Source organism: Frankia sp. RB5 (genome assembly GCF_059816245.1).
The window spans coordinates 1-56,961 of record NZ_JCBATA010000053.1 but is presented as its reverse complement, the minus strand read 5'-3'; the positions used below and the strand labels follow the sequence as shown (position 1 = coordinate 56,961).

General features: G+C 72.8%; 50 protein-coding genes. 25 read left to right on the top strand and 25 right to left on the bottom strand.

The annotated features are described in order from the left end of the window. Positions 1–187 precede the first annotated feature (187 nt). The 8 genes from AC6EXY_RS24310 to AC6EXY_RS24275 all read right to left on the bottom strand — a co-directional run bounded on the left by AC6EXY_RS24310 (position 188) and on the right by AC6EXY_RS24275 (position 8,268). A complete protein-coding gene (locus AC6EXY_RS24310) occupies positions 188–1,351 on the bottom strand; it encodes a sensor histidine kinase (protein ID WP_499816525.1) in 1,164 nt (387 codons plus the stop codon). After that, positions 1,344–2,006, bottom strand: a complete 663-nt coding sequence (locus AC6EXY_RS24305) for a response regulator transcription factor (protein ID WP_499816524.1) — start codon at positions 2,004–2,006, stop codon at positions 1,344–1,346. Before AC6EXY_RS24305 ends, AC6EXY_RS24310 begins: the two co-directional genes overlap by 8 nt. Positions 2,007–2,107: 101 nt before the next feature. After that, entirely contained in the window at positions 2,108–3,244 is a 1,137-nt protein-coding gene (locus AC6EXY_RS24300) for a hypothetical protein (protein WP_499816523.1), read from the bottom strand. 191 nt (positions 3,245–3,435) lie between these two features. Beyond that, positions 3,436–3,888, bottom strand: coding sequence for a deaminase (locus AC6EXY_RS24295; protein ID WP_499816522.1), 453 nt, complete (start codon positions 3,886–3,888; stop codon positions 3,436–3,438). Positions 3,889–4,022: 134 nt separating this feature from the next. Continuing rightward, positions 4,023–5,222 carry a cation diffusion facilitator family transporter gene (locus tag AC6EXY_RS24290; protein WP_499816521.1) on the bottom strand — a complete coding sequence of 400 codons (1,200 nt, stop codon included), beginning with the start codon at positions 5,220–5,222 and terminating at the stop codon, positions 4,023–4,025. Positions 5,223–5,284: 62 nt separating this feature from the next. Next, a complete protein-coding gene (locus AC6EXY_RS24285; RefSeq protein ID WP_499816520.1) occupies positions 5,285–6,523 on the bottom strand; it encodes a CaiB/BaiF CoA transferase family protein in 1,239 nt (412 codons plus the stop codon). Positions 6,524–6,778: 255 nt separating this feature from the next. Next, positions 6,779–7,801 carry an ABC transporter substrate-binding protein gene (locus AC6EXY_RS24280; RefSeq protein WP_165818500.1) on the bottom strand — a complete coding sequence of 341 codons (1,023 nt, stop codon included), beginning with the start codon at positions 7,799–7,801 and terminating at the stop codon, positions 6,779–6,781. Continuing rightward, complete coding sequence (locus tag AC6EXY_RS24275; RefSeq protein WP_165818499.1) at positions 7,798–8,268, bottom strand: ATP-binding cassette domain-containing protein; 471 nt, start codon at positions 8,266–8,268, stop codon at positions 7,798–7,800. The genes AC6EXY_RS24280 and AC6EXY_RS24275 overlap by 4 nt, the downstream gene beginning before the upstream one ends. Positions 8,269–8,807: 539 nt before the next feature. Between AC6EXY_RS24275 and AC6EXY_RS24270 the strand changes: the two genes are divergently transcribed. Next, positions 8,808–10,781 (top strand): serine/threonine-protein kinase, encoded by a 1,974-nt coding sequence (locus tag AC6EXY_RS24270; protein WP_499816519.1) that lies wholly within the window; start codon positions 8,808–8,810, stop codon positions 10,779–10,781. A 109-nt stretch (positions 10,782–10,890) separates the two neighbouring features. Next, the gene (locus AC6EXY_RS24265) at positions 10,891–11,295 is read left to right on the top strand and encodes a PPOX class F420-dependent oxidoreductase (protein ID WP_243407870.1); all 405 of its coding nucleotides are present in this window, start codon (positions 10,891–10,893) and stop codon (positions 11,293–11,295) included. 543 nt (positions 11,296–11,838) lie between these two features. On the opposite strand, the gene AC6EXY_RS24260 is transcribed toward AC6EXY_RS24265, so the two are convergent. Both AC6EXY_RS24260 and AC6EXY_RS24255 read right to left on the bottom strand, forming a co-directional pair. Further along, positions 11,839–12,123: a hypothetical protein gene (locus AC6EXY_RS24260; protein ID WP_101833504.1), complete on the bottom strand. Its 285-nt coding sequence runs from the start codon at positions 12,121–12,123 to the stop codon at positions 11,839–11,841. A 72-nt stretch (positions 12,124–12,195) separates the two neighbouring features. Further along, the gene (locus tag AC6EXY_RS24255; protein ID WP_101833505.1) at positions 12,196–12,420 is read right to left on the bottom strand and encodes a hypothetical protein; all 225 of its coding nucleotides are present in this window, start codon (positions 12,418–12,420) and stop codon (positions 12,196–12,198) included. A 512-nt stretch (positions 12,421–12,932) separates the two neighbouring features. Between AC6EXY_RS24255 and AC6EXY_RS24250 the strand changes: the two genes are divergently transcribed. Then, entirely contained in the window at positions 12,933–13,283 is a 351-nt protein-coding gene (locus tag AC6EXY_RS24250; RefSeq protein ID WP_499816518.1) for a hypothetical protein, read from the top strand. Positions 13,284–13,390: 107 nt separating this feature from the next. On the opposite strand, the gene AC6EXY_RS24245 is transcribed toward AC6EXY_RS24250, so the two are convergent. Beyond that, positions 13,391–15,229 (bottom strand): hypothetical protein, encoded by a 1,839-nt coding sequence (locus AC6EXY_RS24245; RefSeq protein WP_499816517.1) that lies wholly within the window; start codon positions 15,227–15,229, stop codon positions 13,391–13,393. 81 nt (positions 15,230–15,310) lie between these two features. Next, positions 15,311–15,958 carry a flavin reductase family protein gene (locus AC6EXY_RS24240; protein WP_499816516.1) on the bottom strand — a complete coding sequence of 216 codons (648 nt, stop codon included), beginning with the start codon at positions 15,956–15,958 and terminating at the stop codon, positions 15,311–15,313. Positions 15,959–16,116: 158 nt separating this feature from the next. Between AC6EXY_RS24240 and AC6EXY_RS24235 the strand changes: the two genes are divergently transcribed. Then, positions 16,117–17,289, top strand: a complete 1,173-nt coding sequence (locus AC6EXY_RS24235) for an LLM class flavin-dependent oxidoreductase (protein WP_499816515.1) — start codon at positions 16,117–16,119, stop codon at positions 17,287–17,289. A 34-nt stretch (positions 17,290–17,323) separates the two neighbouring features. Here the strand turns inward: AC6EXY_RS24235 and AC6EXY_RS24230 are convergent, their stop codons facing one another. Then, entirely contained in the window at positions 17,324–19,150 is a 1,827-nt protein-coding gene (locus tag AC6EXY_RS24230; RefSeq protein WP_101833714.1) for a sigma-54-dependent Fis family transcriptional regulator, read from the bottom strand. A gap of 171 nt (positions 19,151–19,321) precedes the next feature. On the opposite strand from AC6EXY_RS24230, the gene AC6EXY_RS24225 reads away from it, so the two are divergent. Beyond that, entirely contained in the window at positions 19,322–20,155 is an 834-nt protein-coding gene (locus AC6EXY_RS24225) for a mycofactocin-coupled SDR family oxidoreductase (protein ID WP_101833716.1), read from the top strand. A gap of 443 nt (positions 20,156–20,598) precedes the next feature. Here the strand turns inward: AC6EXY_RS24225 and AC6EXY_RS24220 are convergent, their stop codons facing one another. Next, on the bottom strand, positions 20,599–21,174 hold the full coding sequence (locus AC6EXY_RS24220; protein ID WP_499816514.1) for a heme-binding beta-barrel domain-containing protein: 576 nt from the start codon (positions 21,172–21,174) through the stop codon (positions 20,599–20,601). A gap of 212 nt (positions 21,175–21,386) precedes the next feature. Then, the gene (gene nifJ, locus AC6EXY_RS24215) at positions 21,387–25,001 is read right to left on the bottom strand and encodes a pyruvate:ferredoxin (flavodoxin) oxidoreductase (protein WP_101833719.1); all 3,615 of its coding nucleotides are present in this window, start codon (positions 24,999–25,001) and stop codon (positions 21,387–21,389) included. 119 nt (positions 25,002–25,120) lie between these two features. Between nifJ and AC6EXY_RS24210 the strand changes: the two genes are divergently transcribed. Further along, entirely contained in the window at positions 25,121–27,205 is a 2,085-nt protein-coding gene (locus AC6EXY_RS24210; RefSeq protein ID WP_499816512.1) for an NAD(+) synthase, read from the top strand. Here the strand turns inward: AC6EXY_RS24210 and AC6EXY_RS24205 are convergent. From AC6EXY_RS24205 to AC6EXY_RS24185, 5 genes are all read right to left on the bottom strand, one after another. Next, positions 27,202–28,713, bottom strand: coding sequence for an MFS transporter (locus AC6EXY_RS24205; protein WP_499842413.1), 1,512 nt, complete (start codon positions 28,711–28,713; stop codon positions 27,202–27,204). The two genes, AC6EXY_RS24210 and AC6EXY_RS24205, sit on opposite strands and share 4 nt — an antisense overlap. A 138-nt stretch (positions 28,714–28,851) precedes the next feature. Continuing rightward, positions 28,852–29,505 carry a DUF4232 domain-containing protein gene (locus AC6EXY_RS24200; protein WP_101833724.1) on the bottom strand — a complete coding sequence of 218 codons (654 nt, stop codon included), beginning with the start codon at positions 29,503–29,505 and terminating at the stop codon, positions 28,852–28,854. Positions 29,506–29,713: 208 nt separating this feature from the next. Further along, entirely contained in the window at positions 29,714–29,986 is a 273-nt protein-coding gene (locus AC6EXY_RS24195) for an SUKH-4 family immunity protein (protein WP_101833726.1), read from the bottom strand. Continuing rightward, positions 29,983–30,867 (bottom strand): toxin glutamine deamidase domain-containing protein, encoded by an 885-nt coding sequence (locus AC6EXY_RS24190; protein ID WP_101833728.1) that lies wholly within the window; start codon positions 30,865–30,867, stop codon positions 29,983–29,985. Before AC6EXY_RS24190 ends, AC6EXY_RS24195 begins: the two co-directional genes overlap by 4 nt. Before the next feature lie 245 nt (positions 30,868–31,112). Further along, complete coding sequence (locus tag AC6EXY_RS24185) at positions 31,113–32,015, bottom strand: PaaI family thioesterase (RefSeq protein WP_165818573.1); 903 nt, start codon at positions 32,013–32,015, stop codon at positions 31,113–31,115. 323 nt (positions 32,016–32,338) lie between these two features. Between AC6EXY_RS24185 and AC6EXY_RS24180 the strand changes: the two genes are divergently transcribed. Beyond that, entirely contained in the window at positions 32,339–33,343 is a 1,005-nt protein-coding gene (locus AC6EXY_RS24180; protein WP_101833732.1) for an alpha/beta fold hydrolase, read from the top strand. A 4-nt stretch (positions 33,344–33,347) separates the two neighbouring features. Here the strand turns inward: AC6EXY_RS24180 and AC6EXY_RS24175 are convergent, their stop codons facing one another. Both AC6EXY_RS24175 and AC6EXY_RS24170 read right to left on the bottom strand, forming a co-directional pair. Continuing rightward, positions 33,348–34,295 carry a PaaI family thioesterase gene (locus tag AC6EXY_RS24175; RefSeq protein ID WP_101833734.1) on the bottom strand — a complete coding sequence of 316 codons (948 nt, stop codon included), beginning with the start codon at positions 34,293–34,295 and terminating at the stop codon, positions 33,348–33,350. Between the two features lie 48 nt (positions 34,296–34,343). Further along, a complete protein-coding gene (locus AC6EXY_RS24170) occupies positions 34,344–35,717 on the bottom strand; it encodes a M20/M25/M40 family metallo-hydrolase (protein ID WP_101833736.1) in 1,374 nt (457 codons plus the stop codon). A 167-nt stretch (positions 35,718–35,884) separates the two neighbouring features. On the opposite strand from AC6EXY_RS24170, the gene AC6EXY_RS24165 reads away from it, so the two are divergent. The 9 genes from AC6EXY_RS24165 (at position 35,885) to AC6EXY_RS24125 (ending at position 46,468) form a co-directional block, all read left to right on the top strand. Next, positions 35,885–36,721 carry a COG4705 family protein gene (locus AC6EXY_RS24165; RefSeq protein ID WP_499816511.1) on the top strand — a complete coding sequence of 279 codons (837 nt, stop codon included), beginning with the start codon at positions 35,885–35,887 and terminating at the stop codon, positions 36,719–36,721. Positions 36,722–36,884: 163 nt separating this feature from the next. Then, positions 36,885–37,721 (top strand): undecaprenyl-diphosphate phosphatase, encoded by an 837-nt coding sequence (locus AC6EXY_RS24160; RefSeq protein WP_101833739.1) that lies wholly within the window; start codon positions 36,885–36,887, stop codon positions 37,719–37,721. A 505-nt stretch (positions 37,722–38,226) separates the two neighbouring features. Continuing rightward, the gene (locus AC6EXY_RS24155; protein ID WP_499816510.1) at positions 38,227–39,396 is read left to right on the top strand and encodes a thiamine pyrophosphate-dependent dehydrogenase E1 component subunit alpha; all 1,170 of its coding nucleotides are present in this window, start codon (positions 38,227–38,229) and stop codon (positions 39,394–39,396) included. 50 nt (positions 39,397–39,446) lie between these two features. Next, a complete protein-coding gene (locus tag AC6EXY_RS24150) occupies positions 39,447–40,430 on the top strand; it encodes an alpha-ketoacid dehydrogenase subunit beta (protein WP_101833743.1) in 984 nt (327 codons plus the stop codon). A 5-nt stretch (positions 40,431–40,435) separates the two neighbouring features. Beyond that, complete coding sequence (locus AC6EXY_RS24145; RefSeq protein WP_101833754.1) at positions 40,436–41,824, top strand: dihydrolipoamide acetyltransferase family protein; 1,389 nt, start codon at positions 40,436–40,438, stop codon at positions 41,822–41,824. An 83-nt stretch (positions 41,825–41,907) separates the two neighbouring features. After that, on the top strand, positions 41,908–42,960 hold the full coding sequence (pheA, locus tag AC6EXY_RS24140) for a prephenate dehydratase (RefSeq protein WP_101833745.1): 1,053 nt from the start codon (positions 41,908–41,910) through the stop codon (positions 42,958–42,960). 121 nt (positions 42,961–43,081) lie between these two features. Then, positions 43,082–44,071: a ParA family protein gene (locus AC6EXY_RS24135; protein WP_101833746.1), complete on the top strand. Its 990-nt coding sequence runs from the start codon at positions 43,082–43,084 to the stop codon at positions 44,069–44,071. Positions 44,072–44,313: 242 nt separating this feature from the next. Beyond that, on the top strand, positions 44,314–44,940 hold the full coding sequence (locus AC6EXY_RS24130) for a hypothetical protein (RefSeq protein WP_101833748.1): 627 nt from the start codon (positions 44,314–44,316) through the stop codon (positions 44,938–44,940). A gap of 139 nt (positions 44,941–45,079) precedes the next feature. After that, positions 45,080–46,468, top strand: coding sequence for an FAD-dependent oxidoreductase (locus AC6EXY_RS24125; protein WP_499816508.1), 1,389 nt, complete (start codon positions 45,080–45,082; stop codon positions 46,466–46,468). A gap of 113 nt (positions 46,469–46,581) precedes the next feature. Here AC6EXY_RS24125 and AC6EXY_RS24120 read toward each other — a convergent pair whose 3' ends face one another. From AC6EXY_RS24120 to AC6EXY_RS24110, 3 genes are all read right to left on the bottom strand, one after another. Then, positions 46,582–47,439, bottom strand: coding sequence for a mycofactocin-coupled SDR family oxidoreductase (locus tag AC6EXY_RS24120; RefSeq protein WP_499816507.1), 858 nt, complete (start codon positions 47,437–47,439; stop codon positions 46,582–46,584). Positions 47,440–47,556: 117 nt separating this feature from the next. Next, positions 47,557–48,564 (bottom strand): LmeA family phospholipid-binding protein, encoded by a 1,008-nt coding sequence (locus AC6EXY_RS24115; RefSeq protein ID WP_499816527.1) that lies wholly within the window; start codon positions 48,562–48,564, stop codon positions 47,557–47,559. Between the two features lie 161 nt (positions 48,565–48,725). Then, positions 48,726–50,246, bottom strand: a complete 1,521-nt coding sequence (locus tag AC6EXY_RS24110) for a catalase (protein WP_499816526.1) — start codon at positions 50,244–50,246, stop codon at positions 48,726–48,728. 865 nt (positions 50,247–51,111) lie between these two features. Between AC6EXY_RS24110 and AC6EXY_RS24105 the strand changes: the two genes are divergently transcribed. From AC6EXY_RS24105 to AC6EXY_RS24065, 9 genes are all read left to right on the top strand, one after another. Continuing rightward, a complete protein-coding gene (locus tag AC6EXY_RS24105) occupies positions 51,112–51,603 on the top strand; it encodes a YwqJ-related putative deaminase (RefSeq protein ID WP_499816506.1) in 492 nt (163 codons plus the stop codon). Further along, positions 51,600–51,950 carry a toxin-antitoxin system YwqK family antitoxin gene (locus AC6EXY_RS24100; RefSeq protein WP_499816505.1) on the top strand — a complete coding sequence of 117 codons (351 nt, stop codon included), beginning with the start codon at positions 51,600–51,602 and terminating at the stop codon, positions 51,948–51,950. Before AC6EXY_RS24105 ends, AC6EXY_RS24100 begins: the two co-directional genes overlap by 4 nt. A gap of 55 nt (positions 51,951–52,005) precedes the next feature. Continuing rightward, positions 52,006–52,725 (top strand): endonuclease V, encoded by a 720-nt coding sequence (locus AC6EXY_RS24095; protein ID WP_499816504.1) that lies wholly within the window; start codon positions 52,006–52,008, stop codon positions 52,723–52,725. 290 nt (positions 52,726–53,015) lie between these two features. Continuing rightward, positions 53,016–53,204 carry a ribbon-helix-helix domain-containing protein gene (locus AC6EXY_RS24090; RefSeq protein WP_101830749.1) on the top strand — a complete coding sequence of 63 codons (189 nt, stop codon included), beginning with the start codon at positions 53,016–53,018 and terminating at the stop codon, positions 53,202–53,204. Position 53,205: 1 nt separating this feature from the next. Then, positions 53,206–53,550: a VOC family protein gene (locus AC6EXY_RS24085; protein ID WP_101830748.1), complete on the top strand. Its 345-nt coding sequence runs from the start codon at positions 53,206–53,208 to the stop codon at positions 53,548–53,550. A gap of 89 nt (positions 53,551–53,639) precedes the next feature. Next, positions 53,640–54,563, top strand: coding sequence for a class I SAM-dependent methyltransferase (locus AC6EXY_RS24080; RefSeq protein ID WP_499816503.1), 924 nt, complete (start codon positions 53,640–53,642; stop codon positions 54,561–54,563). Positions 54,564–54,739: 176 nt separating this feature from the next. After that, positions 54,740–54,886, top strand: a complete 147-nt coding sequence (locus AC6EXY_RS24075; protein WP_499816502.1) for an AAA family ATPase — start codon at positions 54,740–54,742, stop codon at positions 54,884–54,886. Between the two features lie 100 nt (positions 54,887–54,986). Next, entirely contained in the window at positions 54,987–56,135 is a 1,149-nt protein-coding gene (locus tag AC6EXY_RS24070) for an AAA family ATPase (RefSeq protein ID WP_499816501.1), read from the top strand. A 132-nt stretch (positions 56,136–56,267) separates the two neighbouring features. Continuing rightward, entirely contained in the window at positions 56,268–56,735 is a 468-nt protein-coding gene (locus AC6EXY_RS24065; RefSeq protein ID WP_499816500.1) for a nuclear transport factor 2 family protein, read from the top strand. Positions 56,736–56,961 lie beyond the last annotated feature (226 nt).

The window sequence follows — 56,961 nt, the reverse complement described above, 5'->3', positions numbered from 1 at the left end:
AGGAACCACTGACGGGCGGTCGAGTACCCGACCCCGTTCGCCGCAGCCCACTCCTTGAGATTCACCCCACCATTATACAGCGCTCACTGGCGCTAACCGGCGGCCAGTCGGCAGCAGAATTCAACCCCCTGTGACGGGACGGCCAGCCCACCATCCCGCGACGCACCGGCCCGCGGGCCGCGCGGGGTCAGGCGGACGGGGGTGGGCCAGGGTCGTCGGTGCCGGTGAGGCTCTCCGGCAGCCAGATGTCGATCACCGCCATGTCGGCGAGGGACGGGTGGCAGTGCAGGCCGCCACCGAGGGCCGCGAGCCGACGGGCGTCGTCCGCGAGCGCGATCCGCAGCCGCGGCACGCTGCCCGCCGGGTCGCTGACCCGCACCGCGAGCCGGCCGGCGGTCCGGCTGAAGTGGACGAGCAGCGCGTCGTCGGCGGACGCCGGCAGCGCCGCGAGCGCCGCCGCCGCCGCGTGGTAGACACCGGACTCGATCTCCCAGCCGACCCGCCGCCCGAGATCGCCGGTGCAGCGGATCCGCCGGGGCAGGGCAGCGGCCAGTTCGCCCAGCGCGGCAGCGGTGCCCCGCGCGCGCAGTGTCGACGGATGCACTCCCCGCACCACGGCCCGAAAGGTGTCGAGGAGATCGTCGACGGCCGACCGTAGCGCGCCCAGCGCCGCCGGGGCGCGGGAAGGGTCGTCGCGCACGGCGGCGGCGAAGTCCCGGCGGCGCTCCGCCACCTCCGCCAGGTGGCGGTTGGCCCCGGTCAGCACCCACGTGGCCAGGCGGCGCCGCTCCGCCTCCAGGGCCGCGCCGAGATCCGCCTCGATGCGCCTCGCCCGCACCTGCAGGTCCTCGGCGTGGCGCGCCCGGACGCGAAGGGTCTCCTGCGCCGTGACCTCGTGCAGAAGCAGCGCCACGATGTCCGCGGTCTCGCGCAGTGCCGAGGTGGGAACAGCCGGCGGCGGCGCGCCCGGACGGTCGGTGACGACCAGCACGGCGATCTCCCGCTGGCCGTCGTGCACCGGCATCATCGCCCGTGCACCCGGCCAGGCGGGCGGGTCGTCCCGGGCCAGCGGGCTCCGAGGTGCTGGCGGCGCCGTCGGTGGCGCCGGGCGATCGGGCTCGGGCAGCCACAGGTGTGCCTGCCCGGTGCCGGTCGCCAGGGTCAGGTTGCGCAGCAACGGCGCCACGCGCTGCCCGAACGTGGCCCACGCCGGCAGCGCCGCGATGTCCTGCGCCAACACCTGCCACGGTGGCCGGAAGGCGGCCGGACCCGGCGGCGCAAGCCGCGCCGCCGCCGTGGCCACCGACGCCTGCGGCTGGTGGCCGACCGATGCGATCCCGCGGTCAGCCACCGGTGCGGACGGCGTCCAGGTAGCGCAGGACCGCCAGCACACGGCGGTGATGCGCGGTGGAGTCCACGGGCAGGTCGAGTTTGGCGAAGATGCTCGCGCTGTACTTCTCGACCGACTTGGCGGACACGTACAGCGCCGCGGCGATGCCGTTGTTGGAGCGCCCCTCCGCCATCAGGCGCAGCACCTCCGACTCGCGCGGGCTGAGGGAGGCAAGCGGCCCGCCGGCGACGGCCGGCCGCTCGACGAGACGGCGTGCCAGCACCGGCTCGATGACGATCTCGCCGGCCTCGATGCGGTCGAGGGTATCGGTGAGCACCCGCACCCCGGCGATGCGTTCCTTGAGCCGATAGCCGATCCGTTCGGTGCCGATCTCCAGAAAGCGCAGGAGATAGAGCGTCTCGGCGTAGTGCGACAGCAGCAGCAGGCCGATCCCGGGATGACGGTCGCGCACCCGCGCCGCCGTGCTCAGCCCGCCCTCCGGGCCCGGCGGCATCCGGATGTCGAGGACGACGACGTCCACGGGTTCGACGGCGAGCAGATCGAGCAGGGCGTCACCGTCACCGACACAGCCGACGACCTGATGGCCCGCGGTCGACAGCAGCAGCACCAGGCCCTCACGGAACAGGGCGGCGTCGTCGGCGACCGCTACCCGCATGGGAGACGGCCCACCGACCCGACGCACCATCCGTTCACGGCGCAATCGTTGCACGCCAAAGCAGGCCGCGCCCGCTTTCCGCGCAGGCTCGGCCGGGCCGCTCAGGAGGCGGCGGAACGCGGATGAACCAGGCCGAATCGGCCCTGGGCGGTCACCGCGAGCAGGGTCGCCGGAACCGCCGAAGCCTCGCCGGAAATGCGTTTCTCCAGGTCGTCCGGCATTTCCCCGGCCGACCACGCAAAAATGCCTCGATCATCATCCGGCCGACCGCCGGAATCATTCACGCCGTCGACCGGATCATCACGGACGACGGCCGCGCCAACTGTCATCTCCTGTTCATCCTCATGCCACGCGCCGGCTGCCGGCGGGGGCGGGGGCGGGGGCGGGGAAAGGATGCACTGGGGCGCGGGGATGACCCAGTGGACGCGCCGCGCCCACTCCTCGGACGCGCCGGCGGGCAGCACCACCGTGAGCCGGGCCCGCAACGCGGCGGGCAGGGCGTCGGCGAGCCGGCCCACCAGCGCGAGCACGCCAGCCGGTAGCAGCTGCGGCGCGGCGCCGAGAAACAGGTCGAACCGGGCGGGGTCATGCGGGGTCACGTCCGCGACGCGGTCAGCCTCGTGCCCAGCGGTCCCGGCGGTGTCGGTCCCGGCGGTGTCGGAACCGGCGGTGTCGGAACCGGCGGTGTCGGCGGCGCGCAGCACGAGTCCGCTGGGGACGACCCGCAGCGACCAGCCGCCGCCGAGGTCATACCGGCCGCCGCCAAGGTCGGGCAGGCCGGACACGGGCGCCTGCCAGCGCACGAGGCGCGCCGGCCCGCCGGGTGGGTGGACGACGCGCTCGGCCAGCGGATGCCATCCTTCGCCGCGGACACGGTCCACCGCGGTGACCCTGGCCACGCCGTCCTGTCCGGCGAGCAGCAGACCGTGCTGGGCCATCACCGGTCGGCCCGCGCGGTCCGCGAGGCGGCGGGCGAGCCCCTGCGGGTCGTCGGTGGGCTCGTCGCCGTGGCAGACCACGATCGGCTCGCCGTGGCCGTCGACAGCGAGCGAGGCCAGCAGCCCGGCAAGCGGCTCGGCCGCCGGCATCGGTTCGCCGACAGCACCGACGATCACCGTGATCGCACCGCCCGGATCGGGCAGGGCGCGCGGTGCCGGATCGTCGGCTGGCGGATCGCCGTGGCCGTCGCCCGCACCGGTCGGCCCACCGGCGGCGCGCACCCACAGCCCGGCACGCACGGACACCACCTGCAGGCCAGCCGGTGCGTGCGTGCCCGCGAGCCGTGCCGGTAATGGTGCTGGGGACTCGGTACGCACCGGGCGCCGGCCCATCCGCATGCTGTGCGCCTTTCCGCCGTTTATCCCCGCGCACCGAGCACGTCCGGGAACGCCCTGGCGGTTCACCCGCCCGGACAGGGCGCGAGGGACCGTCAGACGGACAGGTGGGCGTTCACCGCCCGCGCCCGCGCGGCGAGCTCGGGCAGCTCCACCACGGTGACGCCGGCCGCGGTGAGCAGCTCGACGCCCTGGCAGTCCGCCACGAAGAGGCTGGGCTCGCGCCAGGCGATGACGACCCGGACGATGCCGGCGTCCAGGATCAGGCGGGCGCAGGGCCGGGGCCGGGACCTGCGCTGGGAGCACGGTTCGAGGGTGCTGTAGAGCGTCGCGGTGGCCAGGCGGGGATCGCCGGGCGCCAGTTTCGCGAGCGCGGACTCCTCCGCGTGTACCGCCGCGTCGACCTCGCGGGAGAATCCGGACGCGATCTCCTGCCCGTCCTCGTCGACGAGGACGGCGCCGACGGAGTACGCGCCGGTGGCCGGCGGGCAGCGACGGGCGAGCTCGAGCGCGCGCTCCATCCACCGATGATCGTCAAGCTGGGACATGCCGCTCGTCCTTCCCCCAGCGGGTCCGGTGACCGCGGGCCCCGGCAGTCGCGCAGGCGACGCGGTGACGTGGCGTCGCCATGGCCTCGAGTCTGCCATCCCGCAGCGGCCCGTCCGGAGGCGGCGACCGCCCGTCAGGACACCGGTTCGTGGGCCCGGTCGCCGGGCAGCGGGTCACCGTCCGGTCCCAGCGAGATCTCGTCGGGGGCGGACAGGCTCAGCACCGCGTGCACGACGGCCGGGGACGCCGTCAGGGCGGCCTCGACGCCACGCAGGCGGATCGCGACGTCCGGCTCGATCTCGTCTCCGACGAGATCGACGTCTCCGACCACGGTCACCATCCGCGGGCCCACCACCTCGACGCGCAGCCGGGTGACCCGGTCGACGTCCGGGAGCGCGAGCAGCGCGCGGATTGTCGCCGTCCGCACCCGCGGGTCGGCCTCCTGCCCGACGAGGAACCGCCGGTTGCGCCCGATCAGCACCAGCGCCACCGCGCCGAGCAGCACGCCCACCAGGATCGATCCCAGCGCGTCGAACGCCGCGATCCCGGTGGCCTGGTGCAGCCCGAGGCCGAGGGCGGCGAGCAGCACTCCGGCGAGGGCGGCCGAGTCCTCGGCGAACACCGCGCGCAGCGTCGGGTCCGAGGTGAGCAGGACATGCTCGATGACGTCGCGGTCCATCGACGCGGCCTCGCGGCGGGCCTGGCGCGCGGACTGCAGGAACGAGACGCCCTCCAGCACGAACGACACCGCGAGCACGATGTAGCCGACCAGGTACTCGCCGCCGGACTCCCCCGCGAGCAGCTCCTGCACGCCGTGGGTGATCGACACCGCGCCGCCGGCGACGAACAGCCCCATCGCGGCGAACAGCGCCCACACGTACGCCTCCCGCCCGAAGCCCTGCGGATGGTCCGGCTCCGGCGGGCGGCGGCTGCGCCGGTTGGCGAGCACCAGGAACACCTCGTTGCCGGTGTCCGCCCAGGAGTGGGCCGCCTCCGCCACCATCGACGCGGAGCCGGTCAGCATCGCCGCCACCGACTTCGCCGCGGCGATCACCAGGTTGGCGAGGAAGGCGATCGCCACGGTCAGCGTGCTCTCGGCCGCGCCGGCACCGCCATCCTGCTGCAGCGGGATAGCCTCGCGTGCCTCCGCCGGCAGGTCGGCGGTTTCGACGGCGGGCTCCGCGGGGGGTTCGACGGCGGACGGCGGCGGGCTCGTGGGAGCGGGTACGCGAGGGCGGGACGCGGCGACGGGGCCTTCGGGGACGACGGGGCCTTCGGGGGCCCCAGGGTCGACGGGACGGGGGCGGGACGCGTCAGCGGGATCAGCGGGCATGTCCCTGTGCATCACCGCGCGGCCCCGGGTCCCAAACCGGCCAGGGCCCGCGCGGCGGGGGCCTACCCGGCCGTACCACCGCCGGCGTCGAAGGCCGAGGCGGAGGAGGCGGCGGCCTCGCCGCGGATCTGCGTGCCGTGTTCGTCGAGCCGCGGCGGATACGAGCGGACGGTCACCGGCGTCCGCGACAGTTGCAGGGGGGCGACGACCACCGGCACCTCGCCCGCGGTCGGATGCGCCACGTCGGCGAGGTAGCCGTTGGCCCGCCACTCCTCGGAGGCCAGCGCCTCGCCGAGCGTCTCGACGCGGCACGTCGGCACGCCCGCCGCCCGGATCACGCCCACCCAGTGGTCGGCGTCGCGGGTCGAGAACACCGCCTGCAGCGTGGCCTCGCCCTCGCCACGGTGGCGGGCCCGGCCCTCGTTGCTGGCGAAACGCGGGTCGAGCCGGTCCGGGTCCAGCCCGATGGCCACGCACAGCCGCGACCACAGCGAGTCGTTCGCGGCGGCGACGATGAAGTACGCCTCGTCGCGTCCCTGGAAGGCCTGGTAGGGGGCGATGGTGCTGTGCGCGCTGCCGCAGCGGCGAAACGGCGTGCCGAACGCGGCGCTGACCGTGTAGGGGGCCAGCAGCGACAGCGCCGACCCGACGAGCGACACCGTCAGGTGCTGGCCCTCGCCGGTGCGCTCGGCGTGGCGCAGCGCGGCGAGGATCCCCAGCGCCGCGTAGATGCCGGTGGCGAGGTCGGCGACCGGCGCCCCGGAGCGCGCCGGGGGGCCGTCGGCCTCGCCCGTGATGTCCATCAGCCCGCCGACCGCCTGCGCGAGCAGGTCGTAGCCGGGCAGCGCCGCCGACGGGCCGACCCGGCCGTACCCCTTGACCGAGCAGTAGACGAGCGCGGGATGGCGGGCGTGGACCGCGTCGAAGCCGAGCCCGAGTTTGTCCGCCCGCCCCGGGCGGAAGGACTCGACGAACACGTCGGCGCGGGCGAGCAGCCCGTCGAGGACACCCCTGTCGTCCGGGTCGGCCAGGTCCAGCGCGATGGACCGCTTGTTCTTGTTGATGCCGAGGTAGTAGCCGCTCTCGCCGCCGCGGTAGTTGACGTCGAGGCGGCGCGAGTCGTCGCCGCGGCCGGGCCGCTCGACCTTGATGACGTCGGCGCCGAGGTCGGCGAGCAGCATCGTCCCGAACGGTCCGGCGGCCACGCCGGAGGTGTCGACGATCCGCACACCCGACAGCGCCCCGGACGGCAGCGGCCCGGACGGCAGCGGCCCGGACGCGAACGCGGGCAGGTCGGTCATCTGGGCTCCTCGGGGCGTGGGAGGTGGCGGCCGGCGGGCCGCCCGGCGTCAGCGCCGTCGCCGGGACCCTGCCCACACTGCCGGTTTCCGCCGCCGGCCGCGACGGATTCGCCGCGACCGACGTGGAAGGCGTGTTCGGTCGCGATCCAGGAGTGGTTCCGCCGCTGGCGTCGCCCCGCCTTCCCACCGAGGGGAAGCGTGTGCGGGGCGAGCGGCACCGTGTCGCGCCTGATAACGATGACGGCGCCCGGCAGGTCAGCCCGACGGTGGCGCGGGCGCCTGGTAGGGGCGCTGGGTCACCCGTCCGGCGGCGTCGACCGTGTAGATCGGGCCGGTGCCGAACAGGTTGTGCCCGTCGTTGACGGCGATCCGCATCCCGGTCAGGCCGGAGTAGTCCGTCGCGCTGTACCGCGGCGGGCTCAGCCAGGGGCCGACAAAGGAGTTCGCCTTCGCCGTCAGGGTGGAGATCAGGTTCTCCCGGGTCGGATGCGGGCCGGCGGCGTCGAGCAGGTCGACCATCATCACCGCCTGGGCCATGGCCTGCTCGGTGACGGTGGTCAGCGCCACGCCGTGGCCGTACTTCGCGAGGATCGAGGTGAAGAAGGCGTTCCACGGGCTGGTGGTCTCGCCGGCGGCGGGCATGAACGTCTCCGTCACCACCCCGCGCAGGTGGGCGGCGGCGCCGCCGGGGGCCTTCGCCAGCAGCGGGGTGAGGCCGCTGGGGCTGGAGCCGCCGGTGGAGACGACCCAGGTGGGGTGGTAGCCGATCTGGTCGGCGGCGAGCAGCGCCGCGGCCGTCCCCGCCGCGATGCTGGTCAGCATCACCACCGAGGCGCCGGCCGCCTTGAGGGCGGCGACCTGGTTGCCGAGCCCCGAGGGCAGCGACGACACGCTGTAGGTCTGCCGGGAGACGACGCGCGCCCTGTCGAGCACCTGGTCCGCGCCCTGCACGCCGCCCATCCCGTAGCTGTCGGCCTGGCTGAGGTACCCGACCTTGGCGGTGGGATAGGTCTGCTTCACGTAGGTGGCGAGCGCCTCGCCCTCGGCCCGCAACGGCGGCAGCCAGCCGACGGACCACGGGTTCTTCGCCGGCTCGTAGAAGCAGGTGCAGCCGGAGGTGACGAACAGCTGCGGCACCTTGCGGCTGTTCAGGAACGGCTGCACCGCCTGCGACGTCGCCGTCCCCACCGAGGCGAACACGGCCAGCACGTTGTCGCGCAGCACGAGCTGACGGGTCAGGGTCGCGGTGTTCGTCGGGTTGTACTGGTCGTCCTTCACCAGTAACCGGATCCTGCGCCCGGGACGCCGTAGGGCAGCGCGCCGCAGGGGGTGTCCGCATACGATCCGACGCCCCAGTCGTCGAGCAGGGTGCGCGCGTGGCGGAGGCGGTCGGCGCGGCCTCGCGCGGCCCCGGGCAGGCCCAGGATCGCACTCGGCCAGCCCACCTGGCGGGTGCCTGTGCCGCCGATCGCGACGTTCTGCGCGGGGGTGAGTTCCGGCCACAGGCCGAGGCCCTGCTGGGTGCGGACGATGCCCAGGTCACGAAGATGGTGCGGTCGGACGCCGAGCACGTCATGGCCATTCCAGCGGACGGATCCCGACGAGACGCGAACGAAGTTGCAGATCGCGTTGAAGACCGTGGTCTTGCCGGCGCCGTTCGGGCCGATGAGACCGGCGACCTCCCCCGGCCCGACCGAGAACGTGGCGTTGCTTACCGCACGGAGCGAGCCGAACGCCACGGACACGCCGTACACGTGTAACCCAGCTTCGTCTCCCCGGCCGGACGGCGCATCCCCTGGCATCCCCGGTTCCTCTCTCCCTGTCACCGCCGCCGGCACCGGTTCACCTGCGGAAATGGCGCCGAAGCGGCCGCAGAGGCGGTGAGCGAGGAGATTACCCGGCGAAAAGATGACGGGTAAAGTAGTTCGATGGAGCTAAACTTGATGGCCTTTCGCCAGCCATCCCGGAGGCTCTGGCGCGACGACCCCTTATTCCGCTCCGGCCGGCTCGGTCACCTTTCCACCATTCCTTTTCCGAGTCACCCGGCCCGTCCATCCGTCGTCGTGACTGGTTCACGGCGGGCGTCGACCTGCTCACCCACCGGATCTCCACCGCAGCCACACGACCACCCAAAGTGGCCATTCCTGGCCTTCTTGTACTAGTGTGCGCGGAGGCACACCAGCTTCGCGCCGCTCATCCCACCGCGGCCCGCCGCCGGCAGGACGGAGCGCATCCATGACGGTCGCGACCCGTCCCCACCTCCCCACGCCCGAACCGAGGCGTCATGCTGGATCTTGAAGCGTCGGACCCCGCCGCCGTCGGCCCCTACGCCCTGCGGGCTCGCCTCGGCGAGGGTGGGATGGGCCGGGTGTATCTGGCGTACTCGCCGTCCGGGCGGCTGCTCGCCGTCAAGCTGATCCGCGCGGAGCTGGCCGGCGACGCCACCTTCCGGGACCGGTTCCGCCGGGAGGTCGCCGCCGCGCGCCTGGTCAGCGGGGCGTTCACCGCGCCCGTCGTGGACGCCGACCCCAACGCCCCCGTCCCCTGGCTGGCCACCCAGTACGTCGCCGGGCCGTCCCTGCACGAGGCGGTCGCCCAGGCCGGCCCGTTCGCCGAGCCGGTGCTGCGCCGCCTCGCCGCCGGGATCCTGGAGGCGATCATCGCCGTGCACCGGGTCGGCATCGTGCACCGCGACCTCAAGCCCAGCAACGTCCTGCTCGCCGCCGACGGCCCGCGCCTGATCGACTTCGGCATCGCCCGCGCCACCGACCACACCGAACTCACCCGCTCCGGCGACATCGTCGGCACCGCCGCGTACATGTCCCCCGAGCAGGCCGGCGGCCTGGAGGCCGGCCCCGCCGCGGACGTGTTCGCCGCCGCCGCCGTCCTGGTCTTCGCCGCGACGGGACGCGGCCCGTTCGGCCGGGGCGCTCCCGCCGCCGTGCTCTTCCGCGTCGTGCACGGCGAACCCGACCTGACCGGCGTCCCGCCGTCGTTGCACGACACGCTGCGTTCCTGCCTGGCGAAGGACCCGGCCAACCGTCCCGGCCCCGAGGCACTGCTCGGCTGGTTCGCCGACGGCGTCCAGGTCGCCGGCCCCACCTGGCCGTCCGCCGTCACCCGCCTGCTCGACCAGCGCGCCGCCGAACTCGCCACCCCCGCCTCGCCACGCTCCGCCACCCCCGCCGCACCCCCGACACCCAGCCCGTTCCCGGCGCCGACACCCAGCCCGTTCCCGGGTCCGTCGCCCAGCCCGTTCCCGGGTCCGTCGCCCAGCCAGCCGTCCGTGCCAGCGCCCGGCCCGACCCCGCCGGCACCCGAGGACGCACCGCCCACCCGCCTCACTCCGCCTGGCCGGACCGCACCGCCCAGACCGCCCCTCGCCCCCACCCGCGTCGCGCCTCCCACCTGGGCACCGCAGCCGACGCCCGCCCGCGGGCCGGCCCTGGGCACCGACCCCTCGACACCGGCGTCCGACCTCCCGGCACCGCCACAGACGCCACCGAAAACACCGCCGCCGGACCCTCCGCCTCCGACGCCACCGCCGCAGACTCCACCGCCGTTCGCGCCCGAGTGGACCCCGGATCCGGCGGCGGGATCGCCCGTCGGCGCGCCACGACCGACGGCGCCCGGCCCGGTGGTCTTTCCCGGCCGATGGAGATGGTTCCTGGCGACTGGCGGCGCGCTGCTCGCCGTCGTCCTGGTCCTGGCCTTCGCGGCGGCCGGGCTGATCTCCGATGCCGTGTCCGCCGACGCCACCATGGCGCCGTCCAGTCGCCTCAACCGGTGCTTCTGGGCCGGCGGGCTCCTCGTCGTCGCGCTGTACCTGCTGCCCGCGGCCCGGTGGCGGCTGCGCTACGCCCGCCGGCGCCCCGCCCTGTCGATCAGCCCGCACGGTCTGCACGCCGAGGTCGGCGGCGTCTCCTACGACATCGGCTGGCCCTATGTCGCCCGCGCCGACGTGATCTGCATCGGCCGCCACCAGGCGCTCGCCGTCTGGCCGGCCACACCGGGCACCACCTGGGTCGCCTCCTACGGCCGCCGCGCCCGCCGGCGCCCGCGCGGCCGCTACCGGGCCGGCTGGCACAACTCCCTGCTCGGCTGCGACGTGCTCCTGGACATCGGCCTCCTGCGCGGCCATCCCGCCCGCGAGGTCGCCACCGCCCTCGGCGCCGTTCCCCGCCCCTCCCCCACCGTCCCCCCGCCCGGCGACTACGCCCGGCCTCCGCACACGTTCGGCCGCGGTGGCCGATGGTGACGCCATCTCCCGCTGCTCAGTTGAAGCGTTCGCGGCGCCACCTCGTCCCGGCGCGCCCCGCCGACCGGATCCGCAACTGGTCCACCGATCCGAGCCGAAAGGATGTTCTTTGACGACCACCGGCGGCATCGTTCCCGACGAGCTTCGCGACCTGCTGGAACGTCCACTGTTCGCGAACCTCGCGACCGTCCGCGAGGACGGCAGCCCGCAGGTCAATCCGATGTGGTTCGAATGGGACGGCGAGTTCATCCGCTTCACCCACACGAACTTCCGCCGCAAGTTCCGGAACATCACGGCGAACCCGGCGGTCGCGATCTCCATCATCGATCCCACCGACCCGTACCGGTATGTCGAGGTGCGCGGAGTCGTCGAGCGTGTCGACCCGGATCCCACCGGCGCCTTCTTCGTCCGGCTGAACAAGCGTTACAGCGGCCCGTTCGGCCCGAGCCACCCGACGGACGCCGCCGACCGCGTCATCCTCGCCGTCCGCCCCACCGCCATCGGCAGGCGCTGAGCCTTCCATACTTCCTGGTTCTTTCGAATCTCGCGCCGCAGAGCCTCGTTCGGCTCGCAGATTCCCACTTTCACGATCACCCCCGCCGGCGGATCACGCAATCAAAAAGATCAGTAGTCACCCGAGTAATACAGGACATCTCGGTAGTCCTTCCTGGCACGGTGGCGGCGCGGGCGTTGAGGGCGTGGGCGGTGGCCGCGTAGCGGCGGCGGAACTCCTCGACTGTCCAGCCCTGCTGTCGGACCAGGCGCGCGAGCAACGTTCGAGGTCGGCGGAGGGCGACGACGTCCGTCCGTGAGCGCGTTCCGGACGCGGGCGGGCAGGTCTCGCCCCGGCGTCAGTCCACGGACTCGCACCTGTGCGGCGACCGCGGCCACGGGGCCGGCTGCGTCCCAGCGGTGACGCGCGGCGCGCACGACCTCGGCGAACGACGCCCGGTCCAGCTCCACCAGCGCGGCAGCGCCGCGCTGCAGACGGGTACGCGATATGTCCCGAGCCCACCACGGCGCTGCCGCGCGCCCAAGCGGCCCGGCGGGGCCTGTCTCAGTCGAAGATCTTGTGGGTGCCGACTCGGATCCACACGATATGCGGACCGGTATGCCCCTCCGGCGGCGTGCCATACGCCCACAGCGCGCGCCCATCCGGTCCCCAGCTCAGCTCGTAGATGCCCCGCGAGTTGAACCTCTTGATTCGCAGAGAGGGATGGAAGGTTCCCGTCTCCAGTCCAGCGAGGAACAGGGTGCGAGCCCGAATGAACGCCGCGCGTTGCTCGGGGCGCAGACGCCGCCAGTCCGCCCAGAACGCGGCGTCAGGCTCGTAGGTGGGCACACCGTCAGATTATACTGTGGGTGACGGATCAATGACCACGCTGCCCATGCCGTCCTGTGGATAGCCTCGGGGTCAGCCCGCCTCGGCCTGGTCATAGGGCATCCCAGACAGCAAGCGCGTGAAGGTCTCCTCGTCACACACGACGCTTCGTCCGGCGCGGTAGTCCGCTAGACCAGCCTCGGCCGCGCGCACCCATCCCTCGGGCGGGTCTTCGTCGACGATCTCGACGCCGCCCAGTTCCTCGTCGGGGTCGAGCACCCTGATTTCGCGCAGGGGCAGGTCGTGCGGCTCGCTCACCAGTACCCCTCTCGATCGTCGTGCCCGCGCCAACCCGTGCTAGCCAGACACGGCAACGATAGCGCAGTCACCTAACCTCGGCATGGGCCCTGACCCGACTGCGATGGTCATCGTGACCTTCCGTAGCAATCCGTGCCGTTGCCGTCGGATCATCTCAGACGTCCCGTACGCGAGGGTGGACGTATGTCCTGTCCTGCGTGCCGTCACGCCGCCGCCGGCTACGGGCGTGCGGCATCGGGCCAGAGCGCAGCTGTCCCCGCCGCGCCCCTGGCGAGAAGCGCGTCCAGGCGGGCTCGCAGCGCCGGTGTCGACGTGACTCACAGGCCGGGCAGGTCCAGCAGGGCCTCTTCCATGACCGCCAGCTCAAACGCGCGCTCGACCTTCTGCGGCTCGCCAGCCCCGCCCCGCGTGTAACCCAGGTGGGGCGGGAGTGAACGGTGGGGGCGTCGGCGGACGTGCGGGCTTTGCGGGGGTTCGCACGGCAGTGCCGACAACAAGGAGACGTTCGAAGAATGCGGAAGATCTTCTCGCTGCGCCGCAGTGTCGTCCTCGCGATCCTGGGGCTGCTCGTCGCCCTGGTCCTGCCGGCCACGGCGGCCTCCGCCTCCACTCCGGGGAAGCTCACGCTGTGTTCCAACGGCGGGTTCGACTCGTACGCGGAGTTCCCTGGCCGGGGAGGATTCTCCACGTACATCATCCCGGCCGGCACCTGCCATACCACGAATCTCGGTGGCTCGGTCAACGAGCAAGTGAACGTGCACAAGGGTAATGGCGCCTACATCGGCTCGACCATCTACAACGGGTCGGTCGGTCTGGTCATCGTCACGATTTCGGGTCCCAGCTTCTACGCATACGTGCCCTGACCGGGACGCGTTGACCTGATCCTCGCGAGGGCGTCCGGAGCAGTTCGCCGGGCGCCCTCGTGGCATCGCCGCCGATCCGGTCATTCCACGAGCTGGTTGTCGGGGATCTACCGGACGTCGCGGGCGGCGTCGGGCGGGGTGCGCAGGGCGGCGGGGGCGACGACCTCGTCGAGGAGCCAGACGGGGGTGTCGGGGGCGGCGGGGTCGCGGCCGAACCAGGTGGGCGGGCTCGCCGTCCGGTCCAGCAGGGCCTCCGCCTCGGGAGGGAGCCACAGGTGCTCGGCGGCGCCGTTCTCCCCGACCCGCTGCGCGGTGATCGAGGTGACGGCCGTGCGGACCGGCGCGACGGACGCCAGGAAGCGCAGCAGCCCGATCCACACCGCGTCCGGATCCGGCAGCGCGGCGACGACCGGCTCCACCGCGGACAGGTAGAGGTTGCCCTCCCGGGCCACGAGCTGCCAGATCAGGAAGGTCGCGAGGCCCATCACGCGTTCGAGCACCTCGTCGCGGCCCGCGGGGCGGCCCTCGACGGGGATGAAGCTGTCGCCGGTGAGCCGGATGTCGGCGTACTCCTTGCTCCGGGGCACCCAGGTGACCTCGTTGGCGGGCACGACGGCGCCGGCGGTGGGCACGAGGTCGTCGCGGGTGATGCCGAGCAGGTCGAGGGCGTGGTGGTGGACCCGTCCGGTGCGGTGCGGGGCGAGGTGGCGCAGTCCGTGGTGGGACTGGCCGACATAGGGCCGGGTCATCGCCTCGAAACCACCGGCGATGACCCGCTGGTGCCGGAAGTAGTTGACGCGCGCGCATTCCATCCACAGCCGCAGCGCCGGATGGCGGGCGGGGCCGAGGATCACGTCGTTGCTGACGCCGTTCGGCAGCACGTTCAGCGTGAACCCGACGGTTGACGCCGCGACCGCCGCGAACAGCTCCGGCAGCGACGCGGGCGCCAGGCCGGAGGGATCGGGGCCGGCGTCAGGGCCGGCGTCGAAGCGGATGTCGCCGTCGATGTAGAGGCCGCCGAAGGTGTGGACGAGCTCGACGCGCAGATGATCGGTGGCGCTGGTGTAGCCGCGGGGGCGCTGCTTGGTCATCTCCAGCACGTACTGCGGGTGCAGGTAGAGCGGATGCCCAGCGTGGAAGACCTCGTGCACGTTGACCAGGGCCACCCCGGTGTCTCGCGCCCACAGGACGACCTGGCGGGCATCGCCGAGCGGGTCGTCGACGCCGGGCGGCGGCGCGTCGGGATCCGCGAGCACGGCGGCGGCACGCGCACGGGGGATGTCCGTCCACAGCACGACGGTCGCTTCAGGGAAACGGCGCACGGCGGCGGCGTAATGGTCCCGGAACTTCGTGACCTCCGGCATCGGCTGGCCGACCCAGATGCCGTGCACCACGAACGGGATCTCCGCCGTCTCCGGCAGCGCGGGCGCCGAGGCGGGCCCGGGACTCGCCTGCGGGTCCGGCTCCAGCTGCGGGTCCGGCGGTGTGGTCTGCGGCGCGGTGGCGGCGGCCTGGGCCCAGTTCCGCGACGACGCGGGGCGGCGGGCGCGGAACACCGTCGCCGCGTCGGCGTCAAGTGCCGCCGGGGTGAGCTCCTCGGCGGTGGGCGCGGCTCGGGTGAGACTCAGCCGGCGCAGCAGCGGACCGACGTGCGCGGGCGGCAGCGCCGCGAGATCGACACCGGCGAGGAACAGCGGCGGTGCCGGCAGGCGGCACAGACCGAACACGTCCGCCCCCAGCCAGCCGGCGAGCGCCCGCTCGGCGGCCGGGGTGTGCAGCCGCGCGTCAAGCAGCCGCCGCAGCCAGGCCAGCAGGTCGGGTGCCGGCACGGGATGACGCCAGGCCGGCGGGGCGAGGTCCGCCGCGCGGCACAGCCGGTCCGCCAGCCGCAGCCCGGCGCGCACGCTCTCCCGCCGCCGCTGACCGGCGTCCGATTCGGTGGGCATGCACCTAATTCCCCCACACAACCGCTGCGTCGCGCACCAGGACCGGCACGCTCCGGACTGATCGGCTCCGGACTGATCCGGTCAGACCACCCGGGAGTGGTCGCCGAGACGATGCCAGGTGCGGTTGTGGTAGACGAGCGGCTCGGACGACGCGGCGTCGGCCGCCGGGTCGCCGGCCGGCGGGGCGCTGGTCCGCAGCGCCTGCACGACGACGACCGTCGAGTCGCCCGCCGACATCCGGTTCACGATGCGGCCGAGGATCCAGGCGTGCGCGTCCGGGAAGTAGGGCTCGCCGGTGTCGAGGCGGGCCCACCGGGAGGTGTCGGCGAAGCGGTCGACGCCGCTGGTCGCGCCGAGTTGCGCGAGGTCAAGCTGGCCCGCGCCGAGCAGATGCACGACGACGGTGGCGGAACCGAGGATGCCCGGCGTCGCCGAGGACGCGCCCGACGCCGAGAAGACCAGCAGCGCGGGTTCGGCGCTGACCGAGAAGACCGACGTCGCCGTCATCCCCACCGGGCCGTCCCCGGGGTCGGCCGTGATGAACGCGACCCCGGCGGGGTGGTTGCGGAACGCGGCCTTGAACTCCGCGGCGCTGACGGACGGCTCGGGCAGGTGACGTGCCACCAGCGGACGCCAGGTCGGCACGTGGTCATCGAGCGGCTCCCTGGCGGTGATCGTGTCGGGCACCGCGGTGTCCTCCCGGCGGGAGTCGGTCGTGAAGCCGTGCATCGGTGCGTCCTCTCCTCGGCGGGGCTGGCTCCACAACAACACGAAACGTGACCTGCACCATGTCGCGGATTGCGACAGAGAGGCGCACGTCACCTTTCCTACCGTCAGTGAGGATTCGGGCGGAGCGCCCGGAAACCCTCGTGGTCGGAGAACCTCACATGGACCAGATCCCGCTAGAGTTCGGCGCGTTCCTCGCGCCGTGGCACCGGGTCGACACCGACACCAACGCCGCCCTCCACCAGGACCTCGACCTGGCGGTGGCGATGGACCGCCTCGGATTCTCCGAGTTCTGGATGGGCGAGCACCACTCGGGCGGCGTCGAGATCGTCGCCGACCCGATGATCTTCCTCGCCGCCGCCTCGCAGCGCACCTCGCGCATCCGGCTGGGTCTCGGGGTGATGTCCCTGCCCTACCACAACCCGTTCCTGCTGGCGGACCGCCTGGTACTGCTCGACCACCTCAGCCGCGGCCGGCTGATGTTCGGCGCGGGCCCGGGACAGCTGGCCGAGGACGCCCGTTACCTCGGCATCGATCCGCTGGAGAACCGCCGCAAGATGGAGCAGTCGCTCGACGTCATCACCCGGCTGCTGCGCGGCGAGACCGTCAGCGAGAAGACCGACTGGTATGACCTGAACGGCGCCTACCTGCAGGTCGCCCCCTATTCGACGATCCACACCGCGGTGACGGCCACGGTGTCGCCGAACGGCCCGAAGCTCGCCGGTCGCCACGGCGCGGGTCTGCTCTCCCTCGCCGCCACCGACCCGGCCGGCGCCGCCGTGCTACGCCAGCACTGGGGCATCGCCGAGGAGATCGCCGCCGAGAACGGCCAGGTCGTGGACCGTCGCCACTGGCGGCTCACCTGCCCGATGCACATCGCCGAGACCGAGGCGAAGGCCCGCGAGAACGCCCGTCACGGCCTGCTGTACCTGATGAACTACCTCTCTCACGTCAGCCCCGGCATGCAGGAGGTTGACGACGTGGACGTCCTCATCGACGGCATCAACACGAGCGGGTTCGGGGTCATCGGGACCCCGGAGATGGCCGTCGAGCAGATCCGGCGTATGCAGGAGAAGTCCGGCGGATTCGGGAAGCTGCTGGTCCTCCACGGCGAGTGGGCCGCCATCGGGCCGAGTATCCGCAGCTTCGAGCTCATCGCCGAGCGGGTCATGCCCGAGTTCAACGGGTCGAAGGCGCGCCGGCAGCGCGGCTACGACGAGACCGTGACCAGCGGCGGGGCGGGCGCGAAGATGACCATGGCTGCCCAGGCCGCGGCGCAGGCACGCTTCGACTCCGAGCGGGCGGCCGCGGCGGCCGGCACCGTGGGATCATGATCCCACGGACTGCTCGTGCGGACGGGGCCGCAGGCTAGAAGGTGTGGCCGGAGAGGTCGAGGCCGAGCGCACGCACCTTGCGGTAGAGGGTCGACCGCGCGATGCCCAGGGCATCCGCGGCCGCCTTCTTGTTGCCGTTCGCGCGCGCCAGCGCCTCCATGAGGGCCTGGGCCTCGACCCGTTCCAGGCCATGCAGCGGCCGGCGGGCGGCCCTGGCCCGAATGACCGCGGGAAGCGCGGCGGCCGTCACCCGTTCCGTCGCCGGCCCGGCGGCCACCGCGCGCACGAGAGCCTCGAGTCCGGCGACGTTCGCCGGCCAGGTCGCCCGGGTGACGATCTGGACCGCCTCCGACGTCCACCGCTGGCGGCGCAGGCCGCCGGTCGCCCGCCAGGTGAGCTCCTCCAGCAACGGCGCGATGTCATCGGTACGGTCCGCGAGGGCGGGGACGTCGACCGTCACGTCGAAAAGGTCCAGCGCCGGCGTCTCGGCGGCGGACGGCTGCTGGGTGCAGGTGGCGACCACCGTGACGCCCCGCTCGCGGGCGAAGTCCAGCGCCCCCGCCAGCACCGGCTGCTCGCCCTCGCCCACGTGCTGGACGTGGCGCAGCAGCACCGCCGCGCGATCGTCGCCGTCGGCCGCGGCGATCGCCGTGCGCAGGCCGGCCGCCCAGCCGCCGGGCGCACCGACCGCACCGGCTCCACCGGCGGGGGTCGCGGCCAGGTCGACCACGCGGAGGTCCGTGATGCCCCGACCCGCGAGCCAGGCCCGGGCGATCACACTCTTGCCGCTGCCCCGCTCCCCGAGCAGGACCACACGGCCCGCCTCGACGCCGGCAAGTCGCCGGCGCAGCGCGGTCCACGCGGCGCTGCGCCCGACCAGGTCCGGCAGGTCCGCGACGGTGCTGGTGGCGGGTAAGGCGTCGACGCCGGCACACGGCGGCGCGGTCGCCCTCGCGCGCAGGCGCACGAGAGCGCCGACGGCGATCCCGCCGTCGACGACGGCCTCCGTGCTCATCGAGACCGCGCTGCCGTCGGACAGGACGAGCCGGTCCGTCCCGGCGCCACCGCCGCCCTGGCGCACCCACCGCCCCGCGCGTTCCCACAGCAGGGCCTGGTCCTGTGGGCCGAGCATCCGCGACGCCTTGGCGTTGGTCACGATGGTGCGCTCGTCCAGGCAGACGACGGCCTGGCCGTTGTCGTGGTTGGCACGCAGGTAGGCGGCCAGCAGCGCCTGCTCGTGCGTGCTCATCGCCCCGGTGAGGTTGCGCTCGATCTCGGCGGCGAGCTCGCAGACCCAGGCGAGCAGCAGGGGCGAGGTCTGGTCGTGGGCGCAGGTCAGGTCGATGGTGCCGATGATCCGCCGGGTCAGCGGATGGCGGATCGGGGCTCCCACACAGGTCAGCTGCAGCGACTCGGCGAAGAAGTGCTCCGGGCCCGCGATGAGCGCCGGCCGGCCGGTCTCCAGGACCATCCCGCCGCTGTTGGTGCCGATGGTGCGCTCGGCGAAGGAAAAGCCGGGAAGCACGTCGTGATGGTCGAGGCGGCGGCGGAAGCCGACGTGCTCGACGTAGCGCAGCAGCAGCCGGCCGGTGTGGTCGGTGAGACAGATACTCGCCGTGGTGTCGGCCAGGTGGTGGCGCCGCGTCTCCGTCACCGCCTGGGTCGCCCGGATGAGCTGCTCGGCCTCGCCCGGCTCGGCGTAGGTCGGGCGAGACCGCTCCGGCTCGAGCCCGTAGCCGAGCGAGCGACGCCAGGAGGCGAGGATGTCGGCGCGGACGCCGGGCAGGCGCTCGACGTCACCGCCGCTGCCCAGAAAACGCTCGCGGCTGCGGTAGACGGCTCGCGCCTGGTCGTCAAGCATCGACTGCGTCCCTCCGGAACATGCCCTCTGAACTGCGACATTGCCATGATGTGAACCTACTGACATTGTGTCAAGAAGGTCCTGCTGTCGCGAATTGCGACAGTCGCGGGGCACGGTCACTCCCTTAGCCTCAACGGCGCCGCACGCACCGGAACGATCAGGGGAGACACGATGAGCGGACGCGTCGAGGGCAAGGTCGCCTTCATCACCGGAGCCGCCCGCGGGCAGGGCCGCAGCCACGCCGTCCGGCTCGCGCAGGAGGGCGCGGACATCATCGCGATCGATCTCAACGAGGCGATCCCCGGCACCGGCTCGCCCGGTGCGACCGACGAGGACCTCGAGGAGACCGTCGCCGCCGTGCAGGCGCAGGGCAGGCGCATTCTCGCCAGCAGGGCGGACGTCCGCGACTTCGCCGCCATCAGGGCGGCCGTGGACGTGGGCGTGGCCGAGTTGGGGCGCCTCGACATCGTCAGCGCCAACGCCGGTATCGCCTCGCTGCCGCACCTCACGCACGAGCTGGCGGAGGAGACCTGGCAGACGATGATCGACATCAACCTGACCGGCGTCTGGCACACCGCGAAGGCGACGATCCCGCACCTGATCGCCGGGGGCCGGGGAGGCGCGCTGGTGCTCACCAGCTCGGCGGCGGGACTCAAGGCGTACGCGAACATCGCCCACTACGTCTCGGCCAAGCACGGCGTCGTCGGGCTCATGAAGACCCTCGCCGTCGAGCTCGCGCCGCACCTGATCCGGGTCAACAGTCTGCACCCGACGCAGGTGAACACCCCGATGATCCAGAACCCGGCGACCTACGAGCTGTTCACCGGCGACCCGAACGCGACCCGGGAGGACTTCGCGCCGGTGTCGCAGGCGACGAACGCGCTGCCGGTGCCGTGGGTCGAGCCCGAGGACGTCAGCAACGCGCTGCTGTGGCTGGCCTCGGACGAGGCCCGCTACGTCACCGGCGTCGCCCTGCCGATCGACGCCGGCACCGTCCTCAAGTGACCGCTGCGGCCGGGGCGCGCGGGCAGCGGGCGTTCTGATCGCGGTGGGCCTGGCGGTGACGGTTCTGCTGCGCTACACGCCGTTCGCCGCTGGGCGCAGGCGCTCGGGGCCAACGAGAGCGCGGCCTACCTCGCCGGCGTCCCGGTCCGGCGGATCAAGATCGCCGCCGCCGGCGAGGCGGGCGCGGCCATCCAGGCGAGATCGGCGACCGTCACGACGAGCCGGGCGGCGATCGCCTCCGCCTCCAGGCCGGAGTCGAGGGCGCAAGGGCCGCCTCGCCGGCGAGATCAGTGGCGCACCGCTGTCCGAGGAGTCGATCCTCCACGCGATCGCCTGACGGACCCGGCCACCCCAGCCACCCCGTCCGTGGCGGCGCGAGCGAGGACAGGGTGGCCGGGCTCGTCCGCCGGGCTCGGGCTGGCACTACCTGCCGAACCCGCCGATCAGGCGTCGGGCACGGGGCGCAGGGTGTTGCGGTCGGTGTGGGCCACCGGGGCGCCGGGAACCCGCACGTGGGTGATGGTGGTGGTGGAGTCGTAGGACCAGGTGCCGTCGGGGTTCGCGGTGATCGCGACCTCGTAGAGCGTGGTCTTCGCGGCCCGGTCGAGGTACGGGTTGGACAGGATGCCGTAGGTGACGGAGCCGAGCTCGGCGCGCAGGGTGAAGCTGGTCGCGTCGGGCGCGGCGGCACCGCCGGCGATGAGGGTCTGGCCGCGCGGCACCATGAACGAGCGCAGCACGTGGCCGAGCTCGGCGTCCCACAGCCAGTAGCCGACCTCGGTGTGGAACGGGTTCTCCTCGCCGGTGCGCCAGGCGGCCATCCGGTAGTCGAGGCCGTAGAGGTGCTGGGTGCCGTTGTCGACGGGGCCGAACGGCTTGAGGGTGACCCGCTCCCGGTAGGGAGTCGTGACCATCGAGCCCTCGACGTTCCCGAAGGCGACGTCGACGCCCTGCTCACCCTCCCACTCGCCGGCCAGGGCCGCCAGCGGGCCCCACTCGGGCCCAACCTTCTCGGTCAACGCCGAAACCTCCTCGTCAGGTCCTGCTGAGCAGAACTGTGCCACCCGCGGGCCGCGGGTGGGGTCGATACGTGTCTCGCCGAAGCAAGCTCACCGTATGGGTAGGAACCGTATGGGCAGGACATGTCGGACTGGGAAACGGGGAGATCGCGCACCGGTGCCGAGGGAGCGGGTCAGGCCCCGGCACCGGTGCGCCCCGCCACGCGGCTGGGTCAGGCCGGCGTGGCGGGCGTGTGGGGCGCCGCCGCCTCGTGCTCGTAGTTCGCCCAGCGTTCCTCGATGTCCTGCTGGGCGAGTTCGGTCAGGCGGGCGGCGGCGTCGGGGGCGACCGCGCCGAGCCGCGTGAAGCGCGTCTCGGTCGCGGCGAACTCGGCGAACGGCATCGACGGCTTGCGCGAGTCGAGGCTGAACGGCGCCTCGGACCGCGGGTCGTAGCGGTAGAGCGGCCAGTAGCCCGAGCGCACGGCGGCGCGCTGGTGGCTGAGGCCCTCGGTCATGTCGATGCCGTGGGCGATGCAGTGGCTGTAGGCGACGATGAGCGACGGGCCCTCCCAGCTCGCGGCCTCGGTGAACGCGCGCACGGTGTGCCGGTCGTTGGCGCCGAGGGCGACCTGGGCGACGTACACGTCGCCGTAGGCGGCGGCGATGAGGCCGAGGTCCTTCTTGCGGGTGCGCTTGCCGCCGCCGGCGAACTTCGCGACGGCGCCGCGCGGCGTCGACTTGGACGCCTGCCCGCCCGTGTTCGAGTACACCTCGGTGTCGAGGACGAGCACGTTGACGTTGCGCCCGGAGGCGAGCACGTGGTCGAGGCCTCCGAAACCGATGTCGTAGGCCCAGCCGTCGCCGCCGACGATCCACACCGCCCGCTCGACGAGGTCGTCGAGCAGCGGGTCCAGACGCCTGTAGATCCGCGGATCGGCGGTGGCGGCGGTGGCGGCGGTGGCGAGGCGGCGGCGCAACTCGGCGACGCGCTCGCGCTGGGCGGCGATGCCGGCGTCGGTGCTCTGGTCGGCGCCGAGGATGTCGTCGACGAGCTGGTCGCCGGTGAGGGCGGGCGCGACGTCGCGCAGCAGGCGGCGGGCCTCGCGGGCGCGGGCGTCGAGGGCCAGGCGCATGCCCAGGCCGAACTCGGCGTTGTCCTCGAACAGCGAGTTCGCCCAGGCGGGGCCGCGGCCGTCGGGGCCGGTCGTCCACGGCGTCGTCGGCAGGTTCCCGCCGAAGATCGACGAGCAGCCGGTGGCGTTGGCCACCACGATGCGGTCGCCGTAGAGCTGGGTGAGCAGCTTCAGGTAGGGCGACTCGCCGCAGCCGGCGCAGGCCCCGGAGAACTCGAACAGCGGCAGCCGCAGCTGCGAGCCGCGCACGTCGTCGCCGGGCACCAGGGTCGGGTCGAACGCCGGCAGCGTCTCGAAGAACGCCCAGCCGGCGCGTTCCTCCGCCAGGCGCGGCGCGGCGTCGACCATGTCGAGGGCCCTGTGCTCGCGGTCGTCCTTGCTGACGGCCGGGCACACCTTCGCGCACAGGCTGCACCCGGTGCAGTCGTCCGGGGCGACCTGAACGCTCACCCGCAGCCCGGCCAGGTCCTTCTCCTTCGGCTCCCGCGACTTGAAGGTGGCGGGCGCGTCGGCGAGCAGCGCCGGGTCGTAGGCGCTCATTCGGATCGCGGCGTGCGGGCAGACCATCGCGCACTTGCCGCAGTTGATGCACAGCTCGGCGTCCCAGACGGGCAGCTCGCGGGCGATGGCGCGCTTCTCGTAGCGGGCCGTTCCGACCGGGAAGGTCCCGTCGACCGGCAGGGCGCTGACGGGCAGCAGGTCCCCCTCCCCCGCCATGATCCGCGCGGTGACCTCCTTCACGAACACCGGCACGTCCGCGGCGGCGCCCCCGACACCGGCACCGTCGAGCAGGCCTGTCTCTGCGCCGACGGCGACGCCGAGCCGGCGCGCCGGGCGGTGGCCGACCGTCCGCTCACGCAGATCCACCTCGGCGAGCGCGCCGAGGGAGGCGTCGACGGCGGCGTAGTTGCGGGCGAGCACCGCCTCACCGCGCTTGCCCTGGGCGACGCGGATCGCGTCCTTGACCGCCGCCACCGCCTTCGCCGGCTCCAGCAGGCCGGACAGGGCCAGGTAGCAGGTCTGCAGGACGGGGCTGACGATGCCGGGCAGGCCCGCCTCGCGGGCGACCCGGTCGGCGTCGACGACGAACAGCCGCCCGCCGCCGTCGAGCAGATGGCGCTGCGCGTTCGTCGGCAGGTGCGCCCACACCTCGTCCGCGCCGTACGGGCTGTTGATGAGCACGGTGGCGCCGGGCGCGGCGACGGCGAGCACGTCGACCCGCTCCAGCAGCGAGAACTGGTGCACGCCGACGTACTGGGCGTCCCGGATCAGCCAGGGGGCGTCGATGGGCCGCGGGGACAGCCGCAGGTGCGAGACGGTCATCGACCCGGACTTCTTCGAGTCGAAGACGAAGTAGGCCTGGGCGTGCAGGTCGGTGTGGTCGGCGACGATGCCGGCGGTGGCCCGGGTGGCGCCGACGGTGCCGTCGCTGCCCAGGCCGTAGTACACGGCGCGGCGCACGTCGCCGGGCTCGCCGAAGTCGGCGTCGTCGACGGGCGGCAGCGACAGGTGGGTGACGTCGTCGTGGATGCCGACGGTGATCTCGCGGCGCGGCTCATCCCGGGCGAGCTCGGCGAACACCGCCGCGGCCATCTCCGGGGTGAACTCCTTCGACGCGAGCCCGTAGCGACCGCCGATGACCCGCGGCATCGGCGCCGGCCCCGTCCGCTCGGCGAGGGCGGCGAGGACGTCGAGGCGCAGCGGCTCGCCGACGGACCCCGGCTCCTTCGTCCGGTCGAGGACGGCGACGGCGCGCACGGTCGCGGGCATGGCGGCGAGCAGCGCGGCGGTGTCGAACGGCCGGTAGAGACGGATCTGCACACAGCCGACCCGTTCGCCGCGGGCGACGAGCGCGTCGACGGCGTCACGCACCGCGGAGCGCCCCGAACCCATGATGACCACGACCCGCTCGGCCTGCGGATGACCGTGGTACTCGACGATCCGGTAGCGCCGTCCGGTGGCCGCGGCGAGGGAGTCCATCGCCTGCTGGACGAGTGCCGGGACGGCGGCGTGGTAGACGTTGGCGGCCTCGCGGGCCTGGAAGAACGTGTCCGGGTCCTGGGTGGTGCCGCGGATGACGGGATGGTCGGGGTTCAGCGCCCGGCGGCGGTGGGCCTCGATGTGGCCGGCGTCGAACAGGGCATCGAGGGTCGTGTCGTCGATCTCGGTGACCTCGCCGAGCTCGTGCGAGGTGCGGAAGCCGTCGAAGAAGTGCAGGAACGGGACCCGGCTGGCCAGGGTGGCCGCGTGCGCGACGGCGGCGAGGTCGTGCGCCTCCTGCGGGGAGGCGGAGGCGAGCATCGCGAAGCCGGTCGTGCGGGCGGCCATCACGTCGCTGTGGTCACCGAAGATGGACAGCGCGTGGGTGGCGATCGTGCGGGCGGCGACGTGCAGGACCATCGGCGTGAGCTCGCCGGCGATCTTGAACATGTTCGGCAGCATCAGCAGCAGGCCCTGCGACGCGGTGAACGTCGTGGACAGCGCCCCGGCCTGCAGCGCGCCGTGCACGGCGCCGGCCGCGCCGCCCTCGCTCTGCAGCTGCACGACCTCGGGGACGGCGCCCCACAGGTTGGGCCGTCCCTTCGCCGCCCAGGCGTCGGCGAGTTCGCCCATCGCGGACGCCGGGGTGATCGGGTAGATCGCGATCACCTCGCTCGCCCGGTAGGCCACGGACGTTGCGGCCTCGTTCCCATCGATCGTCTTCTGACCCATGCCGTCCAGGGTCGCCTCGCCGATGCGGCGGAGACGAGGGACATCCTTCCCCCGTCGGCGGCCGGAAGAGCCCGGCACGATCGCGCCTCCCGGTTGCACCGGCCGGTAGCGTCGGGTGCGTGAGCCAGGGCGAGTCGGGAAGCGGACGGGATTTCGGCGCCATCCACAGCCACGGGCTGGTGCGCGTCGCGGCGGCGACGCCGCTGGTGGCGACGGCGGATCCGGCGCGCAATGCCGAGGCGACGATCGCGCTGGCCCTGGAGGCGGACGCGGCCGGCGTGGACGTCGTCGTCTACCCGGAGCTGGGCCTGTCCGCCTACGCGCTCGACGATCTGCACCTGCAGGAGGCGCTGCTCGGCGAGGTCGAGCGCGCCGTGGCCACGGTGTGTGAGGCGAGCGCGGAGCTCGGGCCGGTGCTGCTGGTCGGGGCGCCGCTGCGGCGCGGCGGGCGGCTCTACAACACGGCGCTGGTGATCTCGCGCGGGCGGCTGCTCGGCGTCGTACCGAAGACCTACCTGCCGAACTCGCGGGAGTACTACGAGAAGCGCTGGTTCGCCTCGGGCGCGGGCACCGACGGGGGTGAGATCACGGTGGCGGGGCGCACGGCGCCGTTCGGGACGGACCTCGTCTTCGCCGCCTCCGACCTCGCCGATCTGGTCGTCGGGGTGGAGATCTGCGAGGACTACTGGGCGCCGGTGCCGCCGTCGTCGTTCGCGGCGCTGGCCGGGGCGACGCTGCTGGCGAACCTGTCGGCGTCGAACATCGTCGTCGGCAAGGCGGCGGTGCGCGCGTCGCTGTCCGCGGCGCAGTCGGTGCGGGCGATGGCGGCCTACGTGTACTCGGCGGCGGGGACCGGCGAGAGCACGACGGACCTGGCCTGGGACGGGCAGGGCACGATCCACGAGCTCGGGGACCTGCTCGCCGAGTCGGAGCGGTTCGCCGACGGGCCGCAGCTCGTCGTCGCCGACGTCGACCTCGCCCGGGTGCGCCTGGAGCGGATGCGCACGCCGACGTTCGGGGACGCGGCGGTGTTCGCCGGGGAGCCGTCACGGCGTTTTCGCACGGTCCGGTTCGATCACCGGCCGCACCGGCGGGACGTCGGGCTGCGCCGTCACCAGCGGCGGTTCCCGTTCGTGCCGGACACCCCCGAGCGGCTCGACCTCGACTGCTACGAGGCGTTCAACATCCAGGTGCACGGGCTGGTGCGCCGGGTGCGGGCGACCGGCGGCGGCCGGATGGTGATCGGCGTGTCCGGTGGGCTGGACTCGACACACGCGCTGATCGTCGCGGCGAAGGCGTGTGACCTGCTCGGCGTGCCGCGCACGTCGATCCTGGGGTACACGCTGCCCGGCTTCGCGACGTCGGAGGAGACGAAGGCGAACGCGTGGGCGTTGATGCGGGCGCTCGGGGTGACAGCGGCGGAGATCGACATCCGCCCGGCGGCGCGCCAGCTGCTGGGTGACCTCGGGCATCCGGCGGCGGCCGGGGCGGCCCAGTACGACATCACCTACGAGAACGTGCAGGCCGGGCTGCGCACCGACTACCTGTTCCGGCTCGCGAACCTGCAGGGCGGGTTCGTCGTCGGCACCGGCGACCTCAGCGAACTGGCGCTGGGCTGGTGCACGTACGGCGTCGGCGACCAGATGAGCCACTACGCCGTCAACGCCGGCGTCCCGAAGACGCTGATCCAGTACCTGATCCGCTGGACGGTCAGCTCCGGGCAGGTCGACGACGCCACCGGCCGGCTGCTCACCGCGATCCTGGACACCGAGATCTCCCCGGAGCTGGTGCCCGCCGACGCCGAGACCGGCGCGATGCAGAGCACCCAGGACCGGATCGGCCCCTACGAGCTGCACGACTTCTTCCTGTTCCACGTGCTGCGCTACGGGCTGCCGCCGTCGACGGTGGCGTTCCTCGCCTGGCACGCCTGGCGCGACGCGGGCACCGCCGGCTGGCCCGCCGGCTTCCCCGCCGCGGACCGGCACGCCTACGACCTGCCGACGATCGAGCGCTGGCTGCGGGAGTTCCTGGTCCGTTTCTTCGCCGTGTCGCAGTTCAAGCGCTCGGCGCTGCCGAACGGCCCGAAGGTCTCCTTCGGCGGCTCCCTGTCCCCCCGTGGCGACTGGCGAGCCCCCTCCGACGCGAGCGCCGCCGCCTGGCTCGCCGAACTCGACCGCAACGGCCCACGGCGCCAGCGGGGCTAGCGGGGCTCCGGCGGGAGGCCGGGGTGGCGGCGGGCGGCGAGGACCGCGGCGCCGCCGGCCGCGGCGAGAACGGCGGCGACCAGGTAGGCGACGACGAACGGCCCGGCATGCACCGCGTCGCCGACGATCGCCGACAGCAGGCTCATCCCGATCACCGCGCCGATCTGCAGCGAGGTCTGCTGCAGGGAGCTGGCCAGGCCGAAGCTGTCGGCGGGTGCGGCGTTGCCGGTGATGACCAGCAGCGGCGGCTGCGCGTGCCCGAACGCCAGCCCGCTGACGATCAGCCCGGCGATGACGACGCCCAGCAGGTCAAGGCGGGTGCCCAGCGCCAGCAGGACGAGGGCGATCGCGTACCCGGCGCCGGCGACGGCGGCGAGCGTCCGGGCCGACATGACCCCGCCGAGCCGGCTCGCCGACGGCGCGGCCAGCGCGATCGACAGCGTGCGGGCCATCGTCACCACCGACGTCAGCGCCACCGACAGCCCGAACACGCCTTCCAGGAGCAGCGGGGTGACCAGGAAGTTCCCCAGGTGCGCCGCGCCGAAGAGGAACGAACTGGCGCCGGCGGCGCGGATGTCGCGCTCGACGAGCAGCTCGGTGGGGATCACCGGCGTGCGGGTACGCCGCTCGACGAGCATGAGCAGCCACAGCAGCAGCGGGACGGCGACCAGCAGGCCGATGACGATCGGCCGGAACCCCCAGCTGGCGGCCCGGTTGACGCCGAACGTCAACGCGAACGTGGCCGCCGCGAGTACGACGGCGCCGGCGCGGTCCAGGGTGATCCCGCGGTCGCCACTGTCGTGCGGCAGGATCCGCGCCGCCGCGACCAGTGCACCGAGCGCCAGCGCCGCCTGGATGAGGAACAGCGGCCGCCAGCCGATCGAGTCGATCACCAGGCCGCCGACCGCGAGCCCCGTCACCGACGCCCCCGACAGCACCCCCGACGCCATCGCCGAGGGCCGGACCCGCTCCTGCGGCGGGAAGGCGTGGAACAGCATCGCGAACGACGCCGGAATCGTCGCCGCGCCCGCCACCTGCGCCGCCGCCCGGAACGCGATGAGCGAGAGCGGATCCCAGGCCACCGCCGTGGCCACCGAGAACACCACGGCGAGCACCGAGCCGACGAGGAACGTGCGCCGATGGCCGCGGATGTCGCCGACCCGGCCGAGGATCGGCATGGCCACCGCCTGGGCGAGCATCGCCCCGGTCACAGACCAGGCGATGAGGTCGACGCTGCTGTGCAGATCACCCGCCACCGTGCGGATCGACACGGACAGCACCGTCGCCGTGAACGTCGTCGCGAACATCCCCGCCAGGCACACATAGAGGATCAGCCGCCGGTCAGGATCTCCGCCGGCGCGCGGGGACGAATTCCGCGAATATGCCGGATTTTTCGCTTCTGCAGCGGAAACGGCCTGAATCGTCGTCTCTTCGGCCGCGACCACCGGCCGGGGCGCGGGCGGTGGGGTCGGGATGGCTCGCCGCGGGTCCTGGTCCTGCGTGAACACCCGAACTCCCCTCCAGCACCCGCGCCGCAAACCCTCCGATCGTCAACTGTCGGTCCGCGTCAGCGCAACCAGTTGCTCCGTGCTCGTCCCGTTGTTATTGGGTGGCGCTGATCTGTGCCCGCTACATCCCTTTGGAGGCTATTTCGGATAGGCGGCGAAGGCCATGATCCACGTGCCGGGATGGGTGGCGCCGGACTGGTCGAGGACGGGGCCGGCGTCCCAGGTGAGCGGCGTCGAGGTGGTGGTGTCGGGCGGGGTGACGAGGACACGGACCGCGTCGAACGCGCCGTCCGCGCCCGGTGAGACGGTCAGGTAGCGCAGGTTCGCCCGGGTCTGCCCGCCCGGGGCGAGCACGATCCGGCTGGGCCGGACGAGTGGTGAGCGCACCACGTCGTAGGTGGACCCGTCTCGCGCTACCAGCTCGACGCCCGGATACCCGGTGACGGCGCAGCTCCGCGACGACCGGTTCGTGAGGATCACCGGGCGCTCGTGCTGGTCGCCCGTGTTCACGTGGGCCGCCCCGAGCGTCACGGTCAACTCCCCCGCCGCGCATCGCGCCGCCGCCCGTCCGGCCGGCGCCGCCGAGCCTCCGCCGACAGCCGCCGTCACTCCGGTCGCCGTGGCCCCGGTGGCCCCGGGCGCTGTCGTGCTCGGTCCCGGTCCCGCGGGACCCGACCCGCTCACGGTCGCGGCGGTCGAGCCGCCACAGGCAGCAAGCGAAACGCCGAGCAGAACCGCCAGCGGCCCGGCCGCCGCACCGGCGACGGCGGAGCGAAGCGGGAGACGTCGCATCGCGCGTCCTCATCCTCAGGAGCCCGCGATCTCCACGCCACACGCCACCGCCGCCGACCAGCGCGGGCTCCGACCACCCGGCGACGCCACGCAGCGTATGCGCCCCATCAACCTCCGGCAGATCGGAAGCGCGACACCCCCGCGTCACCCGTGTAGTCGGCCAGCCGACGCCGCCGCGGCGCCGCGCGAGCGGTCCCGCCCAGGAAGCTCAGGTCGACTCTGCTCGGCCCTTGGCTACGACGGATTCGTAGTCGGTCAGGATCCGGTCCGTCGGGACGCGCGTCGGGAAACGGACGATCCGTCCGGAGTTCTTTTCAATCACCCGGCCCAGCGAGCCCACAAACGAGTCGCCGAGGTAGCCCGTCTCGTTGATGAGCCACCCCTGCGGGAACTCGATGAGACTCCAGGGCCGCTCCCGGTCGTCGCTGGACCGCCCGAGCAGCGCCGCGGCTATCTCCCGTGCCCTTCTCTCGTCAATCACGCGTCGTCCTCCCGAACCGGCCTGCCGTCGCCGTCAAAAAGGATGGAATAGTAGTGTGCTATCCGTCGATCGGAGAAGCCGGTGATCGCCTCGGTGGGCGGCCACGGTTCAGCCGCCCCCTCCTGCCCGTCGACTGCCAGGACGCGGCCGCCGTCGTTCACCGCGTTGAACCAGTGCGCACCGCCCGTTCTCCAGCGCACGAGTACCAGCGCGGAGCTACCGGGACCGGCATTCTGGAGATCGCGTTCAATACCCGCGGAACTCGTGCGTCGCTCCGTGGATCCGGCCCATTCCCGCATGCGGTCAATGGACTCTCCCTGCACCTCGGGGTCGGCAAGAGCCGCCGCCGTCGACGGCTCGCCTCGCCAGCTCAGCTCGACCGCCCGTGTGCACTCGCCACAGTTGTAGCCACGCCCGTCCGCCTCGGGCTCCGGATTGACCTCTCGAACCCACTCGGCCGGAGCCCGGCGCCCACCCGCTACGTCGGACTTCGGCTCAGGCAGCAGGTACTCCCCCGGATATCGCCGCCAGACGTCATCCATACCCTTCGCAACATGATCGGGGATCACCCGTCCAGCGGGCTTCTCAGACGCATCCTGTTCGGCGGCGCCTTGCCCGGCACGGCGATGCGTTTCGTCGGCTCCGCCGATCCCATCGCCTTTCGCGATGCTTTCTGGGGCTTTGCCCGCTGCGTCACGGTCGAGCGCGTCGGACTTCGCGACGGCGCCGGCGAGTTCGGGGAGCCGTGACACCTGCGACTCAGTCGGCTCGTCCAGGCCATCCAACAGCCGTAGCTTTGCATCAAGCGCACGGGTCCGCGCGATCTCGGGCGGCGGAAGCCCGGACGGGGCATCCCCGCCCTTCGGTACATCAGCGGACATCGGAGCTCACGGAATCAGTATCGTCACCCCGCCCCGGGTAACGCGCAGCAAAACGGGATGGCGACCACAGGCCGTTCTCGTTATCGCGGCTCTCACCTGCCTGTCCGCGCTGTCCCAGGGCACGGCCACCACATATCGGCAGGGCGACGATCTCTTCCGGAGTTCCACCTCTGTGCCCGCACGGACACATTCTCTTCCGCCCGCGCACAGAGGCCGACGCGGAAGCCGACGCGCCGGGCGGGGAGTCAGCGAAGGCGGGAGGCGCGGGCGAGGACGAGGGTGCGGCCGGCGGCGTCGGCGACGACGGCGCGGGCCACGGCGAAGCGTCGGCCGGGGTGCTCGACCTCGGCGGTCGCGGTGAGGGCGGAGCCGTCGCCGGGGATCGAGCGGACGAAGGTGAAGTCGAACGTCTCGCCGTCGACGGCGGCGCCCGCGGGGGTGGGCGAGGCCTCGTCCAGCGCGGCGGACATCGCGCGCTCCGCGAGCATGGCCAGCACGCCGCCCTGGATCTGGCCGCGGGAGTTGATCAGGCTGGGATCGGCCACGGCGGTCAGGGTCGCGGCCGCGGCGCAGACGTCGGCCGTCCGCAGGCGCAGGTACGGGCGCCAGTCCGGCGAGGAGGTGGTGGTGGTCGGGTCGGGCGCGGCGAGGGGCGCGGAGACAGGCGCCGGGCGCGGCGACGGCGGCACGGTGAGCAGCGCGCACTTCGTCGAGACGTACGCGATCACCGCCCCGCCCTCGGCCTCGACCACCTCGCCGCTGGAGATGACGCTGCGGGCGCTGGCGTGGTCGACACGGCCCCACAGGTGCAGCCGCTCGCCCGCCGGCCGGCCGAGCCGCAGGAAGTGCGCGTGGATCTCCAGTGTCGTCATCACCTTGCCGGCGGGCACGGTGGACGCCACGGCCGAGCCGAGCGCGCCGTCGATGGCGATGAACAGGGTGCCGGGCGCCAGCCGGCCGGCCTCGTCCAGGATCCGCCCGTCGACCCGCTGCGCGTACACCGCGTGCCCGGGGGCCACCTCGGTGATCCGGGTGCCGAAGTACCGGTGGGCGGGGATGAGATCGGCCCCGGCAGCCACCGTGGCCCGCAGGCGGGCCAGGTGTGGCGAGCTCTCGTCGACCGGCGCGCTGTCCAGGGTGTCTGTCATGGCCTTTCGGACGCTACCGAGAAGCCGGTTTCCACGCATCCGATCGACGCGGGCGGCAGACGACGCGCGACAGGCGGCGCGCCACGCCGAGCTCCTGGGCGGGCACCGCGAGGCACTCCAGTAGCCTCGGATCCACCCTGACGTCCCCATCCTCCCACTTCCCGGAGCACGGAATCGGACAGCGGCTCGCACTCGGACGATGCGCCACGCACCTAGATCGTTGACCAATACTTCGACCCGCACATACCGTCACCAAACGGCCGTATTCCGAACGTCGGCCGGCAGCCCGGCCCCCGCGTTCCCGATCCAACGGGTGGAGATTCATGCGTGCCTTCAACGTGAACGTGGACGTGTCCGGTCGGACGGAGCTCGGCGGGATGCTGTGGACGGCCACGACCATCCATCTGCCCGAGGACACCGACGGTCCGACGACCGTGCTGTTCGCGTTCCCGGGCGGCGGCTACGGGCGCAGGTACTTCCACATCGACGCGCAGCCGGGGTACAGCCAGGCGGCGCACCACACCGCGGCAGGCCTCGTCGTCGTCGCCTGCGACCACTTATTCGTCGGGGACAGTGCCCGGCCGGCCGACCCGCTGGCCCTGACCTACGAGAACCTCGCCGCCACCAACCACGCCACCGTGCGGCATGTGGTGGACGGGCTGCGCGACGGCACCCTCGCCCGCGACATCCCGCCCCTCGACGTGGCGAACGTCGTCGGCGTCGGCCACTCGATGGCCGGTGCCCTGCTCACCGTCCAGCAGGCGAACCATCGGACGTTCGACGGCGTCGCGTTCCTCGGCTGGAGCGGGCTGGGTGCGAGCCTGCCTGCGCAGGGAGGAGGGCGTGCCGGCTACACGTTCCCGGCCCGCGGCACTGATCTGCACTCCATCTTCGCGAAGGTCGTCGAGGCGGCGAGCCTCAACGAGGAGGAGTTCCGCTTCTTCCTGCACTGGCCGGACGAGGGACCGGCGCTGATGGAGGCGGATCTCGCCTGTTACCAGCCGTTCAGCGGCGTGATCCGTGGTGACACGCGCTCACCGTGGGGAAGCTCCACCATCCCGCCGTGCGCGGCCACCATGCTCACCGAAGGTGCCGTCGCGGTCGAGGCGGCGACGATCGACGTGCCGGTGCTCGTCGGCTGCGGGGAACGCGACATCGTTCCCGACCCGTGGGCCGAGCCGTCCGCGTACCGTTCGTCGTCGCAGGTGTCGCTCGTCGTCGTCCCGCGGATGGCGCACGCCCACAACTTCGCGCGCACCCGCGAGCGGCTCTGGGATCACGTCGTCGCGTTCGCGCGGCAGGCGCAGCCGACGAAGGTCGCCGCCTGAGCCGCTACAGCAGGCGGGTGCCGCGGGCCAGCAGGACGGGGCGCCCACGGGAGTCGGTGACGACGGCCCGGGCGACGGCGAAGCGGCGCCCGGCGTGCTCGACCTCGGCGGTGGCCGTCAGTGGCGTGCCATCGCCCGTGGCCGGCCGGACGTAGGTGAGGTCGAAGGTGGCCGCGTCGGGCTGACCGCCGTCGGAGGCCGGCGCCGCCTCGTCCAGAGCCGTGGTGATCGCCCGTTCCGCGAGCAGGGCGAGCACTCCGCCCTGCACGTGGCCACGCATGTTGGTCAGGCCGGGACCGGCGGCGGCGACCAGCGTCGCCCCGCTGGCCGAGGCACTGACCGTGCGCAGGCCCAGATGCGGCCGCCAGTCCCGCGCGGGCCGTCCGTCGCCCGCCGGCTCGGCGGACTGGTCCGGGCTCGCGTCCACAGCCGCGGGCGAGGCCTCAGCCGGGGCCGGGGGCGGGGTTGGAGACGGGATCTGTCGGATGACGCCGCAGCGGGTCGAGATGCGGGCGAGAACCTCGCCCGCCGCCGTGGTCACCTCGCCGCTGGCCAGGGCGCTGCGCTCGCTGGAATGCCCGAGGCTCGCCCGAACGCGCAGCCGATCACCCAGGGGGGCGCCGAGCCGGACGAACTCGACGGTCATCTCCAGCGTCGTCATCGTCAGGTCGACGGGCACGCAGGTCGCGATCGCCGAGCCGAGGGTGGCGTCGACGCCGACGAACAGCGCTCCGGGCAGTAACCGGCCGTCGTCGAGGATCCGGCCGTCGACGTGCTGGACGTAGGTGGCGTGGCCGGGTGACACGTCGGCGATCGTGGCGCCGAACAGGGTGTGGAGGGGTACCAGGTCGACGCCGGTGTCCGCCGTCGCCCGCAGGTGCGTGTAGAACGGCGATCCCCCGGCGACCAGCGGGGGGCGGACCGCGGGCGGGCCCTCGATGATCTCAGCCATTGGCCTAGACGCTAGCCGACGGCCGGTTCGCCGGGCATCCGATCGATCTCAGGCCCGGGCGGGCCGGGCGGCGAGGTGATGAAAGTAGTGGACGAACATGCGGATGCCACCGGCGGCCTGCGTCCAGTCGTAGTGCTCGTTCGGCGCGTGGTAGCCGTGGCTGGGCAGGCTCAGGCCGAGCAGGATGACGGGCGCGCGCAGATGCTGGTCCATGGTGAGCACGGCGCCGATCGAGCCGCCCTCGCGGACGAACGCGGGGCGCCGGCCGAAGGCGTACTCGACGGCGGCGCTGGCCGCCTCGGCGTACGGGCCGGTCCGCGGTCCGAGGTAGGGCGCCAGCGCGGCCTCAAGCTCCACCCGCGCGTCCGGGTGACGGGCCGTGATGAAGTCGCGGACCAGCGCGAACACGGCCTGCGGGTCCTGGTGCGGGACGAGGCGGGCGCTGAGTTTGGCCGTCGCGCGGGGCGGGACGACGGTCTTCACGCCGGGGCCGGTGTAGCCGCCGGTGAGGCCGTGCACCTCGAAGGTGGGCTCGGCCATCACGCGGCGCAGCACCTCGCGCGTGTCGGCACTGCGCAGCGACGTCAGGCCGTGGGCGGCCATGAACGTCGCGACGTCGAAGCCGGACGCGACGAAGTCGTCGAGCTCCTCGTCGGTGACGGGCGCGACCGTGTCGGCGAAGCCCGGGACGAGGATCCGCCCGCTGACCGGGTCCACGCACTCGCTGATGATTCCGGCGAGCTCGGTGAGGGGGTTGCGGGCGGCACCGCCGGTGAGGCCGGAGTGGGTGTCGTTGGTGCCGGTCTCGATCGTGACCTCGAAGGTGACCAGGCCGCGCAGGCCGTAGTCGATCGCCGGGCGGTCCGCGGCGATCCAGATGGAGTCCGACACCAGCACCACGTCGGTCCGCAGCCGGGAGCCCTCGGCGCGGACGAACGCCTCGAAGTTCGGGCTGCCGATCTCCTCCTCGAGCTCCCAGACGAACCGGATGTTCACCGGCAGTGCCCGGGCGACGGCGTACTGGGCGGCCTGCAGGGCGGTGAGCGCCGGGCCCTTGTCGTCGGTGCTGCCGCGGCCGGCGTAGCGCTCGCCGTCGACGGTCAGCCGGAACGGCTCGGTACGCCACTGCGCCGGGTCGGCGGGCTGCACGTCGAGATGGTTGTAGATGGTCACGGTGGGACGATCCGGGCCGGCGAGGTACTCGCCGACGACGACGGGGCTGCCGGCGGTCGGCACGACGCGGGCGGCGAGGCCGGCGTCGCGCAGCAGGGCGGCGGCGTGCTCGGCCGTGCGGGCGATGTCGGCGGCGTGCGCCGGGTCGGCGCTGACCCCGGGGATGGCGACGAGCTCGGCCAGGCGCCGCTCGAACTCGGGCCGGCTGGCGTCGACGTAGGCGTTCAGATCCTCCAGAGCGTCGGGCACCCCGCGATCGTACGGTCGCCACCCGTGGGCACCCCGGCAGGGGGCGCTGGCGGACGCCGCTCACACCGTCCTCACACCGCGCGCGTGATGTCCTGCCTGCGATCGCCGCGCCATCCGTACCTGCCAGACCGGCCCGCCCCTGCCAGACGTCGAAAAGAGCGCCCTCGATGCGGTCCCTGCTGCCCGGCCGGGAGCCCCTGGCTCCGAAGGTCCCCCAGATCACCGCCCTGTTCTGGATCATCAAGGTGCTCTCGACCGGCATGGGCGAGGCCACGGCGGACTGGCTGGCCGGGATCAGCCTCGTTCTGGCGGCGGCGGTCGGCCTGCTCGGGTTCGCCGCGGCGATGTGGCTGCAGCTGCGGGCCCGCCGCTACCAGGCCTGGATCTACTGGTTCGCCGTGGTGATGCTGGCCGTGTTCGGCACGATGGCCGCCGACGGGCCGCCGATCGGTCATCTGGGCTCCGCGGTCCTCTACGCGCTGGTGCTCGCCGTCGTCCTGGTGCGCTGGCGGCGCGCCGAGGGCACGCTGTCGATCCACTCGATCGTCACCCGGCAACGGGAGGCCTACTACTGGTCCACCGTGCTCGCGACGTTCGCGCTCGGCACCGCCCTCGGCGACGTGACCGCCGGCGACCTGCACCTCGGTTATCTGCCGTCGGGGCTGCTGTTCGCCGGCGTCATCACGCTGCCGGTACTCGCCCGCCGCTGGGGCGTCCTGGGCGAGGTCGGCGCCTTCTGGGCCGCCTACATCGTGACCCGGCCGCTGGGCGCGTCGTTCGCCGACTGGCTCGGCAAGCCGGCGCGTCGCGGCGGGGTCGGTCTGGGTGACGGGACGGTCGCCGCGGTCGCGACCGTGCTCATCGTCGCCCTCGTCGCCGGGGCCGCGCGTGCCAGCGCACGGTCCCGCGCCGGCGCCCCGCTCCCGTCCACGATCGACACGGTCCCGCTGCCCCGCGGCCCGGGCCCGGGCCCGGTCCCGGTCACCCGGCGGTCGCAACCCTGACCCTCGAACCGGCCGCACACGCACGGTGTTCTACTGTGCGGTTCTCCTCAGACCACGACCGGCGCGGGGGGACGGACCGTCCGTCGGGCGGCGCCCGTCCGTCCGGCCGGCCCCGACCGCGCGGACCCGTCGCCGCGCCTGGATCACCTAGGGTTACCAACGCGTGAGCGCCATCAGTGTGGGTCAGGCTGTCGTACTCGGCATCGTCGAGGGCCTGACCGAGTTCCTTCCGGTCTCGTCGACCGGCCATCTCAAGATCACCGAGGGTCTGCTGGGGATCGACGTCGGCGACAAGGCCGTCGTCGGCTTCACCGCCGTCATCCAGGTCGGGGCGATCGCGGCCGTGCTGGTGTACTTCTTCAACGACATCCGCCGGCTCGTCACCGCCTGGTTCCGCGGATTGAGGAACCGCGAGGAACGCCAGCATCGCGACTATGCCTTCACCTGGTGGGTGATCTACGCGACGATCCCCGTCGTCCTGGTCGGAGTGGCGGCCAAACCGCTCATCGACGGCCCACTCGCCTCGCTGTGGGTGGTGGCCGCGTCGCTGGTCGTCGGCAGCGGCTTCATGTGGTACGCCGACCGGGTCGGCCGGCACAAGCGCGGCGAGGACGACATCAGCCTGACCGACGCGATGATCGTCGGTTCGTCGCAGATCCTCGCGCTGCTGTTTCCCGGATTCTCCCGCTCGGGCGCGACCATCTCCACGAGCCTGATCCGCGACCTGGACCGGGTCGCGGCCACCCGGCTGTCGTTCTTCCTGTCCATTCCCGCTCTGACCGGCGCCGGTCTGTACGAGCTGAAGGACGCCGTCGGCGGCGGGGTCTCGGCGCTGCCCGTGGTCGTCGGCACCATCGTCTCCTTCGGCGTCGCCTACGCCTCGATCGCCTGGCTGCTGCGTTTCGTGGCCCGCCACAACTTCGACGCCTTCGTCCTCTACCGCATCGCCGTCGCCGTCGTCCTCGTCGGCCTGCTCACCTCCGGCGCGCTCGAGGCCTGACCGCCCCCTCCGCCTGGCGCCCACCGGGCGCGAACGTCCCACCGAGGCTCCGTGACGGAATTCCCCCCGGATTCCGTCACGGAGCCTCGACGCATTCCGGGTCGACCGCGGCGACGCGTATGACACGCGGGATGCCCGTCCGCGCCGGCGGTCGCGGTGTGGCGGGCCAGGCTCACCAGAACGTCAAAACTCGCGGGAAACGCGATCGGCAGCCCCTCCTTCGAGCCATCGTCACCTTTTCGACGAAACGTAGAAGGTGGGCGCGGCAACATTTTCCGCGAGGCTGTCAACCCGACGTGATAATCGCCACGACCCAATCGCGAAAAGCCGAGGGAAAATCGATGGTGAGGGCCGCCGTACCGAGTTCCCACCGCGGGAACCGGCAATACCCCGGCCGACGTCGGAAGGGTGAGTGGAGACGGATCGCGACGACCACCGACGTGCCGGCCGGCGGGGCCACCGACCGCTGCCGCACCTTTCCGTCACCCAGTCCCGAAGGCGGGCCATGACCATCGTCGACGACAGCACCACCCCCGGGCTCGCCGAGCCGCCCACCGGGCACGGGCCACGCCGGGATCCGGCGCCGTTACTGCCTGATCCGCGGCCGGTGCGCGTCCTCGGCACCGACGCGGCGGCCGCCTTCGACCCCGGTCTGCTGCACGAGCTGCACCGCCAGCTGGTCCTCGGGCGCCGCTTCAACCAGCAGGCGACCACGCTGACCCGCCAGGGCCGGATCGCCGTCTACCCGGCGTCCACCGGCCAGGAGGCCTGCCAGGTCGCGGCGGCGATGGTGCTGAGCTCGCAGGACTGGCTGTTCCCGACCTACCGGGACACCCTCGCGGTGGTCGCCCGCGGCGTCCGGCCGATCGACGCGCTCACCCTGATGCGCGGGCACGCGCACAGCGGCTACGACCCGTACACGCATCGCATCGCCCCGCTGGCGACCCCGCTGGCCACCCAGGCGGCGCACGCGGTGGGCCTCGCCCACGCGGCCCGGCTGCGCGCCGCGGCGGATCCGGCGTCGGCCGAGGACCTGGTCGCGCTCGCGCTCGTCGGCGACGGCGCCACCAGCGAGGGCGACTTCCACGAGGCGCTCAACTTCGCCGGTGTGCTCGGCACGCCGGTGGTGTTCCTCGTCCAGAACAACGGCTACGCGATCTCCGTGCCGCTCGCCCGCCAGTCCGCCGCGCCGACGCTCGCCCACAAGGCCGTCGGGTACGGGATCGTCGGACGCCTCGTCGACGGCAACGACGTGCTCGCCGTGCACCGCGTCCTGTCCGAGGCCGTGGCGCACGCCCGCGCCGGCCGCGGCCCGGTGCTCGTCGAGGCGATCACCTACCGGCTGGAGGCGCACACCAACGCCGACGACGCGAGCCGCTACCGCCCGGCCGGCGAGGTCGACGCCTGGCGCGCCCGCGACCCGGTGACGCTGTTCGAACGGCACCTGCGCGACGTCGGCCTGCTCGACGACGCCCGCGCCGACGCGGTGGCGCGGGCCGCGGAGGAGCTCGCCGCGCACATCCGCGCCCAGTTCGACGCCGCCCCGGCCCCCGACCCCGGCTCGCTGTTCGAGCACGTCTACGCCCAGCCCACCGCGCAGCTGCGCGAGCAGGCCGCCGACCTCGCGGCCCGGCTGGCCCTCGAGGCCGACGGCACCGACGGAGGTGCCGCGTGAGCGCGACGACGACACGCAGGACGACAGGCCCGACGACGAGCGGCACGACCATGGTGGCGGCGCTGAACGCGGCGCTGCGCGACGCCATGGCCGCCGATCCCGCGGTGCACGTCCTCGGCGAGGACGTGGGCTCGCTCGGCGGCGTCTTCCGGGTCACCGACGGCCTGAGCGCGCAGTTCGGCGAGCGGCGCTGCCTGGACACGCCGCTGGCGGAGGCCGGCATCCTCGGCACCGCGATCGGCATGGCCATGTACGGGCTGCGGCCGGTCGTGGAGATGCAGTTCGACGCGTTCGCCTACCCGGCGTTCGAGCAGCTCGTGTCGCACGTGGCGAAGATGCGTAACCGCACCGGCGGGCGGATGGGCCTGCCGATCACGATCCGGGTGCCCTACGGCGGCGGTGTCGGCGGCGTCGAGCACCACAGCGACTCCAGCGAGGCGTACTACGCGCACACCCCCGGCCTGCACGTCGTCACGCCGGCCACCGTCGCCGACGCCTACGGCCTGCTGCGCGCGGCGATCGCGTCCGACGACCCGGTGGTCTTCCTGGAACCGAAGCGGCTGTACTGGTCCACCGAGCCCGATCCGATCGCCGAGGCGGGCGCCACAGGCGCGGGCGAGGTGGCGCCGATCGGGCAGGCGGTGGTACGCCGTGCGGGCACCTCGGCGACGCTGCTGACCTACGGGCCGTCGCTGCCGGTCTGCCTCGACGCGGCGCGCGCCGCCGAGGACGAGGGCCTCGACCTGGCCGTGGTGGACCTGCGCTCGCTGGTGCCGTTCGACGACGAGACCGTCTGCGCGGCGGTGCGGGCCACCGGGCGCGCCGTCGTCGTGCACGAGGCGAGCGGGTTCGGCGGGGTCGGCGCGGAGATCGCCGCCCGGGTGAGCGAGCGCTGTTTCCATCACCTCGCCGCGCCTGTGCTGCGGGTCACCGGCTACGACATCCCCTACCCGCCGCCGATGCTCGAGAAGCACCATCTGCCCAGCGTCGACCGCGTCCTCGACGCGGTCGCCCGGCTCCAGTGGGAGGCGTGAGCCCCGTGGCACCCGTGCGTGCATTCGCCCTGCCCGACCTGGGCGAGGGCCTGACGTCCGCCGAGATCGTCCGCTGGCTGGTGGAGGTCGGCGACGTCATCACCATCGACCAGCCGGTCGCCGAGGTGGAGACCGCGAAGGCCGTCGTCGAGGTCCCCTGCCCGTACGCGGGGGTGGTGACGGCCCTGGCCGGGCCGGCGGGCACCACCGTCCCGGTCGGCACTCCCCTGATCGCGGTGAGCGCGGGAGAGCCAGGCGACGTCGAGGCCGTGGTCTCCTCGGCCGCGATCTCCTCGGCCGCGGCGACCACCGAACCGAGCCCGCGCGCGGGCAACATCCTGGTCGGCTACGGCCCGGCCGAGCCGGAGCTGCCGCGCTCCCGCCGCCGGCGCCCAACCCCCGCTCCCGCTCCCGCTCCCGGCGCGGGCAGCGGCAGGATCCCGGCTCCCCGGGACGAGGCGGCCCCGTCCGGTCCGCACGCCGCCCCGCCACGGCCAGGCAGCCGGGCCGCGGGCAGCGTCGCGGTGGTGTCGCCGCTGGTGCGGCGGCTCGCCCGCGACCACGGCGTCGACCTGCGCACGCTGCGCGGCAGCGGCCCGGGCGGTCTGATCACCCGCCGGGACGTGCAGACCTCGATCACCGGCGCGGTCCCCGGCACGGACGCCGGCCCCGGCACCGGGACGTCCCTCGACGGGGAGGTGGAGGCGTTCGACGCGGTGCGGCGGCGGGCCGCACGGGCGTTCAGCCGCAGCCGCGGCGAGGTGCCCGACGCCACCTGCTGGGTGGATGCCGACGCCACCGCCCTGCTCGCCGCCCGCGACACCCTCAACGCCGGCGGCGCCGAAGTGCGCATCGGGGTCCTGGCACTGCTCGCCCGGATGTGCGTTGCGGCGCTGCTGCGGGCTCCCGAGCTCAACTCGTCCGTCGTCACCGACGCGTCCGGCCAGGCCAGCGGGCTGCGCCGCCACGGCGCCGTGCACCTCGGCTTCGCGGCGCAGACCCCGCGGGGGCTCGCCGTCCCGGTCGTGCGCGACGCCCACCGGCGCGACACCGCCGGCCTCGCCGCCGAGATCGCCCGGCTGACCGCGGCCGCGCGGGCCGGCCGGCTCACCCCGGCCGAGCTGACCGGCGGCACGTTCACCCTGAACAACTACGGCGTGTTCGGCGTCGACGGCGCGGCGCCGATCATCAACCATCCGGAGACGTCGATGCTCGGCGTCGGGCGGATCGTCCCCCGGCCGTGGGTGGTCGACGGCGCGCTCGCGGTGCGCCGCGTCGTCCAGCTGTCGTTCACGTTCGACCACCGGGTCTGCGACGGCGCCACCGCGGGCGCGTTCCTGCGCTTCGTCGCCGACGCCGTCGAGGATCCCACCGCGCTGCTGCGCCACCTCTGATCACCCGCCGCAACCCCTCCTTCCGCTGACTGCCTCCTTTTCGCGGCGCCGACGGTGCCGCCCGATCCACGAGGAGGTCTGCCGTGACCGTCCGGGCCCGCTACACCTATCTCGGCCCCGAGGGCACGTTCACCGAGGCCGCGCTGCGCACGCTGCCCGAGGCGGCGGACGGCGAGCTGATACCCGCCGCCTCCGTCGCGGCGGCGCTCGACGCGGTACGCCGCGGCGACGCGGCCGGCGCGCTGGTACCGATCGAGAACTCCGTCGAGGGCGCGGTCACCACCACGCTCGACGAACTCGCCACCGGCAGCCCGTTGATGATCTACCGCGAGGTGGTGCTGCCGATCAGCTTCGCCCTGCTGGTCCGCCCGGGCACGACCCTCGACGACGTCAAGACCGTCACCGGCCACCCGGTCGCACAGGCGCAGGTGCGACGCTGGCTCGCGGCGAACCTGCCGCATGCCGAATGGGAATCCGCGTCGTCGAACGGCGAGGGCGCCCGGCTGGTCCGCGACGGGCGCTACGACTGCGCGTTCGCCGGCGCGTTCGCGGCGGCGCCCTACGGCCTGGACGCGCTGGTCACCGACATCAACGACACCGCCGGGGCGACGACCCGCTTCGTGCTGGCCGGCCGGCCCGGGCGCATCACCGCGCCGACGAGTGCCGACAAGACGTCCATCGTGGCCTGGCTCGACGACGACCATCCGGGCGCGCTGCTGGAGCTGCTGCGGGAGTGGGCGGTGCGTGGGGTGACCCTGATGCGGGTCGAGTCGCGGCCGACCGGCGAGGGGCTCGGCCAGTACTGCTTCTCCATCGACGCGGAGGGACACGCCCGCGACCGCGCGGTCGGCGAGGCGCTGATGGGCGTGTACCGGCGGTGCCCGAAGGTCCGCTTCCTGGGCTCCTACCCGCGCGCCGGGGCCGAGGCCAGCACCGATGCGGGCCCTGTCGCCGGCCGGCCGGATCGCACCGTGGGGCATCCGACGGCGGCGGGCGGCAGGTTCGTCGAGGCGGCCGACTGGCTCGGCCGCTGCCTGGACGGGGTCAGCGGGTCCGACCGGGTGGGCCGCGCGCATCGGGCGCCCCGGCCGCGGCGGGCGGACCGGATGGACGGGGTGGCCGGAAGCGGGCGATGAGGGCGATTCGCCACGCCCCGTAGTCTGCTTGTGAGCCGTTCACGAACGGGACGTCCGTCCGGCCACACAGGAATGGCGACTTCCGCGAACGGGCGGACGTGCGCCCGGGAGCGAGGATGCGGTGAAGGTCGTGGCGATCGCCAGCTACAAGGGCGGGGTGGGCAAGACCACCCTCACGGCCAACATCGGCGCGGCCATCGCACGGCTGGGCAAGCGGGTGCTGATGATCGACCTGGATCCGCAGGCGAACCTGACGTTCTCGTTCTACCCGGCGGAGGTGTGGCGCCTCGAGCTCGCCGACCAGCGCCGCACCGTCAAGGCGTGGTTCGAGAGCTGGCGGCCGGACACGACGCCGCCGCCGCTGGCCGGCTATGTCACCACCCCGCCGACCGCGGCCGAGGTGATCGCCCCGGGCGGCGGCCGCCTCGACCTGCTCGCCTCCCACCTGGCGCTGGGCGACGTCGAGATGGACCTCACCGCTCGTCTCGGCGGCGCGCAGGCCCACCGCTCGACCCGGCACTACTTCGAGGTCTACGAGCGGCTCGCGACCGGGCTCGCGTCCTTCGACGCCCAGCCCTACGGCGCCCGCCCCTACGACCTGGTCGTGATCGACTGCCCGCCGCACTTCGGCGTCGTGACGCGGGCCGCGATCGCCGCCTGCGACCACGTGCTCGTCCCCGCCCGCCCGGACCTGCTGTCGACGCTCGGCGTCGAGCATCTGCTCGGCAAGATCGGCCGGTTCGTCTGGGAGTACAACCGGGTCGGGGAGTTGCAGTCCGGCGTGCATCCGGCGGTCAAGCGGCTCGACCCGCGGGTGCTCGGCGTCGTGTTCATGATGGTCCAGTACTACCGGGGCCGGCCGACGAGCTTCCTGCGCCGCCACATCGACCAGATCACCGAGCTCGGTGTGCCGACGTTCACGTCGATGATCCGCTCCAGCCACCGGTCCTTCGCCGGCACCGGGGACGCGTACCTGCCCGCCGTGCTCTCCCCCGACACCCCCTACGACGTGGCCTGCGAGCTCGTCGACCTGGTGGAGGAGTTCCTGCGCCGTCTCGGCGCCTCCGGCCTCGGCGAGGGCGGCATCGGCGACTGGCGCGGCGAGATCTGAGCCGCGCGCCCCGCTACCAGCGTCGACGAGCCAGCGCCTGAACCAGCTGGGCGCATCTACCGTCGCGCGCCCCGTCCCGCCGCGGCGAGGCGAGGCGAGGCGAGGCAAGCGACGCTCATCACCCGTCATGTACCGGGTACGATGCGTGCAGATCCCGCCAGGTCGACCGATGTCCGGGCAGGACCGCACATCCGGTGGGCCTGACCGTCCGCGGCGGCGCCGGATCATGGGTTGGGGGACCTGTGAGCAGTGACTCCGGTGGTGGCAGCGGCGGTCTGCTGGGCAGCCGACACGTCGCCTTCTGGACGGTGCTCACGGGCGTCATCACCGTCCTCACCCTTGGCGTGGGCCTCACGGCCAGACTGACGTCGGGACCAGCCCGGCCGACCCCGTCTCCGACCGTGCAGCCCCCGCCCACGCCCAGCCCGACGCCGACGCCGGTGGCGACGACGGACGCTCCGACCGGGACGCCGAGCGGCAGCGATCCGCCGAACTCCACGGAGAGCCCGGACGATGGCGAGACCCCGACGCGGCGTCCGGCACCGCCGTCTCCCGCGGGCGTCGCCGCGCTGCGGTACACCTTCGCCGGCGCGAGCGAGTATCCGTGCTCGGCCGAGGGACGGCTGCGGTCGCTGTTCGGGGCGCCCGTCTCCCTCGTCCTCGCCAACGGCAGCTCGCAGCCGGTGCAGCTCTATTACCTGGACGCGGTGGGAAACCGGATCGCGCAGGCCACTGTTCCTCCCGGGCGGCGCTACTCGGTGTCCACCCACCTCGGTGATGCCTGGCTCGCCGCGACGGCGCAGGCGGACTGCATCGGGATCTTCGCCCTGCGTGCCAACAGTGTCGTCCAGTTCGTCGACGGGAGCTGAGATCGACGGGAGCTGAGGCGGCGACCGCGACGCCGACGCGGCGGCGAACGGCATTCCTTGCGCCACGATCCGGAAGTCCCTACGTTGAGGGCGCGTGGTCGGCGCCACACATGTCGGGAGGACGACGGAAGGCGGGCTCATGTCCGAGGGATCCGTGACCGCACCACTGGCCGTGGCCGTCGTCGGCTCCGGGCCGTCCGGCTTCTACGCGGCGAGCAGCCTGCTGGAGCAGGCCGGCGTCGACGTGCGGGTGGACATGTACGAGCGGCTGGCGACACCGTGGGGCCTGGTGCGCTCCGGCGTCGCCCCCGACCATCCGAAGATCAAGGCGGTGTCAGGCGTCTACGCGACGATCGCCGCGCACGAGAACTTCCGCTTCTTCGGCAATGTGCACGTCGGCCGCGACGTCACCCGCGAGGAGCTGACCGCCCGCTACGACGCCGTGCTCTACGCGGTCGGCGCGCAGAGCGACCGGCGCCTGGGCATCCCCGGCGAGGACCTGCCCGGCAGCGTCTCGGCGGTCGACTTCGTCGGCTGGTACAACGGCCACCCCGACTACGCCGACCAGGCCTTCGACCTCAGCGGCGAGCGGGCCGTGGTGATCGGCGCCGGCAACGTCGCGCTCGACGTCGCCCGCATCCTCTGCTCCCCGCATGACCGCCTCGCCCGCACCGACATCGCCGACCACGCGCTGGCCGCGCTGCGCACGAGCGCCATCACCGAAGTGCTGGTCGTCGGCCGCCGCGGCGCCGCCCAGGCCGCGTTCACCACGCCGGAGCTTCGGGAGCTGCCGGAGTTCACCGAGTCCGGCGTCGACGTCGACCCGGCCGAGGTCGCCGAGCAGCCCGGCGAGGAGGCGCTGTCCCGGCTGGTCAAGCGCAACCTCGCCGTGATGCGCGGGTACGCCGCCGAACCGACCGAGCGCGGCGCCCGGCACATCACGCTGCGCTTCCAGCGCACGCCGGTGGAGATCCGCGGCGACGGCCGGGTCGAGGAGATCGTCTTCGCCCGCAACGCGCTGACGACCGACGCGGACGGCTGGGTGAGCGCCGTCGACACCGGCGAGCGGGAGACCGTACCGACGAGCCTGGTGCTGCGCGCCGTCGGCTACCGCGGTGTCGCGCTCGACGGGCTGCCCTTCGACGATCGCCGCGGCGTCATCCCGAACGAGGCCGGCCGGGTGACCGGGTCGGACCGCGAGTACGTCGCCGGCTGGATCAAGCGCGGCCCCACCGGCATCATCGGCACGAACCGCAAGTGTGCCGCCGAGTCCGTCGGCCGCCTGTTCGCCGACCTCGACGCGGGCCTGCTGCGCCGCCACGACCGCGGCGTCGCCTTCGACCCGGTCACCGAGATCGAGACCTGGTTGCGCGGCCGCCAGCCGCACCTGGTCACCGAGAACGGCTGGCAGCTCATCGACGCCACCGAACGCGCCTACGGCGAGGGGGCCGGCCGCCCCCGGGTGAAGCTCGTCCTCACCGACGAGCTTCTCGACATCGCCCTCGAACGGGAGACCGCGTCGCGCTGAGCGACATCGGCGCTGCCCGGGCGGCGCCGATCCGCGCCGTCGGCGCCGACAGGTAACGATCTTCGCTGTCGGCGCCGACAGGAACCGGTCGGCGCCGACGACCGGGCGGCGCACTACTTGACGGCGCCGCCCGCGTCCACCGGGATGGCGGCGCCGGTGATGAACCGGCTCTCGGCCGAGGCCAGGAACAGCACGGTGTCACTGACGTCGGCCGCCTCGATGTACGGGACCGGCAGCAGGTTGAGTGTCTGGAAGCCCTCCAGCGCGTCGTCCTCCGTCGGATGCTCCAGGTCGGGGCGGAAGGCGCGCATCGTCGCCTCGTTGATCAGCATCGGCGTGCGGACGTTCGTCGGATGGATGGAGTTCACCCGGATGTGGTGCGGCGCCAGCTCCTGGGCGTAGCACCGCACCAGGCCGACCAGGCCGTGCTTGGACTCCCCGTAGCCGCCGCCGGCGCCGATGGCGCGCAGGCCGGCCAGCGAGCTCGTCACGATGATCGAGCCGCCGTCACCGCTGTCGATCACGGCCTGCTTGCAGGCCTCCACGGTGCGGAACACGCCGGTCAGGTTGATGTCGACGACCTGTGCGAACGCGCGCGACCGGGAGGCCGGGTCGGTCGGGCCGACGAACGGTGGGACGATCCCGGCGTTCGCGCAGACGATGTCGAGGCGGCCCAGCTCGCCGACACCGTCGGCGACCGCCGCCAGTAACTGGTCGATGTCGCGGACGTCGGCCTGGCGGGCGACGACGCGCCGGCCGAGCGCCTCCACGGCGCGCACGGTCTCCTTGAGGTCGTCCGGCGTGGCCAGGGGGTAGGGCACGCCGTCGATCGGCGCGCAGATGTCGACGGCGATGATGTCGGCGCCCTGCTCGGCGAGGCGGACGGCGTGGCTGCGGCCCTGGCCGCGGGCCGCCCCGGTGATGAACGCGACCTTGCCCCGCACCCGGCCCGTCTCCTGCGCACGTTCCATCGCGTACTCCATTCCGGGCGCGCGGGCGCCGGCGACGGCCAAGCCCGATTCCGGCGTGTTTCGTCCGTGTTGACGCTAGCCGCTGCGCGGGTCGGGCGACGGCGGCTTCGAGGCGTCTCAGCGAGTGCCGGTGGGACGGCAGGGCTTCTGGTCGGCGGTGGACATCTCGATGTTCCTGGCGGTGGCGGCCAGCGACAGGCCGGTGGCATCGGTGGCCGCGCTGGTGACGGTGAGGTCGAACGGCAGCTGGCTGACGGGGATCGGGATGGCCGGCAGGAGGCCGCCGAGGCCGCCGAGCGGGATCGTGAGGTGGATCAGGCCGTCCAGCGAGATCTGCGAGGGCACCAGCGTCACCTGGTTGTCGCGCACCGAGAAGGTGGTGACGCCGGAGACTCGCTGGTCGCCGATCAGCGGGACGCTCGCCGTCGCGGAGACCCGCACGCTCTCGCCACCGTTGACGGGCGTGACCTGGATGTGGTTCGGCTGGGTGGCCAGGTAGGCGTTGAGGTCGGTGTAGGTCATCCGGACGGTGGCCCGCATGTCGTCGACCCGGATCGTGCCGTCGCCGCCGGTGGCCAGCCGCCACATCGGGACGTGCACGCCCTCGACGTCGATGCCGACCCGCTCGACCCGGGGACCGGCCGTCGGCAGGCCGGTCATGGTCATGCCGACGTCCTGGAACGACCCGGTGACCACCTGGGTGAGGAACGGGACGCCGCCGATGTGCACGTCGGACACGGTCGGCGGGGTGGTGCTGCACGGCAGGTCGGCGAGGGCTCCGCGGCGGATCTGGCCGGCCATCTCCCGCTCGGCGACGGCCACCGCAACCCGGTCGACGACCAGGAACTGCAGGATCAGCGCGACCAGCGTGACGCCGACTATCAGCGCCAGCCGCCGTCCACCCGCCACGCTACGGCCACCGCCGCCGCCGCCGAAGCGGGCGCGGCGGGTCGCCGTCGGCCCACCAGGCCCACCCGGGCCGCCCGGCTCGACCGCGACGGCCGACCCACGCCACGACTCCGACCACGGCTCCGGATCCAGCGCTGAGCCGGCGGATTCCGGCGCCGTCGGCGGCAGGTCCGACGAGACGTCGATCGGCTGGACGTCGTGCCGGGCCTCGGCCATGGTCAACAGCGTAACCCACGCGCCGCCCGCGACCGTCCGCCAACCCGCCGCACCGCACGCGGCGCCGGCTCCCCGGGCCGAAGGCGCCGGCTCCCCAGCCGAACGGTCATCGGTGCGTCCGCGCCCGGGGAGCCGTCGCCTGCGGGAGGCCGGCGCCTGGCTCAGGCCTTCGCCTGGGCGGCGGCGCGGGGTGGGTTGGCCTGCGCGGCCTTCGGGTCCGCCTCCCCCCGCTTCGCCCGCACACCCTCCTCGATGTGGGTGCCGAGCTCCTTGTCGACGTTGCGCCAGTACTCGAAGGCGCGCACCAGGATCGGCTCGGACACGCCGTTGAGAAGGTGGCCGACGACGTTGTCCACCAGCCGGGCGCGGGCCGCGTCGTCGAGGACCTCGCGGACCATGGTGCCGGCCTGGTTCCAGTCGTCGTCGTCCGGGCGCAGCGAGTAGGCGGTGCGGACCATCTCGCCGTCGGCGTACCAGAGTCCACCGTCGTCGGTGAGGCCCGGCTGGGCGGCCGGCCCGCCGTAGGAGTTCGGCGCGTACACCGGGTCGGACACGTTGTGGATGCGCATCGCGCCGTCCTTGGAATAGCTGTGGACGGGCACCTTCGGGGAGTTCACCGGGATCTGCTTGTAGTTCACACCGAGCCGGGCGCGGTGGGCGTCGGAGTAGCTGAACCCGCGGGCGAGCAGCATCTTGTCCGGCGACAGCCCGGTACCGGCGACGATGTTGTTCGGCTCGAACGCCGCCTGCTCCATCTCGGTGTGGTAGTCGGCGACGTTGCGGTTCAGGGTGAGCCGGCCGACCTCGTGCAGCGGATAGTCGCCGTGCGGCCAGACCTTGGTGAGGTCGAACGGGTTGATCCGGTAGGTCTTCGCCTCGTCGAACGGCATGATCTGCATCTTGAGCGTCCAGCTCGGGAAATCACCGTCCCGGATGTGCTCGTACAGATCGCGCTGGTGGTAGTCCGTGTCGATCGCGGCCATCTGGTCGGCCTCGTCCTGGGTGAAGAAGTCGATCCCCTGATCGGTCTTGAAGTGGTACTTCACCCAGAACCGCTCGCCGGCCGCGTTGATCCACATGTAGGTGTGGCTGGAGTAGCCGTTCATGTGCCGCCAGGTCCGCGGGATGCCGCGGTCGCCCATCAGCCAGGTCACCTGGTGCGCGGACTCGGGCGAGAGCGTCCAGAAGTCCCACTGCATGTCGTGGTCGCGCAGGTTGTTGTCCGCGCGGCGCTTCTGGGAGCGGATGAAGTGCTGGAACTTCATCGGATCGCGGATGAAGAAGACCGGCGTGTTGTTCCCGACGATGTCGAGGTTACCCTCGCTGGTGTAGAACTTCACCGCGAACCCGCGCGGGTCCCGCCAGGTGTCCGGGCTGCCCCGCTCCCCCGCCACCGTCGAGAACCGGATCAGCACGTCCGTCGTCGCTCCCGGCGCGAACACCGCGGCCCGGGTGTAGGCGCTGACGTCCTGGGTCACCTCGAACGTCCCGAACGCCCCGCCACCCTTGGCGTGCGGCTGCCGCTCCGGAATCCGTTCCCGGTTGAAGTTCGCCATCTGCTCGATCAGGTAATGATCCTGAAGGAGCACCGGCCCATTCGGCCCGACGGTCAGCGAGTGCTCGTCGCTCGCGACGGGAATCCCCGCGTCGGTAGTGGTCGGACGCCGCTCCTGTGTGCTCACCACGCACCCCTCATCCTGCCGGCATCATCGCCGGTCGCGTGCAGTCCCGCCGCCCCCCGCCTACCCACCCACCGCCGTCACACACCCCCGCATCCCGATCCCCTCCGCTCCCCCCGCTCCCGCTGCCCCGCACCGCCTTGCGCGTGACCCGTCGCCGACCGCGAACGGGCTCACCGCCCTCCCTGCCGCCCGCCGATCAGGCAATATGCACGATCTATGCGGATCTGGGTGCGCGAGAGTGGCCATATCGGTACGGTGAGTGCCGATGGTTCGAGATCTTCCCGGCAGCGGCCCCGACCTGCCGGAGCCCCCGGCAGCGGGCCCAACCCGACCGGAGGCATCGTCCGTCGAGGCGAAGATGGCTGCCCTCGACCGGCGCGCTCTCGGAGACTCCGATCCCTCCGCAGGGGTCGAGCGACCTACGCCGCAGCCTGCTTCCGCCCCGCGCGGGGAGGCATGGGACCGCCTCCAGTCCAAGCTCGACGCCCTCGACCGGCATCGCCCTGCCATCGACGACGAGGCCGCGACGCCCCCCGACCGCACCCCGACACCCGCCTGGGACGCCCCCGAATCGCCCCTCGAGGCCAAACTCGCCCGCCTGAGCACACCCCGCTCCGAAGCGCCCAGCCCGCGCGCCACTGAGAGGCCGGACCACCCTGCCAGCCCGGAGCAGCCAGACGGCGGCCGACAGGAGGCTCCATCCAGGAAGCCCGACGGCTCTCCCTGGCCTGAGTCACCACTCAGCGATGTGAGGCCGCTTCCCAGAACCCGTGAAGCCGAGCTTCGCAGGGACGAGAGAGGCCTGCTCGAGTCGATTGGCGGAAGGCCCGCACGCGAGTATCTCCAGGCTCTGACGGATGAGAGAGTGCAGGGATATCGTGACGCGCGCCAGGACGGCACCATTCCGAAATCCAGGGCAGCACCCGTCACCTCCGTCCTTCTTGACAGACGCACCGGCCTCCTCTACGAGGCCGTCAACCGCGGCAAGGAGGTGCCCGACGACCTTCACCCGGTTCTCCAGAGCCGCCTTGACGAATTGAGAGCGACGGCGCGGGCCAGGTCGGACGGCTACCAGTACGCCGACGGCACCCGTGGCGGCTATCCCCATTTCAGCACTCCGGGCACCCACGCCGAGGTGCAGAACACGAGTCGCGCTCTGCACGATCGAGAGGCGATGGGGTACCAGGTGAACGTCGGCTCACTGGACGAGATGCTGGTGGATAATCGTTTTCCTTATCGCCCGGACAGCAAGTCGTCGGCGCCCTGCTGCCCGAACTGCACTGCTATACTCGGCGGCGAGACGGGCGTGGATTCCCTCCCCGGCAAGCTACCCGTTGACGAATGGATGAGGCGATGACGGGGCCCGACCCTATCCCCACGGTACACATCGACGACATCGACTACACGGACGACCTGTTCGTCACCCACGACGGAAAGCTCTTCACAGGACAGGTCGTCGATCGTTACAGGGACGGCCAGCTGTGCAAGATTGAGACCTACGAGAACGGCCGCCCGAACGGGCTGGAGCGTTCCTTCTACCCCGATGGATCACTCCAGTCGGAGTACTGGAATGCGCCTGGGGGCTGGCACGGCGTCGGGCGCACATGGTTCCCCAACGGGCAGCTGGAGAGCGAGACCCAGTACAACCACGGCGAAGTCGTCCACAGAAAGCGCTGGTCAGATGATGGGTCCGAACGCGGCTGAGCCGCACCCGACACGGTCACCGAAGCGTGAAGAGCCAGCAGGGTCAGGGCCAGTGGTGAGGCAGGTTGAGGATGCCGAGGCGGTGCAGGAGGCGCTGCGGCGGCGAGTCCGGGCCGACGTTCCCGGGCCGGAGGCGGTCGCGACGGTGGCGGGCTTCGACGTCGCGTATGACACCGATTCCGATGTCGTGGCGGGGGCGGTCGTCGTGCTCGCCGCGCCGGACTGGACGGTGATCGCCTCCGCGACGGCCACGGGCCGCGCCGCGTTCCCCTACGTTCCGGGCCTGCTGTCCTTCCGGGAGATGCCGCCCCTACTCGACGCGTGGAACAACGTCCTCCCGCAGCTGACCGCACCGCCTGACCTGCTCGTCTGCGACGGGCACGGAATCGCCCACCCCCGCTGCTTCGGCCTTGCCTGCCACCTCGGTGTCACCCTGGACCTACCGACGATCGGTGTCGCGAAGACGCCGTTCGTCGGCACGCACACCGCGCCCGGGCCGCTCCGCGGCGAGCGGACCCCGATACTTCTCGACGACGAACCGGTCGGCGCCGCCCTGCGGACCCGCGACGGCGTCCGCGAGGTCTACCTCTCCGTCGGGCACCGGACCAACCTCGACTCCGCCTGCCGCTGGGTGCTCGACCTGTGTCCGCGGTATCGCCTACCGGAGACGACCCGCGCCGCCGACCACCTCAGCCGGACGGCTCTCGCCGCGCGTCTCCGTTCAGGATCGGCGGGAGACGCCCGATCCGCCGGGATCACGGACGGAAGTCGATGAGAGTCATGATCGCCCCGAGTCTGAGGCCGCGGGCCGCATACCCGGAGGCAGCCGAGGCAGCGTGACGCCTGATCGGGACCGCGATGCTCGGGCCATGCGGGACGCGAACGGTGCGACCTGGTCGGGAGGCCGAACTGCCTCGTCCTAAGGCCTTCCCTCTCCACATGGGCGTGCCTGGGGTCAATCCCCAGTCCGCGGCCCCCTCGGGAGGAGCCGCGCTCGGCCCAGGGCCCTGGCCTCGGCGGCACCGAGCTAGCCAGCCGTGTTCCTAGCATGCTAGCATCAGCGCCGTGGGCGATGAGGACGTCAAGCAGTTCAACGTGTATCTGCCGGTTTCACTGATCAAGCAGGTCAAGCACCACGCGATCGAGACGGGATCCTCGCTGTCGGCGCTGGTCGCCGAGGCGTTGCGCGTCTACCTCGACGACGCCTCCCACGCCCGCGAGCAGCGTTCATCCTCGACCGGAACGGAGACCTGACATGGCCACCGACGGCATCGACGCCGTTTTCGTGGAGACCCACAACTGGGGCCGCTCCGCACGCTTCTTCCAGAGCCTGGGGTTCACCCTGGAGTTCGAGACCGACCACAACTCCGGCCAGTTCCGCAACGGCGACGGCCCCGCCGTCTTCGTCGCCGAGATCCCCGCGGACCGCACACCGCACATCCAGATCGCGTTGCGGGTTGCCGACGCGGCGGCGTGCAGCCCCGGCGAGGGCGTCGAGGTCGTCACGCCGTTCGAGGACACGCACTACGGCACAAAGGAGATGACCGTGCGCGACCCCGACGGCCGCCCTTGGAGCCTGCAGGCCCCGGCGGCGGGCTGACGCCGGGCCCGCCGCCAAGGCTGCGGGACAGCGAGCCGGTGGACCACGAACGTCGGACCAGCACGCGGGACGAGGAGAGGCAGGGCACGATGGCGGACCAGCAAACCGAGGCACCTCACGACGTAACACCGCACAACTCGGCACCTCACGGCGCAGCGCCGGACAGTACGGCGGTTCGGGTGGCCCTGTGGCGGGCGCTGCACCTGGAGGTCGATCAGCCGCCGCACGTCCTCGCGGACGAGGTCGGACTGCGGCTCGCGGCGCCCGGCGGCGACTGGCGGGCCCGCCCGGACATGGATCCGCGTTTCACCCGCGGCTTCCGCGCGTCCATCGTCGCCCGGGCCCGCTTCCTCGAGGATCTGGTCGCCGAACGGGTCGAGCAGGGCGTCGACCAGTACGTCATCCTCGGCGCGGGGCTCGACACGTTCGCCCAGCGCAGGCTGGAGTTCGCCGACCGCCTGACAGTCTTCGAGATCGACCAGCCCTGCACCCAGGCGTGGAAGCGCGACCGCCTGCTCGACCTGGACCGCCACATCACCGGCGGGGGAGGCGGCCTGCCCAGCCATCTGCGGCTGGTGCCCGTCGACTTCGAGGCGGGCGACGACTGGCTCGCCCGCCTGTCCGCCGCCGGCTTCGACGCCGGCCGGCCCGCCGTCGTCGCCGCCGCCGGCGTGACCATGTACCTCACCCGGGACGCCACCGCGGACATGCTGCGTCGCCTCGCGAGCCTGGCCCCCGGGTCGACGGCCGCCCTGACGTTCCTGCTGCCCGCCGACCTCCTCGGCGACGCCGACCGCGCCGGTCTCGAGACGTCGTCCAGGGGCGCGCAGGCGTCCGGCACCCCGTTCGTCAGCCTCTACGCCCCCGGCGAAATCCTCGCCCTCGCCCGGGCGGCAGGATTCCCGGACGTCCGCCACGTCCCCAGCGGCACCCTCGCCGACCGCTACTTCACCGGCCGCCCTGACGGCCTACGCCCCTCCACCGGCGAGGACCTCCTCCTCGCCTCCACCTGAGTCCGCCACCGAGTGGACCGTCTTACTTCTGCGTCAGGCAGGTGTCCCGCGAGGCGGGCACGACCCCGGGCGTGGTCCTCGATCGCACGCGGGGCTCGCCGGGTATCTTGGCCAGCGAGAGATCATCGGGAGTGAGGTGTCGTGGACCACCATCCGTGGGGCCAGCGGAGTGATCCATGCTGACCCGGATCGAGATCGACGGTTTCAAGACGTTCCACAACTTCTCACTCGATCTGAGCCCGTTTCTCGTCATCGTCGGCCAGAACGCGTCCGGAAAGTCCAATCTCTTCGACGGCGATTCGCCTCATCGGACTGCTGGCTGAAAGCGACCTTCGCAGCGCCTTCGCGGCAGTCCGCGGAGGACCAGCGAATCTCTTTCGACGAGAGTCCGACGAGACCTCGTCAGAGCGCATAACGATCGCGGTGGAGGTCGTGCTGGACAGTGCCCTGAAGGATCCATGGGGCTCCGACGTCCGGCTGACTCACACCCGCATTCGCTATGAGGTCGCGATTGAGCAGAGACGCGATGACGACGGAAACGAGCGGCTGTACGTGGCCAGCGAGTTCGCCTCGCCAATCCGAAGCGGAAGGGATCGGGCGAGGTCCTCGCCCCTCCGCTACTGGGCGACTCCTGCCTTCCAGGCCCGTCAGCTGCGATACCGGCGGCGGGACGATCTACTGAGCGGCGGCGAGGACGAGCAGGGCCGACCCGTGTTCAAGATTCACAATGACGGAGTGCAGGGTCGTCCGCGCCCTGCGTTCGCGGCCGAGCGCACAGTGCTGTCCACGATTGTCACCGCCGAGTTCAGACATCTGTACGCGCTGCGTGAGGAACTACGCTCGTGGCGGTTCCTCCAGTTGGATCCGGCCGCGCTTCGCAGTCCCAGCTCCGCCCACGAATCCGAGCTTCTGGAAGCCGACGGCGGAAACCTCGCCTACGTGTTGCACAGGATCGACCGGGAGACCGCCCTCGCGGACGGCACCGGAAGCGCGCTGGCGGACATGAGCGCGGCCCTGACACACCTCATCCCCGGCGTCACAGATTTCACGGTCTCCCAGAACCGCATGCGGGAGTGGGAGATCTGGTTCACCTCTGACCGTGATTCTTCCTATTCGGCGGCGGTCGCCTCCGATGGAACACTTCGCGTGCTGGCACTTCTCGCCGCCCTCTACGATCCGGCCTTTCGGGGTGCGATCTGCTTCGAAGAGCCCGAGAACGGTGTCCACCCGGCGCGGCTTCGGAGCCTGATCCAGCAGTTGAGCGCACTGGTGACGGACCAGCTGAGTGAGGACTACCTGGACGGCCCGCTCATGCAGCTCATCCTGGCCTCCCACTCACCGGTCGTCATGTCCGCCGTGACCAGTAGAAGCCACGACGAACACGGATGCGCGGTGGTGTTCGCCGACATGGTGACGGAAATCGACCAGGAGCACAAGCGGACGAGGCGGCGAACCCGGATGCGACCTGTGCCCGACGCTGCCGACCCGTCCTTCCTGGAAGGTCTTGCTGACGGAATCGTGAGCGAGTCCGAAGTGTCAAGATACGCGGCGACCGCCGCACTCGAGGGGTGACGTTGTTCCTGTCGGTCGCTCAGGTACCAGGGTGGTGGGTCGAGGTGGAAGCGGTCGGCGAGATGGCGGGCGCGCTCGCGCAGGTCGGCGGGTAACGCCGCGTCGAGCTTGAGCCGCGCGGCGGTGCTCGCGGTGGCCAGGCCCAACTGGGCGGCGGCGGTGGGCGGGCCGGTGAGGAACAGCGCCTCGGCCTCGGGGCGGGTCAGGCCGGTCAGCCGGGCCGAGGATCCCGACCGGATCTCCGAGCTGTTCGCGGACACCGTCGACTGGCGGCTCGACTGGCCGGCAGATGGCCACTCCGCGGTGCCCTGGATCCGGGCACGGTCCACCCGGGCCGACGTCGCCGACCACTTCCGCGCGCTGCGCGACGCGCACGTGCCCGAGAAGCGCGGCGGGCTGACGCCCGCGGTGCTGGTCGACGGCGCGGACGCCGTGGTGTTCGGGGACATCCGCCAGACCGTGCGGGCGACCGGCCGGGAGTACCGCGCGGGCTGCGCGCTGCGCCTCACCGTCGAGGACGGCGCGATCACCCGCTACCACGTCTACGAGGACAGCCTCACCGTCGCGCAAGCCCTCGCCGGCGACGCCGTCGCTGGATAAAAGGAACGGAACGGGACGAGACGAGACGAGACGGGACAGGACGCGGGGCCCCCCCCCCCCGGGGGGGGGGGGGGGGCGCCGCCCCCCCCCCCCCCCGCGGCCGGCTCGGGCAACCGGGCGGGTGGGGCAGCGGGTGGGGGGTGGGGGGGTTGGGGGGGGGGGGGGGGGGGGGGTAAGTCGGGGGGGGGGGGGGGGGGGGGGGGGGGGGGGGGGGGGGGGGGGGGGG

What these genes read in the sequence shown, in the direction of transcription:
- AC6EXY_RS24175 (WP_101833734.1), bottom strand. Translation starts at nt 34,295, where the DNA reads ATGGCTGAGATCATCGAGGGCCCGCCCGCGGTCCGCCCCCCGCTGGTC.
- AC6EXY_RS24190 (WP_101833728.1), bottom strand. Translation starts at nt 30,867, where the DNA reads ATGTCCGCTGATGTACCGAAGGGCGGGGATGCCCCGTCCGGGCTTCCG.
- AC6EXY_RS24150 (WP_101833743.1), top strand. Translation starts at nt 39,447, where the DNA reads ATGGTGGCGGCGCTGAACGCGGCGCTGCGCGACGCCATGGCCGCCGAT.
- AC6EXY_RS24115 (WP_499816527.1), bottom strand. Translation starts at nt 48,564, where the DNA reads ATGGCCGAGGCCCGGCACGACGTCCAGCCGATCGACGTCTCGTCGGAC.
- AC6EXY_RS24240 (WP_499816516.1), bottom strand. Translation starts at nt 15,958, where the DNA reads ATGCACGGCTTCACGACCGACTCCCGCCGGGAGGACACCGCGGTGCCC.
- AC6EXY_RS24080 (WP_499816503.1), top strand. Translation starts at nt 53,640, where the DNA reads ATGGCGGACCAGCAAACCGAGGCACCTCACGACGTAACACCGCACAAC.
- AC6EXY_RS24185 (WP_165818573.1), bottom strand. Translation starts at nt 32,015, where the DNA reads ATGACAGACACCCTGGACAGCGCGCCGGTCGACGAGAGCTCGCCACAC.
- AC6EXY_RS24245 (WP_499816517.1), bottom strand. Translation starts at nt 15,229, where the DNA reads ATGCCCACCGAATCGGACGCCGGTCAGCGGCGGCGGGAGAGCGTGCGC.
- AC6EXY_RS24230 (WP_101833714.1), bottom strand. Translation starts at nt 19,150, where the DNA reads ATGCTTGACGACCAGGCGCGAGCCGTCTACCGCAGCCGCGAGCGTTTT.
- AC6EXY_RS24225 (WP_101833716.1), top strand. Translation starts at nt 19,322, where the DNA reads ATGAGCGGACGCGTCGAGGGCAAGGTCGCCTTCATCACCGGAGCCGCC.
- AC6EXY_RS24285 (WP_499816520.1), bottom strand. Translation starts at nt 6,523, where the DNA reads ATGACCGACCTGCCCGCGTTCGCGTCCGGGCCGCTGCCGTCCGGGCCG.
- AC6EXY_RS24180 (WP_101833732.1), top strand. Translation starts at nt 32,339, where the DNA reads ATGCGTGCCTTCAACGTGAACGTGGACGTGTCCGGTCGGACGGAGCTC.
- AC6EXY_RS24235 (WP_499816515.1), top strand. Translation starts at nt 16,117, where the DNA reads ATGGACCAGATCCCGCTAGAGTTCGGCGCGTTCCTCGCGCCGTGGCAC.
- AC6EXY_RS24085 (WP_101830748.1), top strand. Translation starts at nt 53,206, where the DNA reads ATGGCCACCGACGGCATCGACGCCGTTTTCGTGGAGACCCACAACTGG.
- AC6EXY_RS24295 (WP_499816522.1), bottom strand. Translation starts at nt 3,888, where the DNA reads ATGTCCCAGCTTGACGATCATCGGTGGATGGAGCGCGCGCTCGAGCTC.
- AC6EXY_RS24155 (WP_499816510.1), top strand. Translation starts at nt 38,227, where the DNA reads ATGACCATCGTCGACGACAGCACCACCCCCGGGCTCGCCGAGCCGCCC.
- AC6EXY_RS24125 (WP_499816508.1), top strand. Translation starts at nt 45,080, where the DNA reads ATGTCCGAGGGATCCGTGACCGCACCACTGGCCGTGGCCGTCGTCGGC.
- AC6EXY_RS24290 (WP_499816521.1), bottom strand. Translation starts at nt 5,222, where the DNA reads ATGCCCGCTGATCCCGCTGACGCGTCCCGCCCCCGTCCCGTCGACCCT.
- AC6EXY_RS24100 (WP_499816505.1), top strand. Translation starts at nt 51,600, where the DNA reads ATGACGGGGCCCGACCCTATCCCCACGGTACACATCGACGACATCGAC.
- AC6EXY_RS24075 (WP_499816502.1), top strand. Translation starts at nt 54,740, where the DNA reads ATGCTGACCCGGATCGAGATCGACGGTTTCAAGACGTTCCACAACTTC.
- AC6EXY_RS24270 (WP_499816519.1), top strand. Translation starts at nt 8,808, where the DNA reads ATGCTGGATCTTGAAGCGTCGGACCCCGCCGCCGTCGGCCCCTACGCC.
- AC6EXY_RS24250 (WP_499816518.1), top strand. Translation starts at nt 12,933, where the DNA reads ATGCGGAAGATCTTCTCGCTGCGCCGCAGTGTCGTCCTCGCGATCCTG.
- AC6EXY_RS24305 (WP_499816524.1), bottom strand. Translation starts at nt 2,006, where the DNA reads ATGCGGGTAGCGGTCGCCGACGACGCCGCCCTGTTCCGTGAGGGCCTG.
- AC6EXY_RS24120 (WP_499816507.1), bottom strand. Translation starts at nt 47,439, where the DNA reads ATGGAACGTGCGCAGGAGACGGGCCGGGTGCGGGGCAAGGTCGCGTTC.
- nifJ (WP_101833719.1), bottom strand. Translation starts at nt 25,001, where the DNA reads ATGGGTCAGAAGACGATCGATGGGAACGAGGCCGCAACGTCCGTGGCC.
- AC6EXY_RS24200 (WP_101833724.1), bottom strand. Translation starts at nt 29,505, where the DNA reads ATGCGACGTCTCCCGCTTCGCTCCGCCGTCGCCGGTGCGGCGGCCGGG.
- AC6EXY_RS24165 (WP_499816511.1), top strand. Translation starts at nt 35,885, where the DNA reads ATGCGGTCCCTGCTGCCCGGCCGGGAGCCCCTGGCTCCGAAGGTCCCC.